The 57,671-nt window shown below is 69.2% G+C and carries 32 protein-coding genes (1 of these 32 running past the window's edge); 15 read left to right on the top strand and 17 right to left on the bottom strand.

Features of this window, described 5'->3' with window-relative positions; genetic code table 11:
• Positions 1-115 carry the 5' portion of a cupin domain-containing protein gene (locus ACWDOP_RS16605; protein ID WP_456345897.1) on the bottom strand. The gene continues 308 nt to the left of window position 1, outside the view, so the window shows 115 of its 423 coding nt (coding positions 1-115); it begins with the start codon at positions 113-115; its stop codon lies off the left edge, out of view.
• Positions 116-261: 146 nt separating this feature from the next.
• Between ACWDOP_RS16605 and ACWDOP_RS16600 the strand changes: the two genes are divergently transcribed.
• On the top strand, positions 262-771 hold the full coding sequence (locus tag ACWDOP_RS16600; RefSeq protein WP_456345776.1) for a MarR family winged helix-turn-helix transcriptional regulator: 510 nt from the start codon (positions 262-264) through the stop codon (positions 769-771).
• A gap of 116 nt (positions 772-887) precedes the next feature.
• Here the strand turns inward: ACWDOP_RS16600 and ACWDOP_RS16595 are convergent, their stop codons facing one another.
• Both ACWDOP_RS16595 and ACWDOP_RS16590 read right to left on the bottom strand, forming a co-directional pair.
• Positions 888-1,454 (bottom strand): TetR/AcrR family transcriptional regulator, encoded by a 567-nt coding sequence (locus ACWDOP_RS16595; protein WP_354985344.1) that lies wholly within the window; start codon positions 1,452-1,454, stop codon positions 888-890.
• A 193-nt stretch (positions 1,455-1,647) separates the two neighbouring features.
• Entirely contained in the window at positions 1,648-4,440 is a 2,793-nt protein-coding gene (locus tag ACWDOP_RS16590) for an aconitate hydratase (protein ID WP_456345775.1), read from the bottom strand.
• A gap of 287 nt (positions 4,441-4,727) precedes the next feature.
• Between ACWDOP_RS16590 and ACWDOP_RS16585 the strand changes: the two genes are divergently transcribed.
• Positions 4,728-5,291, top strand: a complete 564-nt coding sequence (locus tag ACWDOP_RS16585) for an Rv1476 family membrane protein (RefSeq protein ID WP_456345774.1) — start codon at positions 4,728-4,730, stop codon at positions 5,289-5,291.
• Between the two features lie 359 nt (positions 5,292-5,650).
• Complete coding sequence (locus ACWDOP_RS16580; protein WP_454208114.1) at positions 5,651-7,069, top strand: NlpC/P60 family protein; 1,419 nt, start codon at positions 5,651-5,653, stop codon at positions 7,067-7,069.
• 147 nt (positions 7,070-7,216) lie between these two features.
• Here ACWDOP_RS16580 and ACWDOP_RS16575 read toward each other — a convergent pair whose 3' ends face one another.
• The 4 genes from ACWDOP_RS16575 to ACWDOP_RS16560 all read right to left on the bottom strand — a co-directional run bounded on the left by ACWDOP_RS16575 (position 7,217) and on the right by ACWDOP_RS16560 (position 35,213).
• Positions 7,217-7,567: a hypothetical protein gene (locus ACWDOP_RS16575; RefSeq protein ID WP_456345773.1), complete on the bottom strand. Its 351-nt coding sequence runs from the start codon at positions 7,565-7,567 to the stop codon at positions 7,217-7,219.
• Between the two features lie 287 nt (positions 7,568-7,854).
• Positions 7,855-9,783: a hypothetical protein gene (locus tag ACWDOP_RS16570; protein WP_456345772.1), complete on the bottom strand. Its 1,929-nt coding sequence runs from the start codon at positions 9,781-9,783 to the stop codon at positions 7,855-7,857.
• A gap of 186 nt (positions 9,784-9,969) precedes the next feature.
• Positions 9,970-10,749 carry an FkbM family methyltransferase gene (locus ACWDOP_RS16565; protein WP_454208108.1) on the bottom strand — a complete coding sequence of 260 codons (780 nt, stop codon included), beginning with the start codon at positions 10,747-10,749 and terminating at the stop codon, positions 9,970-9,972.
• Entirely contained in the window at positions 10,746-35,213 is a 24,468-nt protein-coding gene (locus ACWDOP_RS16560) for a non-ribosomal peptide synthase/polyketide synthase (protein WP_456345771.1), read from the bottom strand. Before ACWDOP_RS16560 ends, ACWDOP_RS16565 begins: the two co-directional genes overlap by 4 nt.
• Before the next feature lie 880 nt (positions 35,214-36,093).
• Here ACWDOP_RS16560 and ACWDOP_RS16555 point away from each other — a divergent pair.
• Positions 36,094-37,761, top strand: a complete 1,668-nt coding sequence (locus tag ACWDOP_RS16555) for a GMC oxidoreductase (RefSeq protein ID WP_456345770.1) — start codon at positions 36,094-36,096, stop codon at positions 37,759-37,761.
• A 173-nt stretch (positions 37,762-37,934) separates the two neighbouring features.
• The gene (locus ACWDOP_RS16550) at positions 37,935-38,693 is read left to right on the top strand and encodes a hypothetical protein (RefSeq protein ID WP_456345769.1); all 759 of its coding nucleotides are present in this window, start codon (positions 37,935-37,937) and stop codon (positions 38,691-38,693) included.
• 76 nt (positions 38,694-38,769) lie between these two features.
• Here the strand turns inward: ACWDOP_RS16550 and ACWDOP_RS16545 are convergent, their stop codons facing one another.
• Positions 38,770-39,426, bottom strand: coding sequence for a TetR/AcrR family transcriptional regulator (locus ACWDOP_RS16545; protein ID WP_456345768.1), 657 nt, complete (start codon positions 39,424-39,426; stop codon positions 38,770-38,772).
• Positions 39,427-39,520: 94 nt separating this feature from the next.
• Between ACWDOP_RS16545 and ACWDOP_RS16540 the strand changes: the two genes are divergently transcribed.
• The gene (locus ACWDOP_RS16540) at positions 39,521-40,345 is read left to right on the top strand and encodes an SDR family oxidoreductase (RefSeq protein WP_454208102.1); all 825 of its coding nucleotides are present in this window, start codon (positions 39,521-39,523) and stop codon (positions 40,343-40,345) included.
• Positions 40,346-40,358: 13 nt separating this feature from the next.
• The gene (locus tag ACWDOP_RS16535) at positions 40,359-41,429 is read left to right on the top strand and encodes an NAD(P)H-dependent amine dehydrogenase family protein (protein WP_456345767.1); all 1,071 of its coding nucleotides are present in this window, start codon (positions 40,359-40,361) and stop codon (positions 41,427-41,429) included.
• A 66-nt stretch (positions 41,430-41,495) separates the two neighbouring features.
• On the opposite strand, the gene ACWDOP_RS16530 is transcribed toward ACWDOP_RS16535, so the two are convergent.
• Positions 41,496-42,395, bottom strand: coding sequence for a patatin-like phospholipase family protein (locus ACWDOP_RS16530; RefSeq protein ID WP_456345766.1), 900 nt, complete (start codon positions 42,393-42,395; stop codon positions 41,496-41,498).
• A 528-nt stretch (positions 42,396-42,923) separates the two neighbouring features.
• Between ACWDOP_RS16530 and ACWDOP_RS16525 the strand changes: the two genes are divergently transcribed.
• Both ACWDOP_RS16525 and ACWDOP_RS16520 read left to right on the top strand, forming a co-directional pair.
• Positions 42,924-43,331 (top strand): YciI family protein, encoded by a 408-nt coding sequence (locus ACWDOP_RS16525; RefSeq protein WP_456345765.1) that lies wholly within the window; start codon positions 42,924-42,926, stop codon positions 43,329-43,331.
• 5 nt (positions 43,332-43,336) lie between these two features.
• A complete protein-coding gene (locus ACWDOP_RS16520) occupies positions 43,337-44,530 on the top strand; it encodes an RNA polymerase sigma factor (RefSeq protein WP_456345896.1) in 1,194 nt (397 codons plus the stop codon).
• A gap of 56 nt (positions 44,531-44,586) precedes the next feature.
• On the opposite strand, the gene ACWDOP_RS16515 is transcribed toward ACWDOP_RS16520, so the two are convergent.
• On the bottom strand, positions 44,587-45,450 hold the full coding sequence (locus ACWDOP_RS16515; protein ID WP_456345764.1) for an aldo/keto reductase: 864 nt from the start codon (positions 45,448-45,450) through the stop codon (positions 44,587-44,589).
• A gap of 118 nt (positions 45,451-45,568) precedes the next feature.
• A complete protein-coding gene (locus tag ACWDOP_RS16510; RefSeq protein ID WP_456345763.1) occupies positions 45,569-46,138 on the bottom strand; it encodes a TetR/AcrR family transcriptional regulator in 570 nt (189 codons plus the stop codon).
• A gap of 97 nt (positions 46,139-46,235) precedes the next feature.
• Here ACWDOP_RS16510 and ACWDOP_RS16505 point away from each other — a divergent pair, with 97 nt between their 5' ends.
• The gene (locus ACWDOP_RS16505) at positions 46,236-47,366 is read left to right on the top strand and encodes a lipase family protein (RefSeq protein ID WP_456345762.1); all 1,131 of its coding nucleotides are present in this window, start codon (positions 46,236-46,238) and stop codon (positions 47,364-47,366) included.
• Between the two features lie 13 nt (positions 47,367-47,379).
• Here ACWDOP_RS16505 and ACWDOP_RS16500 read toward each other — a convergent pair whose 3' ends face one another.
• Positions 47,380-48,759, bottom strand: a complete 1,380-nt coding sequence (locus ACWDOP_RS16500; protein ID WP_456345761.1) for a serine hydrolase domain-containing protein — start codon at positions 48,757-48,759, stop codon at positions 47,380-47,382.
• Between the two features lie 298 nt (positions 48,760-49,057).
• Positions 49,058-49,693 (bottom strand): TetR family transcriptional regulator, encoded by a 636-nt coding sequence (locus ACWDOP_RS16495; RefSeq protein WP_456345760.1) that lies wholly within the window; start codon positions 49,691-49,693, stop codon positions 49,058-49,060.
• 171 nt (positions 49,694-49,864) lie between these two features.
• On the opposite strand from ACWDOP_RS16495, the gene ACWDOP_RS16490 reads away from it, so the two are divergent.
• Together ACWDOP_RS16490 and ACWDOP_RS16485 are read left to right on the top strand one after the other, a co-directional pair.
• Positions 49,865-50,473: a hypothetical protein gene (locus tag ACWDOP_RS16490; RefSeq protein ID WP_456345759.1), complete on the top strand. Its 609-nt coding sequence runs from the start codon at positions 49,865-49,867 to the stop codon at positions 50,471-50,473.
• Positions 50,474-50,478: 5 nt separating this feature from the next.
• Positions 50,479-51,141, top strand: coding sequence for a hypothetical protein (locus ACWDOP_RS16485; RefSeq protein ID WP_456345758.1), 663 nt, complete (start codon positions 50,479-50,481; stop codon positions 51,139-51,141).
• 13 nt (positions 51,142-51,154) lie between these two features.
• On the opposite strand, the gene ACWDOP_RS16480 is transcribed toward ACWDOP_RS16485, so the two are convergent.
• Positions 51,155-51,553: a hypothetical protein gene (locus ACWDOP_RS16480; RefSeq protein ID WP_456345757.1), complete on the bottom strand. Its 399-nt coding sequence runs from the start codon at positions 51,551-51,553 to the stop codon at positions 51,155-51,157.
• 186 nt (positions 51,554-51,739) lie between these two features.
• Between ACWDOP_RS16480 and ACWDOP_RS16475 the strand changes: the two genes are divergently transcribed.
• The gene (locus tag ACWDOP_RS16475; RefSeq protein WP_456345895.1) at positions 51,740-52,090 is read left to right on the top strand and encodes an HNH endonuclease; all 351 of its coding nucleotides are present in this window, start codon (positions 51,740-51,742) and stop codon (positions 52,088-52,090) included.
• 135 nt (positions 52,091-52,225) lie between these two features.
• On the top strand, positions 52,226-53,362 hold the full coding sequence (locus tag ACWDOP_RS16470) for a glycoside hydrolase family 76 protein (protein WP_456345756.1): 1,137 nt from the start codon (positions 52,226-52,228) through the stop codon (positions 53,360-53,362).
• 159 nt (positions 53,363-53,521) lie between these two features.
• Here the strand turns inward: ACWDOP_RS16470 and ACWDOP_RS16465 are convergent, their stop codons facing one another.
• Together ACWDOP_RS16465 and ACWDOP_RS16460 are read right to left on the bottom strand one after the other, a co-directional pair.
• Positions 53,522-54,658: an LLM class flavin-dependent oxidoreductase gene (locus ACWDOP_RS16465; protein ID WP_456345755.1), complete on the bottom strand. Its 1,137-nt coding sequence runs from the start codon at positions 54,656-54,658 to the stop codon at positions 53,522-53,524.
• Positions 54,659-54,782: 124 nt separating this feature from the next.
• Positions 54,783-55,628, bottom strand: a complete 846-nt coding sequence (locus ACWDOP_RS16460; RefSeq protein WP_456345754.1) for a class I SAM-dependent methyltransferase — start codon at positions 55,626-55,628, stop codon at positions 54,783-54,785.
• A gap of 210 nt (positions 55,629-55,838) precedes the next feature.
• Between ACWDOP_RS16460 and ACWDOP_RS16455 the strand changes: the two genes are divergently transcribed.
• On the top strand, positions 55,839-56,342 hold the full coding sequence (locus ACWDOP_RS16455) for a hypothetical protein (RefSeq protein ID WP_456345753.1): 504 nt from the start codon (positions 55,839-55,841) through the stop codon (positions 56,340-56,342).
• A 35-nt stretch (positions 56,343-56,377) separates the two neighbouring features.
• Here the strand turns inward: ACWDOP_RS16455 and ACWDOP_RS16450 are convergent, their stop codons facing one another.
• Positions 56,378-56,986 carry a dihydrofolate reductase family protein gene (locus tag ACWDOP_RS16450; protein WP_456345752.1) on the bottom strand — a complete coding sequence of 203 codons (609 nt, stop codon included), beginning with the start codon at positions 56,984-56,986 and terminating at the stop codon, positions 56,378-56,380.
• Between the last annotated feature and the right edge of the window lie 685 nt (positions 56,987-57,671).

The following is a 57,671-nucleotide window of genomic DNA, read 5'->3' as shown; positions in this document are numbered from 1 at the left end:
GTTCGTCCGAGCGGGTGTGAAAGTGCGGCGCGGCGCCGTCGGCGCCCTGCGCCATGGTGACCTCGAGGCTGCTGACCGCGCCGCCGGCGGCGTCGGAATCGATGAGCAGGCGCATGGTGACGGTGTCGGTGCCGAGGGTCTCGGCCTCGTGCGGCTGACGGATGACGGCCTGGCGGTCGGTGGCGTTCATGCGATGCTCCAAGTGATTCGATGCCATATAGTTCGCTATCGAACTATATGGCATCGAATAGAATCCTGTCCATGGGTGAGACGAAAGCGGACGCGGTCGACGCCATCACCGCGCAGTGGCGGCGGGAGCGACCCGATCTGGAACTGGAGTCGATGGCGATCATCGGCCGGCTGGGCAGGCTCGCGGCGGTGGCCGGAAAGCGGATAGACGCGGTCTTCGCCGCGCACGGCCTGCAGCGCGGAGAGTTCGATGTGCTTGCGGCGCTACGTCGTTCGGGGGAGCCGTACCACCTCAACCCCTCGGTGCTCGCGGACACCATGATGCTCTCGCGCGCCGGAATGACCAGCAGGCTCGACCGATTGGAGAAAGCCGGCCTGGTGCGCCGCGGCGCGGACGCCGGCGATCGCCGCGCGATCCGGGTCGGGCTGACCGATGAGGGCCTGGCGGTCGTGGACGCGGCGGTCACCGACCGCGTGGCGAACGAAACGCGCCTGCTCTCGGGGCTGTCGAGCCGCGATCGCGCGGAACTGGATCGTTTGGTCCGACTGCTGCTCTCGACCCTGGAGCATGAGGGGGAGTAGCGGCCATGGAGGCGGGAATCGAACCCGCGACATCCCCTCTGATGGATGGGCGCTCTACCGACTGAACTACCCCATGGCCGCGGTCGAAGCTACCGGACACACCCCCGGCGCGCAGCTCAATTCTTGCGGCGCACAGAGGCTTCCACGAGATCCAGCACCGCCGAGAGATTGTCGTTGGCGTGCCCGGAGGCGATGCGGGCGATCAGACCGTCCAGGATCAGATCCAGGTAGCCCAGCAGCACCGTGGTCGGCACGTCGTCGCGCAGCGCGCCCTCGGCCTTGCGGCGCTCGAGGCGGGCCACGGTGGCGGCGGTGAGCTCTTCCGAGCGCTCTTCCCAGTTGGCGCGGAACTCGGGATCGTTGCGCAGCCGGCGCGCGATCTCCAAACGTGTTCCGAGCCAGTCGAAGTCCTCGGGGCGCGCGAGCATGTCGCGCATCACCTGGACCAGACCCTGGGTGGCCGCGACCTCGGCCATGCGCGCGGCATCTTCGTGGGCCAGGGCGAGGAAGAGGGCGTCCTTGTCGCGGAAGTGGTGAAAGATCGCGCCCCGCGACAGACCGGTCGCTTCTTCCAGGCGACGCACGGTGGCGCCCTCGTAGCCGTACTCGGCGAAGCAGCTGCGCGCTCCGTCGAGGATCTGGCCGCGGCGGGCGGCGAGGTGGTCGTCACTGACCTTGGGCATGGACTCCTCCGAAACGGGGTGTGCGGGATCGCGCACCGGCGAACCGGTGCGCGATCCCGCACTAGCGACGAGCGAAACGATCCCTGCGGATCGTGTGGTGGGCAGAAACCTCTGCCCACCACCGTGACTCGGTTGCGAAACAGCCCTTCTCAACCGAGCGTCAACCCTCCCGCCGAGGCGGGAAGGGGCCTTCTCAGCCGCGAATCATGTTGCGCAGCACGAACTGCAGGATGCCACCGTTGCGGTAGTAATCCGCCTCACCGGGGGTATCGATGCGCACGACCGCGTCGAACTCGACCTTCGAACCATCCGCCTTGGTGGCGGTCACCTGCATGGTCTTCGGAGTCACACCCTCGTTCAGCTTGGTGATACCCGAGATGTCGAAGACCTCGGTGCCGTCCAGGCCCAGCGACGCGGCGGACTGCCCGGCCGGGAACTGCAGCGGCACGACGCCCATGCCGATGAGGTTGGAGCGGTGGATGCGCTCGAACGACTCGGTGATGACGGCCTTGACGCCCAGCAGGCTGGTGCCCTTGGCGGCCCAGTCGCGCGAGGAGCCCGAGCCGTATTCCTTGCCGCCCAGCACGACCAGCGGGATGCCCGCGGCCTGGTAGTTCTGCGAGGCGTCGTAGATGAAGGCCTGGGGCGCGCCTTCCTGGGTGAAGTCGCGGGTGTAACCGCCCGAGACGTCGTCCAGGAGCTGGTTGCGCAGGCGGATGTTCGCGAAGGTGCCGCGAATCATGACCTCGTGGTTACCGCGACGCGAGCCCAGGGAGTTGTAGTCCTTGCGCTCCACACCGTGCGAGTCCAGGTACTGCGCGGCCGGGGTGCCCGGCTTGATCGGACCGGCGGGGGAGATGTGGTCGGTGGTGACCGAGTCGCCGAGCAGGGCCAGGACGCGGGCGCCCTTGATGTCCTGCACCGGGGCCGGGTCCATCGACATGCCGTCGAAGTACGGGGCCTTGCGCACGTAGGTCGAGTTCTCGTCCCACGCGAAGGTGTCGCCCTCGGGGGTGTTCAGGCCCTGCCAGCGCTCGTCACCGTCGAAGACGGTGGCGTAGGACTTGGTGAACATGTCCCGGCTGATCGCCGACTTGATGGTGTCGTCGATCTCCTGCGGGGACGGCCAGATGTCCTTCAGGAAGACGTCGTTGCCGTCGGTGTCCTGGCCCAGGGCGTCGGTCTCGAAGTCGAAGTCCATGGTGCCGGCGAGGGCGTACGCGATGACCAGCGGCGGGGAGGCCAGGTAGTTCATCTTCACGTCGGGGGAGATACGACCCTCGAAGTTACGGTTGCCCGACAGGACCGCGGTGACCGACAGGTCGTTGTCGTTGATCGCCTTGGAGATCTCCTCCGGCAGCGGGCCGGTGTTGCCGATGCAGGTGGTGCAGCCGAAGCCACCCACGTAGAAGCCGAGCTTCTCGAGGTACGGCCACAGGCCGGCCTTCTCGTAGTAGTCGGCGACGACCTGCGAGCCCGGGGCCATGTTGGTCTTGACCCACGGCTTGGAGGACAGGCCCTTCTCGACCGCGTTGCGGGCCAGCAGGGCCGCGCCCAGCATGACCGACGGGTTCGAGGTGTTGGTGCAGGAGGTGATGCCCGCGACCACGACGGCGCCGTGATCGAGCACGAAGTCACCGCGCTCGGGGTCCGAGACCTTGACCGGCTTGGACGGGCGGCCCGCATTGCCGTTGGCGGCGTTGGGAACCGGGTTGTCGTCGAACGCGGTGCCGGAGGCGACCGGATCGCTGGCCGGGAAGGACTCCTCGATCGCCTCGTCCAGCGCGGTGTGCGGGACCGGATCGTTGGTGTAGGTGGTGATGTCCTTGCGGAACGCGCTCTTGCTGTCCGACAGCAGGATTCGGTCCTGCGGGCGCTTCGGGCCGGCGATGGACGGCACCACGGTGCCCAGGTCGAGCTCCAGGTACTCCGAGTAGGCCGGCTCGTTGTCGGCGTCGTGCCACAGGCCCTGCTCCTTGGCGTACGCCTCGACGAGCGCGAGCTGCTCGTCGCTGCGGCCGGTGAGGCGCAGGTAGTTGATGGTCTCGCCGTCGATCGGGAAGATCGCGGCGGTGGAACCGAATTCGGGGCTCATGTTGCCCAGGGTGGCGCGGTTCGCGAGCGGAACCTCGGCGACGCCCTTGCCGTAGAACTCGACGAACTTGCCGACGACGCCGTGCTTGCGCAGCATGTCGGTGACGGTGAGCACCACGTCGGTGGCGGTCACGCCGGGCTTGATCTCACCGGTCAGCTTGAAGCCGACGACGCGCGGGATCAGCATGGAGACCGGCTGGCCGAGCATGGCGGCCTCGGCCTCGATGCCGCCGACGCCCCAGCCCAGCACGCCCAGGCCGTTGACCATGGTGGTGTGCGAGTCGGTGCCGACACAGGTGTCGGGGTAAGCCTGGCCGTTGCGGACCATGACGGTCGGGGCCAGGTATTCGATGTTCACCTGGTGCACGATGCCGACGCCCGGCGGGACGACCTTGAAGTCGTCGAAGGCGCCCTGGCCCCAGCGCAGGAACTGGTAACGCTCGCCGTTGCGCTCGTACTCGAGGTCGACGTTGCGCTCGAGGGCGTCGGCGCGGCCGAACACGTCGAGGATGACCGAGTGGTCGATGACCATGTCGGCGGGGGAGAGCGGGTTCACCTTGCTCGGGTCGCCGCCGAGGGTGGTGACGGCCTCGCGCATGGTGGCGAGGTCGACGATGCAGGGCACGCCGGTGAAGTCCTGCATGATCACGCGGGCGGGCGTGAACTGGATCTCGGTGTCGGGCTCGGCACTGGGATCCCAGTTCGCGAGGGCGCGAACGTGGTCGGCGGTGATGTTCGCGCCGTCCTCGGTGCGGAGGAGGTTCTCGGCGAGAACCTTGAGGGCGTAGGGCAGCTTCTCGGTGCCGGGTACGGCCGCGAGGCGGAAGATCTCGTAAGAGTTGCTTCCGACCTCGAGGGTGCCCTTGGCGCCGAAGGAATCGATACTCGTCACTGTCAGCTCCACTCGTCTGTGAATGGGAGGGCCACCGGCGGGGCTGTGCCGATGGCTCGTCGAGGCGCTGGGCCTCGTCCGTGCTTCACCCTAACAGTACGCTTGTCCTGTGAGCGCAACCGGCCCCCGAGCGGGCCGTGTTCGGTGCCGGCCGGGGCGCGGGAGTCTCTCACAGCGGTGCGTCGAGGTGCTCGCGTTGGCTGCGCGAGCCTCGTCCAACGGGACAGGTGCAGCTTACGGCGTGCCGTGGTGCGGTGATCGGCCGAGCCGTCGCGTACTGTGCGTTCGTGACCGTCTCGCGCGCCTCGGTTTTCACGCCTGTCAAGGCGGAACTACCGCCGAATACCGACCTCAGGGTCGTCGAGCTCGACCTGTCCGACAATCATGTCGCCGCGCCCGAGGGGCGGAAGCAGGATGGGCTCGCCGCCATCGCCGCGCAGGCGCGTGAGCAGGGCATCGACCTCAATATCGTCGTGATTCAAGGCAATCCGGGCATCGAAGCGGTGCTGCGCGATCTCGCGACCGAGGTCGGCAAGGAGACCGGCGGGACCGTGGTGGTCTTCAGTGACGACTGGGTCGGGACCTATAGCGACGCGTTCACCCGCGGGCGGCTCGAATGGGCCGAGGACAAGGCCAAGTATCGCGGTCCGCAGCGCACCGAGGAGGCGGCGCAGACGTTCGTCGACCGGCTCGAGCAGCCCGAGACGGTGTCGTGGACGCTCATCACGCTGGTCGCGATGATCGCGCTCGTGAGCGCGGTCGCCGGGCTCGCGGTGGTCAAGATGCGCCGCGCGCCGCAGCCCCCGCTGCCGCCGGTCGAGTCCGAGCGGCCGCGTACGCCGGTCGCCTGAGGGCTCCTCCCACGCGGGTCGTAGCGGGCGCTTGCCCGGCCTGACCCGAATCTCACTTCATCCCCGCTGAGCTGACCTCCGGCAGGTTTCCGGCCGGTCGTGCGGCCTGGTCGTGTGGAATTGTGCGGCCAAACCCGCAAATCATCGGCAACGAGTGAATTACGGCTCGTTCATCTCAGCGTGGCTGATTCCGCGCGTGCTGGAAGTGTCGTACCGTTTCGCAACGGCACTCGTGGGGAAGAAGTGTCGGAAGGGTCTCTCGAGTCCCGTGAAATGGGATGTTATCTCTGGGACTCGTGTGGTGAGAGCTGCCGCGGCAGCCGTCGTTCCCCTTGGCCGGACGAACCAGGGAGGATGCGATGCGATTACAGGGCGAGCGTCGAAAACGTCCGATTCGAGTCGCTACCGAGTTGCTGGTGGCGTTGACCGTGCTCACGGTGGGGGCATCGACCGGGCACGCGGTACCGCCGCCCCCGCCCAATCCCAGTGACAGTGAGATCGCCGACGCGGGCGCGACGGTGGATGCCGGGGTGGGCGAGGTGGGTGCGCTCATCAACCAGGTCGCCTCGGTCGAGCAGCAGCTGCAGCAGCTCGACGGCGCCGTGGCCGCGCGCCGCGAAGCGGTCAACAAGGCGCTGGTGGATCTGCAGACGGCCCGCGACACCGCCGATGACGCGGCGCGCGCGGTGGAACGGTGCCGGCTCGAGCTCGCCGACGCCGGTGATCGGGTCGGGGTCGCGCACGACGAGTTCGATCGGTTCGTCACCCAGGTGTACATGCGGCCCGGATCCAACTCGCTGGTGAACTATCTGTCCGCGCCCAGCCCCGAGATCGCGCTCGAGCGCGCCCAGGTGCTGACCATCGCGTCGACGAATCAGCGCGAGGTGGTCTCCGGGCTGCGCCGGGCGCAGGTCGATCAGGCCAACAAGACCTCCGGCGCCAAGCAGGCGCAGCAGGTCGCCGACGGCGCCGCTGCCGCGGCCGAGGTGAAGAAGACCGAGGCCCAGTCCGCGGTGGCCGCGGCCCAGTCCGAACTCGACCACTCGACCGCGGCCCGCAACGACCTTGTGCACCAGCGGGATTCGGCGCAACAGCGCCTGGACGCGGCGCGCTCGCAGGTCGCGGGACTGCAGGGTCAACGCGATGCCTTCGAAGCCTGGGATCAGCAGCGCCGGGCCGAGGAGGTAGCCGCGCGCGCCGCGGCCGCCGACGCCGCGGCCCGGGTGGCCGCGGACCGCGCCTCGAACGGCCTGGCGTCCGAGGCGGCCCAGACCCATCGCCCCCACACCCTGACCGATCTGTCCCCGCCGGCCCCCCGCTACGGCCAGAAACCCACCCGCCCCAGCGGCAACCGCTCGGCCCTGGTGGAGACGGTGGTCGACCGCGCCATGTCCCAGCTCGGCGTCGAATACGCCTGGGGCGGTGGCGATGAGGACGGCGCGACCCTCGGCATCCGCGACGGCGGGACCGCCGATTCGTTCGGCGACTACGCGAAGACCGGCTTCGACTGCTCCGGCCTGATGATCTACGCGTTCGCCGGGATAGGCGTCTCCCTCCCGCACTACAGCGGCTACCAATACACCATGGGCACAAGGGTTCCCGTAGACGAACGCGAACGCGGCGACATGCTGTTCTGGGGCCCCGGCGGCTCCCAGCACGTGGCTCTGTATCTGGGCGGCGGCCGGATGATCGAGGCCCCGCAGTCCGGCGAGGTCATCCGGGTTTCCCCTGTCCGCGAGGATGGGATCATGCCGTACGCGGTCCGCATCGCGGCGTGAAAGTGGCTGCTGCGGCAGGCCGTCGGTAGGTTCTCATGAATGAGTTCGCGCCTGATGAAAACCATTCCGCGTAGGTAAGTTTGGTCGCGTTGTCACGGAGTGGATGCGGCAGCGCGGTTTCGAGGTGCCGACGGCGCAGGTGGCGCCTCAGTAGCGGCTCCAGTCGGCCCGCTGTTTGCGTATGGAGTACGCGAGTCCCGCTATGCCGACCAGGAAACCGCAGAATGCGATGCCGCCGACCGGTAGCCAGCCGTCGACATAGAAGCGCGCGGTGTATCCGAAAAGTCCGGTGTACGCGACGATGGTGCCGATCATCAGGGTTGCGCCCAGGAGATCTGCGCTGCCCGACCGTCCGCTGGTTTCCTCCGCGGCGACGATGAAAAAGATCGCCATTCCTCGGAGGAACCGAAAGATCGCGTAGGCGCTGACCCCCGCCAGCACGGCGCCCCAACTATCACCGAACCATGTCCAGGCCAGAACGGCCATGCAGACGAACACGCGCACCCCTACGCCAGCGACACCAGCGCTCTCATCGTCGCACAGCACACACGCCGACGCAGGGCCAACAGGACCTGTCGGGCCTCGCCGGACGCATGCCGAGATACATCCGGATACGGGCGAATCCGATCGCTACACGCCGGTGACGGATGACAGGCCGGTGGCGAAATCCGTTACCGGCCGATATCGGCGTGGTTCGCCTAGCGCTGCGTTACCTTTCGTGAATCGCTTCCCGCGAAGGGCTCGGCAATGCTGAATGTCATCCACTACCCGATTTCCGCGATCCGTCACCGCAGCACCCGTTCGGCGGATTCCCATCGGCCGGCGACGTAGTTGTGCGTGACCTCGATGGTTGCTGTAGCGGGAAAGCCGAGTTCGCTGGTCGAGGTGCTGTCGGCATAGATCAGTTGTTCTTCGGTGACGATCGACAACCTGTCGATCCGGGTATCGGTGATGAAGCGTTCTGCCCCATAGGTTTTGCCGGTCAGGGGTGACGTACCCGGTTTGATGGGGGCGCCTATGAGGGTGGGCGTTCGTCCCTTCGAGAAGTTGAGGACGGCGATGTAGCTCAGGTGTGACGAACGGCCGGCGCAGCATTGGGCGAGGGTGCTGCCCGTGCAGTGCACGTCGACCACCGCGTCGGACAGTCCGTCGTTGTCGATGTCGGCCCAACCGTGCAGCGTGGACTGGACGATGGATGCGCCGCCGAACGTGCCTGTCGGGGTTCTGGCTTCGCCTTTTCCGTCTTTCAGGACGATCGGAGCGGTCTGGTTCCAGCCCTGCGCCGAGGTCCCGCACGTTCCTGCCGGGATGGTGATGTTCGCGATGTCGGAGTCGGTGATACCCGCGGGTTTGGGTGCGTTGCGTGCGGTGATTTCGGTGACCAGGGTGACGGTGAACGCCGCCGCGTCGAGGGCCAGGGTGCTGACCAGGTCGGTGATGGCCACGACGGCCTGCGCGGCGGTGACCAGCGGGAGGACCTTGGTTTTGGCGACGTTGAGAGCCCTGTTGAGGGCCGGTCCGCTGATCCGCTTCCACACGTCGGGGGAGACCCGCTTCTGAACATCCTTGATGATGTCGGGTCCGAGTTCGACGACGCACGTCGCGAGTTCGGCCACGCCTGCCGCCAACTCCTGTGCGGTGCGGGCGTCGAGGACGTCTCGGCCGGCGTCGTGCACGCAGGAACCCATGAAGCCGAGCTCGAGCGCGGTGAGCAGTGCGGGGTCGCCGACCGCGGCGGACAGCAGCTGCCAGATCACTCCGTATGCCGCCGAGGCCGTGGTGAATTTCGTTGTGATCGGTGCGATTCCGCGGAACTGTTCCAGGCTCGCCTTGGTGAAACCGATATCGACCCCGCCTCCCGGTGGCAGTACCCAGGTCCGAGGTCGTTCATCGGCGGGGACGCCGAGCGGTTCGGTGGTCAACGTCAGCAGGTCGGTGATCGCCGAGGATATGCTGCCGTCGCCGGTGGCGAGGCTCTGCGCGGCCCACTTCGGAGTAACCGGCGCGGTGACGATCATGGCGCCGCCGCGGTTGTTCTTGATCTTGACCACCGCGGTGTCGGGATCCTTCGGGTCGGTCCCGGTGCACACCAGCAGTGGGGCGTTCTGACCTTCGGTGAAGATGGCGTTCTCGAGCCAGCTCGGGCGCGGTTGCGTCGCACAGGTCGGCGGGTTGGTGCGCTGACCGGCGACCGAGGTGATGAAGTGCGCCACGTTGTCGATCGGAACTTCCCACCACTGTTTGTCGCTGAGGTGGTCGACCTGCACGGTCGCGACCGTGCGATCGTCGTTGAGGGTGGCGGTGCGCACGGTCGCGGCGGACGGGTCGTGTTCCGGGTCGGCGTTGGCGCCGGTGTCGTCCAGAAGCAGCATCGTCGACGAGCGTGGCAACGGTTGCGGGAGTTGCAGAGTCAGCGTGATCGGTGTCCGGGGTTGGCCCGAGGCCAGGGTGAGGTCGGCGGCACCGTGCCCGATCGCCTCGGCGGAGCTGGATTGGGTCCGGTCGATAATCGTCAACGTCGTGTCGGCCGGGACCGCGCCTCCGGGAACCAGCGCGGTCCACGACTTCGTGATCTCGACCGTGGTGTCGGTGGCGCTCGCGATCGGTGCGGTTCTGCCGACGTCAGGGGGAGAAGGCGGTGATTCCGGCCCCGCGCAACCTGTCAGCAGGATGATCGACACCATCATCGGCATCGCGCCACGAGTCCGGATCATTCGGCGAGCCTCCCTGGAATTGCAGCGGCGGGCCCGACCCTGATCCTTCACGACCGTGCGTGACCAGTGTCCGAAGTCAATAGCGTTGCGGGAGAAGGGCGTCGAGGGTCCGACTGCTACCAACGATATACCCGACGGCACAGGTAGCTGCCGGTTTTCCGCCCGCTTGACTCGGAACGGCGCGGACTACGACCGATCCCTGGTCGCGAACACCTCGTTCAACTCCGTTCCCGACAGCACCCGATCCTGGCGGGCGTGAACGCGAAAGCCCTTCGCGCCCAACAGGTCGCAGATCTCGTTCAGGCGACCATCCAGATCGTGTACCTCTGCCACCACCGTGTGTATGCGGGGCCAATGGGTGTCGGATATTCCTTCCAGGACATCCATTTCGGCGCGTTCCACGTCGACTTTCAGCACACCTATCTCGGCGTCGGGGCAATGGCTTTCGATGATGTCCGACACGGTCGTCACCTCTACCTCTATCTCCTCGCCCACGTGCAGGCCGTTGGTCAGCACGCCTATCGCGTCGTCGTCGAGGCCGCTGTTCCGCAGGAATATCTCGGTGGCCTTGTCGTCGGTGCGCTGATCGGCGTACAGGCCGGAATTCGCGGACGCGCGGGGGTACCAGGTGAACTGCGCGCGGCCCCTGTCGCGGCCGGCGGCCACCCGCAGGGGGACCGAGCCGGGTACGTGCGTGCCGAGGTTTCGGGCGAGGCACTCGAACGTCACCGGCGCGGGCTCGGCGGCGATGACGCGCACGCCGGGGCGGGTATCGGCGAACATGATCGCGCTGAGCCCGATGTTCGCGCCGATGTCCAGCACGACATCACCGTCCCGCAGGGTGGCCGCGGCGCTGCGGTAGAAGCCCTCGTCCGACATCTCGACCCACAGCATGCGCGCCTCGGCGGCGCTGGTGCAGGAAATCGTCCTGCCGTCCATGAGCCGGAATTCCTTGAGATTCGTCATTGGCCGGTCATGTGCCTTTCGAGTATCGGGCCGATGACGGCCAGTGACTGTGGATGGGTCAATTCCAGGTGGCGGGCGTCGATGACCATGCTGTGCAGCGCGCCCGAGACGAACGGCCGCCAGGTTCGCGCCAGCGCGTCGTGGTCGGCGCGATCCTTGCCCGCGGCGAAGAAGATCATGTCGCCGTCGAAGACGCCGGGCCGATAGCTCTGCGCGATCGCGCCCGCGTTCTCGAAGCTCTCCATCACCCGCTCGATCTGGTCGTCGGTGAAAAGGCCGGTGGCCGTGATCCGCTCACGGATGACCGTCCACGCCTGTTCGTGCGTCGCCGCACCGACCTCGGTGCCCAGGTCGAACAGTTCGCGCCAGCCGCCCAGCAGATCCGCCATCGACTCGCCCGGCCCCTGGTCGATGCCGACCGCGTCCATGGTGTCGTCGGGCAGGCCCACGGCACAGTCCATCAGGGCCAGCACACCCACCTGCGCGCCCTCGCGCTGCAGCCGCACCGCGATCGCGTGTGCCAAACACCCGCCCAGCGACCAGCCGAGCAGATGGTAGGGACCGACCGGCTGGGCCCGCCGGATCTCGGCCACGTACCGGTCGACCAGCTGGTCGATCGACGAAGCCTCCGGTTCGGCGGCGACGACGTGGGGGTCCTGCAACCCGAGAATCGGGCGCTGCCCGTCCAGATACTCGGCCAGCCCGCCGTAGAACCACGCCAGTCCACCGGCCGGGTGCACGGTGAACAGAGCGGGGTAGTTGCCCGACGCCCGCAACGGCAGCAGCACCTGCAGGCCCGACCCGCCCTGGGCGCCGTCGAGCCGTCCGGCGAGCGCACGCGGCGTCGCGTCGTCGAACATCCACGGCAGTTCGATGCCGATTCCCTGGGCCTGCAGCTGTGCCAGCACCTTGGTGGCGAGCAGCGAATTGCCGCCCATGTCGAAGAAGCCGTCCACCGCGCTGACCTGATCGATTCCCAGCACCCGCCCGAAGGCGTCGCAGATCAGCTTCTCGGTGTGCGTCCTCGGTAGCACGGTTTCGGTTGTCGTGCTGTGGAATTCGGGCGCGGGCAGCGCTCGCCGATCGAGCTTGCCGTTGACGGTCAACGGCAACTCGTCCACCACCATGACGGTCGAGGGCAGCATGTAGCCGGTGAGGAATTCGGCCGCGTGATCGAGGATGTCGCGGGGGTCGATGCGGGTGCCGCGCCGGCCGATGACATACCCGATCAGCTGGTCGATGCCGTCCTCGCGCCGGTGCACCGCCGCGGCGGCCTGGGTCACGGCGGGATGGTGCAGCAGCGCCGCCTCGACCTCGGCCAGCTCGATCCGGAAGCCCCGCAACTGAACCTGCGCGTCCGCGCGCCCCGCGTGCACCAGTTCCATGGTGTCCCCGCACTTCTGCCACCGGCCCAGGTCCCCGGACCGGTACAGCAGGGAACCCGGCCGGCCGAACGGATCGGCGACGAAGCGCCCGGCCGTCAGTCCCGGCGCCGCGAGATAGCCGCGGGAGAGTTGCGCGCCGGCGATATAGATCTCGCCGACCGCTCCGATGGGCGCGAGCCGCAGATCGTCGTCCAGGATATGGACCCGCAGCCCCGGGAGCGGACGGCCGATGCCGTTCGCGCCGGGATCGGTGGTCTCCCCGTGCGTCACATGCACTGTCGTCTCGGTGATCCCGTACATGTTCACCATGTGCGGTGATCCCGGGCTGTGGTCCTGGAACCAGCCGGCCAGGCGACCCGGATCGAGCGGTTCGCCGCCGAAGACCACGTAGCGCAACGCGAGACCGTTCTCGCCACCCGAGTCCCGTTGCCGGCGTTCGGCATCGGCGAACCCGTAGAAGGCCGACGGCGTCTGGCTGAGCACGGTGACCTTCTCGCGCGCCACCAGGTCGATGAACGCCTCCGGCGACCGGGACGTGGCGTAGTCGACGACGATCACCCTGCCGCCGGTCAGCAGCGCGCCCCACATCTCCCACACCGCGAAATCGAAAGCGTAGGAATGGAACAAAGTCCAGATGTCGTCCGGGCCGACGTCGAAGCGTTCGGCGGCGCCGGCGAACAGGGCCAGCACATCGCGATGGGTGACGACGACGCCCTTGGGCCGGCCGGTCGATCCCGAGGTGTAGATGACGTAGGCGATGTTGTCCGATCGCGGCGCCGAGGGGCGCGGACCGTCACCGGGTGCGTCACAGTCCTCGATCAGCACCGTCGGAGCCGCGATCTCCGCCATCGGCACCGCGGCCACCGTGTCCGCGGCAGCCAGCAGCGCCACCGGCTCGGCGTCGGCGAGGATGAACCGCAACCGTTCCGGCGGATAGGCCACGTCCAGCGGCAGATAGCCCGCCCCGGCTCGAATCACGCCCAACAGCCCGACGATGAGCTCGACCGACCGGGGAAGCGCCACCGCGACAAGGGAATCCGGTCCCGCGCCGCTCGCCAGCAGCCGCGCCGCCACCGCGTCCGCCCGCCGATCGAGCTCCGCGTAGGTCAGCTCCGACCGTCCGTCGGACACCGCGACCGCGTCCGGACGCGCCTGGACCTGAACGGCGAACAGTTCGCCCAGGGTGGGCGCCGGAAGCTCGAGACCGTCGCTGCCCGCAGCCAGGAGCAGTTCGCGCCGCTGATCGGCATCGACGAAATCGATGCCGCCGACCACGAGCGCCGGATCCGCGGTGACCTGCTCGAGGACTCGAATGTAGGCCCCGACGAACCGGTCGATCGTGTCGGCGGTGAACAGGTCACTGGCGTAGGTCAGCTGTCCCATCATGCCCTGGGGGACGGATCGCTGGGAGAAATGCTCGACCAGCGTGACGGCCATATCGGCCTGTGCCGGTTGGAAACCGCTGCCGGCCGGTTCGACGGTCAGCCCGTCCAGCTCCAGCGCCGAGGTCTGCATGGTCCGGACATCGAGGGTGACCTGGTACAGCGGCAGATGGGCGGTGGATCGCACCGGGTTGAGCGTCTCCACGACCTGTTCGAAGGGCACGTCGGCGTGCGCCAACGCGGCCAGGTCCGTCGCTCGCGTCGCCTCGAGGAGTTCGGCGAACCCCTGCTGCGGTGAGATCCGAGTGCGCAGCACGAGGGTGTTGACGAACATGCCGACCAGGTCGTCCAGTTCGCGCGCGCCACGCCCCGCGACCGGAATGCCCACCGCGACATCATCGGTGTGCGCCAGTCGCGCCAGCACGACGGTCAGCGCGGCGTGCATCAGCATGAACACCGTGACGTGCCGCTCCCGCGCCATCGCCGAAATCCGGGCGTGCAGTGCTGGGGAGATCGCGAACTCGGTGGTGGCCCCGCGCAGGGTGGCCACCGCGGGCCGGGGCCGATCGGTGGGCAGGTCGAGCAGATCGGGCAGTCCGCTCAACGTCTGCTCCCAGAAGCGCAACTGTTGCGCCATCAGGGATTCGGGGTCGTCCGCGTCGCCGAGCAGCTGACGCTGCCACAGCGTGTAGTCCGAGTACTGGACCGGGAGATCGGGCCACGCCGGCGGTACGCCCTGCCGGCTCGCCGCGTAGGCGATCGCCAGATCCCGTGCCAGCGGGATCATGGATTGGCCATCGGCGCAGATGTGGTGGACGGCCGCGACCAGGACATGCTCACGCTCGCTTAGCCGCAGCAGGATCATGCGCACCGGCGGTTCCCGCGTCACGTCGAAACTGGCCGACACGATCGCGGTGACGCGCTCGAGCAGCTGCTCGGCGTCGACCGGCTCCACGGGCAGCGGCCCCGCGGTGGCCTCGACCGGCATGGCGACCTGATGAGCGACGCCGTCGGTTGCCGGGAATGTCGTGCGCAGGATCTCGTGGCGGCCCACGACCAGCGTGCACGCGCGTTGCAGCGCAACGATATCCAGCTCTCCGGTCAGTCGAAGCACCAGCGGAATGTTGTAGGCGCCGATGGAGGTGTCGAGCTGGTTGAGGAACCACATCCGCTGCTGCGCCAGCGACAACGGCACGAGCTCGGGGCGGGTGTGCCGGCGCAGCGGCACCCCGGCACGACTGCCGCGGGCCTCGAGGCGCGCGGCCAGGTCCGCCGCCGTGGACGCCTCGAACAGATCGCGGATGCCGACCTCCAGACCCAGCGTGTCCTGGAGCTGAGCGGTGACCCGGGTCGCCGAGAGCGAATCCCCGCCCAGCTCGAAGAAGTCGTCGCACGCGCCCACCGTGGCCAGGTCCAGTACTCGGCCGAACACCTCGACCACCGCACGCTCGGTCGGGGTGCGCGGGGCAACCCAGGGATTGTCCGCGACCAGCTGCGGTTGCGGCAGCGCCAGCCGATCGAGTTTGCCGGTGCGCGTCATCGGGAGCGCCTCGACCACCATGCACACGTCCGGGACCATGTGCGCCGGCAGTTGACGGCGCGCCGCCGCTCGCACGTGATCGGGGTCGACGTGTTCGCTCGCGACGAGATAGGCCACGAGACGGTCGATTCCGCGCTCGTCGGGCCGGAGCAGGACCACGGCGCGCTCGACTCCCGGATGCCCGGCCAGCGCCGACTCGATCTCCCCGGGCTCGATGCGCTGACCGCGCACCTTGATCTGGAAGTCGCTGCGCCCGAGGTACTGCAGGGTGTGCTGCGGGGTCCAGCGGACCAGGTCGCCCGTGCGGTACATGCGGGCCCCCGCCGGGCCGAACGGGTCGGCGACGAACGCCGCCGCCGTGGCCACCGGCCGGTTCAGGTATCCGCGGGCCAGCTGCACACCGGACAGATACAACTCCCCGATCACTCCGACCGGTACCGGACGCAGCCTGCTGTCCAGTACGACGGCGTCGACGCCACGCAGCGGCGTGCCGAGCTGCACCGGTTCGCGCGGGTCCAGCGCGGTGCTCGTCACCGCCAGCACGGTCGTCTCGGTCGGCCCGTATCCGTTGAACAGCCGCCGGCCCGGAGCCCACGTGGCGACCGTGTCCCGGGTGACCGCTTCGCCGCCGACGACCAGTACCTGCAACGACTCCAGGCCCTGCGGGGACAGTGTGGCCAGCACGCTCGGTGTCACGAACGCGTGGGTCGCCCGCTGGGCCGAAATGAACTGTGCGAGTTCGGGTCCGCCGACCGCCTGCGGTGGCGGCACCACCAGCGCGCCGCCCGCCGTGTGCGCCAGCAGCAGTTCGAGGATGACCGCGTCGAAACCGGGCGCGGCTATCTGCAACACCCGTGCCCGGCTGTCGGCGCCGAACCGGTCACGTTGCGCGGCAGCGAAATTCGCCAGCCCCTCGTGGGTGACGATGACGCCCTTGGGCACCCCGGTCGATCCCGAGGTGTAGAGAACGTACGCGGCGTCTCGAATGCTCGCCGCGCGCACCAGGTCGCTGTCCAGCAGCGGAACCGGCGACTGGCGATCGATCGCCGCCCGGTCGGCCGGATCGTCGAGCACGAGCAGTCGCGCGGACTCGGGCGCCAGCGGACGGAATTCCTCGACGGTCACGACCGTCTCGGTGCCGGAATCGGACAGAATCCGCGCGACGCGGTCGGCAGGATTGCGCGGGTCGATCGGCAGGAACGCCGCGCCGGTCTTGGCGACCGCCCACATCGCGAGCACCGACTCGACCGAGCGCGCCATCGTGAGCGCGACCGTCGCGCCCGGTCCCACGTCCCATCCGATCAGCGTCCGCGCGATGCGGGTGGAGCGCTCGTCGAGTTCGGCGTAGGACATCGTGGCGGACTCGCAGATCAGCGCCGGCGCTTGGGGATTCGCCGGCATACCGGTGCCCAGCAGGACGGCGAGGGTCGAGGGCGGCAGCGCGGGTCCGCCGCACGCGGGTACCAGCGCCTTGCGGTCGGCCGGAGCCATCAGGTCGATCGCCGCCAGCGGTGTCGCCGGAGCCGCGGCGATCGTGTGCAGGGCAGATTCCAGGAGCGTGGCCACGGTGGTCGCGGTCATCGCGTCGACGTGCGCCGGCTGGAAACGGACCCGGATGTGCAGGCGGTCGGTTTGATGGGCCTGGATGGTGATCGGATAGTGCGCGGCGTCGCTGCCCTGCGCAGCGGTCACCCGCATCCCGTCGATATCGGTCTCGCCGAGTCCGCTGCTGTCGACCGGGTAGGACTCGAACACCACCAGGGTGTCGAAGAGCCGGGATGTCGGTGCGGCGGCCAGGATTCGCGGCAGATCGAGGTAGTGGTGGTCGAGCATGCGGGTGTTGTCGGCCTGCAGCCGGTGCAGCCCTTCGCCGATCGATTCGTCGCCCCGCAATCGGACGACGACGGGCACGGTGTTGATGAACAGGCCGATCATCGACTCCACGCCCGGCACCTCGGCCGGGCGGCCCGAGACCGTGGTGCCGAAGACCACCTCCTCGACGCCGAGCACCTTGCCCAGCACCGTCGCCCAGGCGTACTGCACGACCGTCGCCATCGTCACCGCGTGCGCGCGCGAGACGGTCACGAGTTCGACGGTGGAGGTGAGGTCGATGCTGACCGTCAGGTCGCTCGGGATCTCGACGGTCGCACCGGCGGCCGAACTCGAGATCAGGGTGGGTTCCCGCACCGTCGCGAGCATGTCCCGCCACGTCGCGACATCGGCCTCGGCGTCCCGGCGGTGCAACCACCGCAGGTAATCGCCGAAGGACGGAGCGTCCGGCAGCGCGGCCTCGTGGGAGTCCACCGCGTACAACCCGATCAACTCCCGCCACAGCAGCGGCATCGACCACCCGTCGAGCAGCAGGTGGTGCGCGGTCAGCACCAGGCGGACCTCTCGCGGGGAGACGACGACGTACAGCAGTCGCAGCAGCGGCGCTTCGGTGGCGGTGAACCCGCACCGGCGGTCCGCGGCGATCACGTGCTCGGGCATCTCGCCGTCCGCGAGATCGACTCGGCGCCAGGCCGGCTCGACGGCGTCGGTGATGATCTGGACCGGAACACCGGAACCCGTGCGCGCGAACGCCGCTCGCAGATTCGGATGTCGCCGCAGCAGCGCCGCGGCCGCCCGCCGCATCCGGTCCTCGTCGACCGAACCGGACAGGGTGAGAACCGACTGTGCGGTGTAGACGTCGAGATCGCCGGCGGCCAGCTCCGCGTGGAACAGCAGTCCGGCCTGCAGCGGTGCCAACGGCCACACGTCGGTCAGCGGCCCGTATCGCAGGGCGAATCGGTCGAGATCCGACTGGTCGAGATCGACCGGGGAGACATCGGCCGGCGTGAGACCCCAGTCGTCGTTCGCTGTTGCGGCCGAAGCGATCTCGGTCACCGCCGCGATCCAGCCGTCGACCAGTTCGGCGATGTCGTCGCGGTTCAGCAGCCGGGAGGCGTAGCCGACGGTCGCGGACAGGGTCGGACCCGCGGGCGTGTCGGTCACGACCACATCTAAGGTGACGGTCGCGGCGGCGGGCACCGACGGGGCGAGCACGGACCACCGGTCGTAGGCGTCGCCGGTGGGCGCCCACGCCACGTCGCTCGCGGCGGTGAGATCGACACCGAGCCGGCCGAGGTAGTTGAACCCGATCTGCGGTTCGGGATGTGCGGCCAGCGCCGCGCCGGTGGCGGGGTTCAGGTATCGCAGCAAGCCGAATCCCATCCCCCGGTCGGGGATCGACCGCAACTGGTTCTTGACCGACTTCACCACGGCCGCAAGGTCGGAGAGCGGCACGGCGGTCAGATCCAGGGCGACCGGATAGGCGTTGGTGAACCAGCCCACCGTGCGCGACACGTCGGCTCCGGCGACGATCTGCTCGGCGCGTCCGTGCCCTTCGAGCAACACTTTCACTCCGGCATGGGCGATTCCGCGCCGGGCGCGCCACCGGGTCATCGCCACCGCCAGCGCACCCAGCAGCGCGTCCTCGACGCTGCCGTGCACGGCGGCGGGCACCGCGTTCACGATCACCGCGCTCACCTCCGGTGAGACGGTGGCGGTGAGCCGGCGCACCGTGGCCTGGACATCGATCCCCGGGTCGAGGCACACACTGCCCAGCCGCGGATCCGGTGCCCCGCTCATCCGCTGCCACAGCTCCAGCTCGCCGCTGTGCCGCGGGGCGATATCCACCAGCGCGTGCGCCCACCGCCGCATCGACGTGCCGTGCTCGGGCGTCATCGCGGTCCCGCCGAGCGTGACGTTGTTCCAGGCCGCGGCGAAATCGGGCACGAGGATGCGCCACGACACCGCGTCCACGGCGAGATGGTGGATGACGACGAGTGCCCGCGCGTCCGTGCCGTGGTCGGCCGGCACCAGGCACACGACCCGAACCAGCTGTCCGGCAACGGGATCGAGGTGGGAGACGGCCTCGGTCAGCGCGGCGTCGACGATAGCGGTGAAACCGTCACTGCCGGGCGCGGATTCGCGCGGGAACTCGCGGGTCAGGACGGCGTCGGCGGCGTCGACGGAACCGACGGGACGCACCGACAACTTGTCACCGGTCAACGTCACCCGCAGCATGTCGTGCCGGTCGATCACGGCCTGCACCGTCGCGACCACGTCCTCGGGTCGAGCCTGGGCGGGCAGCCGGAGCAGCATCGACTGGGCGAAGCCGGCGGCCGCGCCCAACCGGTCGGCGTACCAGGCCACCACCGGTGTGAAGGGGAGGTCGCCGGTCCCGCCGCCGGGAAGTTCGGCGAGGACGACGCGATCTCCGCTGCGGGCGACGCGCGCCAAGGCCCGCACGGTCTTGTTCTCGAAGATGTCCCGTGCCGTCACCGCGATACCGGCGGCTTTCAGCCTGGACGTGAGCTGAATCGACAGGATGGAATCGCCGCCGAGCGCGAAGAACGATGTGGTCGGCCCGACCGGCGAGGTACCGAGGACATCGGCGAACGCGGCGGCGATGGCACGCTCGGTCGCGGACATCGCCTGCACCTCGTCCTCGTCGTCCGGCCGGACCACCGGCTCGGGCAACGCGCTGCGATCGACCTTGCCGATCGAGGTGATCGGCATCCGGTCGAGCACCGAGATCGTGGCGGGCACCATGTGCGCGGGCAGCGCCGCGGCCACGTGGGCCGCGACGGCATCCGGGTCCAGGGTCGTGTCCGCGGCCGGCACGACATACGCGGCCAGCACCGGCCGGCCGACGGGTCCCGGCCGGCTGATCGTGGTCGCGGCGGCCACATTCGGATAGGTGAGCAGGGCGGCGTCGATCTCGGCGAGCTCGATTCGCTGCCCGCGAATCTTGACCTGGAAATCCCGCCGGCCGATGTACTGCAGGGTGTGGTGCGCGGTCCAGCGAACGATGTCGCCGGTGCGATAGAGCCGGGTACCCGGCTTTCCGTAGGGATTGCCGATGAACGTCGCCGCGGTGGCCCCGGGGCGGCCGAGATATCCGCGCGCCAATCCGGGACCCGAGACGTACAGTTCGCCCGTGGCGCCCACGGCGACGGGCCGCAACTTCGCGTCGAGAACCACGACCTCCGCACCGGTGATCGGAGAGCCGATCGTGATCGGCTGGTCCGGTCGCATCGGGCCACTCGTGGTGACCACGACGGTCGCTTCGGTCGGGCCGTAGGCGTTGCAGAGACGGCGGCCCGGTGACCACTGCGCGACCAGATCGGCGGACACCGACTCGCCGCCGACGATCAGGGTGCTCATCGCGTCGAGCCCGGCCGGTGACATGGTCGCGAGCACGCTCGGCGTCAGCAGTGCGTGCGAAACACGATGCGCGGCAATGAATTCCGATAGATCGGAGCCGCAGAAGACCTCCGGCGGCGCGACGACCAGGGCCGCGCCCGTGGCGTGCGCCATCAGCACTTCGGACATCGCCGCGTCGAACACCGGTGCGGCCACCTGCAGGATCCGCGACGCGGAATCGGGGCCGTAGCGCCGCCGCTGGTCGGTGGCCAGATTCGCCATGCCCGCATGGGACACGACCACACCCTTGGGGGTGCCCGTCGATCCGGAGGTGTAGAGCACGTAGGCCGCGTCGAGCACATGCAACGGTCGTCGCCGATCGGTGTCGGTCACCGGCCGGTCGGGATACGCCGCGATCGCCGCGCCGGCCTCCGGGTCGTCGAGGGTCACCCACTCGACTCCCTCCGGCAGCAACGCGCGCGAGTCCGCGCGGGTGATCCCGAGCGTCACGTCGCAGTCGCGAATCAAACGCTCGACGCGTTCCGCGGGGTGGTGGGGGTCGATCGGGACGAACGCCGCCCCGGTCTTGGTGATCGCCCACAACCCGAGGTGGAGTTCCATGGAACGCTCCGCCGCCAGCGCGACGACGGTTCCCGGCGCCGCGCCGCGGTCGATCAGATACCGGGCGAGCCGGTTGGACCGGGCATCGAGTTCGGCGTAGGTCAGGCGGTCGTCGCCGGCGATCACCGCGATCTCCGACGGGTTGGCCGCGGCCGTCGCGGTCAGCAGGTCCGGGAGCCGGACGGGAGTTTCGACGGCACCGCCGCGTGCCGGAACCAGACGCCGGGTCTCCGCGGCGTCGAGAATCGCGATCGCACCCAGGGACCGGTCCGGATCGGAGGTGACCGATTCCAGGACCAGCAGCAGCCGCCGGGCCAGCGCGGTCGCCGTGGATTCGGCGAAAAGCTCGGTGGTGTAGACGATTTCACCGTCGAGACCCGCGGGTCGCCCGTCCGTCATGCGCTCGGTGAAGAACACGGTGAGATCGGTCTTGGCTTGTGCGACACCGGTATCGATCAGATCGACCGTCACCCCGGGCAGCGCGAACTCGGTGGTGGAGTGATTCGTCAGCCCGAGCATCACCTGGTACAGCGGCGTATACGCGGTGGATATCGACCGGCCCACGGCATCGACCACCCGATCGAAGGGCACGTCCGCGTTGGACAGCGCCATGAGGTCGACCTGTCGCACCTCGGCCAGAAATGCCCGGAAGGACTGGTCGTCGCGCGGGTGGGTACGCAGTACCACCGTGTTGACGAACATCCCGACCAGCGGGTCCAGTTCGGGTCTGCCGCGACCGGCGACCGCGGTGCCTATCGAGATGTCGTCACCGTGTGTGGTGCGCGCCAGCATGACCGCGAGCGCCGCGTGCAGCACGACGAACACCGTGACGCCCTCGCGGCGGGCCAGACCGGCGATGGCGTCGTGCAGGTCCGCGGAGGCGTCGAAGTCCACCGAGGCCCCGGTCATCGACAGCATGGGCGGTCGCGGGTGGTCGATCGGCAGGGCGAGAAGTTCCGGCGCGTCCTCGAGGGTGTCGGTCCAGTACGCCAACTGCCGGGCGCCCAGCGAGGCCGAGTCGTCCTGAGCCCCCAGCATCTCCCGCTGCCACAGGGCGTAATCGGCGTACTGCACCACCAGCGGATCCCACTGCGGCGCTTTGCCGTTGGCCCGCGCCTGGTAGGCGGCGAAGATGTCACCGGCCAGAGGAGCCATCGACGCTCCGTCCGCGGCGACGTGGTGGACCACGCACACCAGGACATGGGTGTCGGGGTCGACTCGATAGACCCGTGCCCGCACCGGGACCTCGGCGGCGATATCGAAGCCGGTGCCGACCACCCGCGCGATCCGATCGGTGAGATCCCGCTCGTCGGCGACCTGGATCGGTTCCAGCTCCAGATCCGCGTTCGCCACGGCGGGATCCAGGACGACCTGGCAGGGCCGGTTCTCGAAGCTCGGATAGATCGTCCGCAGGGGTTCGTGGCGTCTGCCGACATCGTCGAACGCGAGCCGCAGTGCGTCGATATCGAGAGCACCGGTCAACCGGGCAGCGAAGCTGATGTTGTAGCCCGCCGAGGTGACATCGACCTGGTTGATCACCCACATGCGGCGCTGCGCCGCCGAGAGCGGGATCAGCGGCGGTCGTGCGGACGCGGTCAGGGCCGGGCCGGCGGGGCCGCCGGTGCGCGAGTCGACCAGTTCGGCCAGCTCGGCAACCGTCGGCGCGTCGAAGACGTCGCCGATGCTGATCTCGACGCCCAGCGCCGCTCCGCCCCGGGCGGCGAACTGGGCCGCCGACAGCGAGTTGATGCCGATCTCGAAGATGTTCGCCGTCACCCCGACCTGCTCGAGGCCGGCGAGCCCGGCGACTATGTCCGCCAGGATGGCTTCGGCCGGTGTGCGCGGAGCTGTCGGCTCGGTGTCGGGGACGATCTCCGGTGCGGGCAACGCCGCGCGGTCGAGCTTGCCGTTCGGTGTCAGCGGCCAGCTGTCGAGCACGTGGATGCCGTCGGGCACCAGGTAGCCGGGCAGCATCGCGCGCAGCCGGGAGCGGAGGTCGCCGCCGGTGACCGTCGCGCCGGGGGTCACCGTCACGTACCCGGCGATCTGCCGTCCGGTCACCGTCACGACAGCGCCGGCGACCTCGGGGATGGACCGCAGCGCGGCCTCGATCTCGCCCAGCTCGACGCGCTGACCGCGCACCTTCACCTGGAAGTCGCGCCGGCCCAGGTATTCCAGCTCGCCGTCCGGGCGCCAGCGGGCCAGGTCTCCGGTGCGGTACATGCGCTCGCCGGGCGCCCCGAAGGGGTGCGCGACGAACGCGCCGCAGGTGAGATCGGTGCGCGCGTGGTAACCCCGGGACAGTTGGACGCCCGAAACGTACAGCTCGCCGGCGACGCCGACGGGCACCGGCCGCAGCCACCGGTCGAGCACCACCGTCCGCATTCCCGATACCGGGGCGCCGATCGGAACCGATCCCGCGGCCGAGGTCGCCGAGCAGCGGTGAGAAGTGACGACCTCCGCCTCGGCGGGCCCGTACCAGTTCACCAGATCGGCGTCGGGGAAGACGGGGCGGGCACCGGCAACGGTCTTGTGCGCCAACGCCTCTCCGGCGACGAACACTCGCCGCACCGACGGCAGCGCGCGCTGTCCGCCCGATTCACCGAAGACATCGAGCATCGAGGGCACGAAGTGGACGGTGGTGACCCGGTGCTCGGCGATCGTTCTCGCCAGATAGGCCGGATCGCGGTGCCCGTCGGCGGCGGCGACGAGAACCCGCGCGCCGGTGTGCAAGGGCCACAGCATCTCCCAGACGGAGATGTCGAAGGTGAGGGGAGTCTTGTGCAGCACGACATCGGAGGCGTCGTGGAACCATTGGTGCTGCGCCCAGGCGAGCTGGCTCGCGGTGGCCGCGTGCGTCAGTGCCACGCCCTTGGGCACGCCGGTGGATCCCGAGGTGAACAGGACGTAGGCGAGGTTGTCCGGCCGCAGTGGGGTGCGCCGGTCGGCATCGGTGATCGGCGCGTCGTCGATGTCGTCGAGATCGATTCGGTCGACGGCGATCCGGTCCACATCGGCGGGCAGCACGTCCGCGAGGTCGGCGGTGGTCAGCACCAGCGCCGGATCGGTCGCCGCCAGGATCTGGGCGATACGGGCCCGCGGGTGGTCGGGGTCGATCGGAACGAACGCCGCCCCGGACTTGAGCACCGCGTACACCGCGGTCACCGTTGTCGTCGAGCGCCGCATGGCCACGGCGACAACCGTTTCGGGTCCCGCCCCGCGGGCGATGAGCCAGCGGCCCAGGCGGTTGGCCGCGGCGTCGAAGTCCCGGTAGCTCGTCGCCGGGCCGCCGGGCGCCTGGATCGCGGGCAGGTCCGGTGTCCGGGCGACCTGCTCGTCGAACATGTCCACGAGCGTGCGTCCCGGTGCCACGGAGGCGCCGGTGTCGTTCCAGGCCCGCAACACCCGGTGCCGTTCGTCGTCGTCGAGCAGCGTGATCTCGCCGATCGCACGGGTGTCGTCGATCGTGAGCGCGGTGAGAACGCGGGCCAGGCCCTCGATCAGGCGGTGGGCGGTGATCTCGTCGAACAGGTCGGTGGCGTAGGTCAGCCGGACCGTCATTCCGGCCGGCGTGCGGTGTGGACCGTGGTCCTCGCTGATCATGAACAGCAGGTCGTAGATGGCCGCGCCCGCGCCGGGGTCCATCTCCTCGATGGTGAGGCCCTCGAACTCCGCTCGCGCGCGGGTCATGTTCTGGTAGGCCAGCAGCACCTGGAACAGGGGCGAGTGTGCTGTCGTCCGGGTCGGATTGAGCGCTTCCACGAGCGCCTCGAAGGGGACCGAGGCGTGGTCGAACGCGTCGAGGGCGGCCCGTTTGACGTCGTCGAGCAGGGCCGCGACGCTCTGCTCGGGCACCGGACGGGTCCGCAGCACCAGCGTATTGACGAACATCCCGACCAGCCGGTCGAGCGCTTTGTCGCCGCGGCCGGCGTGCGGCACGCCGATGGTGATGTCCTCGCTCCCGGACATTTTCGACAGCAGCACCGCGAGGGCCGCGTGCACGACCATGAACGAGGTGGTACCCGAGCGGCGCGCCAGCGACTCGATCCGCCCGTGCAGCTCGCCGTCCAGCCGGCGCTGGATCACCGCCGCCCGGAAGCTCTGTGCCCGCGGGCGCGGCCGATCGGTGGGCAGCGCGATCAACTCCGGGACGCCGTCGAGACGGTCGCGCCAGTAGGCCAGGTCCCGGCCCGCGCGAGAGTCGGGGTCCTCGACGTCGCCGAGCAGCTCTCGCTGCCACAGGGTGTAGTCGATGTAGTGGACCGGCAACGGCACCCGATCCGGTGCCGTCCCCGCCGCGCGTGACCGATAGGACGAGACCAGATCGGTGACGAGCGGCGCCACCGAGAATCCGTCGCAACCGATGTGGTGAACGGCCAGCGCCACCACGAAGTCGTGGTCCGACAGCTGATACAGCGCCACGCGTACCGGTACCGCCTCGGCGACGTCGAATCCGGTGCCGCAGAACGTTTCCAGCTCGACCGGCAGTTGCTCGCGCCGGATCGAACGGGGGGTGAGATCGTGTGCGGCGAGGGCGGCATGCGCGTCGACCACCCGCTGCTCGGGCTGTCCGTCGGTGGCCGGGTACATCGTGCGCAGGCTCTCGTGACGCTCGATCACATCGGCGAAGGCCGCGGCCAGGGCGTCGAGATCGAGTTCGCCGCGCAGTGCGATCACCAGCGGAATGACGTATCCGGCCGCGTCGGGATCGAGCTGATTGAGGAACCACATCCGCAGCTGCGCGGGCGACAGCGGAATGCGTTCGGGCCGTGGGAGTTTGGTCAGCGCCGGCAGGGCAGGCACCGATCGCGACACCGCGATCCGTTCGGCCAGCTCGGTGACCGTCGGCGCCTCGAACAGCGCCCGCAGCGGAATCGACACGTCGACGGCGCTGCCGATACGACTCAGGGCCTGGGAGGCGACCAGCGAGTTTCCGCCCAGGTCGAAGAAGTTGTCGTCGGCGCCCACCCCGGTGCGTTCGAGCAGATCGGCGAACACCGTGGCGACGGTTTCCTCGAAAAGCCCTCGTGGCTCGCGATAGTCGCGGTCGTGGGTGTCGGCGCCGTCGGCGATCGCGAGCAGTGCGTTGTAGTCGACCTTGCCGTTCGTGGTGAGCGGAATGGCGTCCACCTGGATCACCGCCGTCGGCACCATGTACGCGGGCAACTGGTTCAGCAGGTGTTTCCGGACGCGGCGGTCGTCGAGCACGGTGGTGGCGACGATGTGGCCGACCAGGCGCGGGCTGTCGTGCTCGGAACACACCTGCACGACGGCGGTCTGGATGTCCGCGTGCGAGGTCAGGGCCGCTTCGATATCGCCGAGTTCGATACGCAGGCCCCGGATCTTGACCTGGGTGTCGGCGCGGCCGACGAACTGCAGGACGCCGTCGCCGTTCCAGCGGACCAGGTCACCGGTGCGGTAGAGGCGCGAGCCGGGAATCCGGGAGGAGGGGTCGGCCACGAACGAGGTCGCGGTCGTGGCGGGATTGTTGTGGTAACCCCGCGCGAGCTGCACACCGCCCAGATACAGCTCGCCGGCCACCCCGCGCGGCACGGGGTGCAAGCGCGAATCCAGTACGCGCACGGTCACATTCGTCTGCGGTGTGCCGATCGGCACCGGGGAGGTGTCGTCGGCGGCGTCGATGCGGTACGCCGTGACGCTGACCGCGGCCTCGGTGGGCCCGTACAGATTGTCGATGCGCGCGTCGCTGAGTTCGTGGAACCGGTGCACGACGGTGGCGGGCAGTGCCTCGCCGATGCACAGCATCTGTCGCAGGCCGGGCAGCGCGAGGGAATCGGCGCCGTCGAGGAACGCCGACAGCAGCGACGGCACGAAATCGACCGTGGTGACACCGAAGTCGGCCATCAGCCGCGCGAGGAGCCGCGGATCGTCCCGGTGGGTGTCGTCGGCGATGACCACCGACGCGCCGCAGGTCAGCGCGGAGAACAGCTCCCACACCGACAGATCGAAGGTGAACGGTGTCCGCCACAGCAGGACGTCGTCGCCGCCGAGCCCGTAGTGCGTGCGCATCCAGTCGAGTTGGTTGACGACCGCGGCGTGCGGCAGGGCGACGCCCTTCGGTGTTCCGGTCGAGCCGGAGGTGTAGATGACGTAGGCCAGATCGGCCGGGTGCGGCGATCGATTCGGTTCGGTCACCTCGGACCCGTCCGGCGTCCCGTCCAGCTCCTCCAGCAGCCACACCGGATTCCAGGTGCCGAGTGCGGCGCTGTCGTGGGGGCGGGTCACCACGGCACGGGGCTGGGCGGTCGCGAGGACGGTGTGGATCCGCTCGTGTGGATTGTCGGGATCCACGGGCAGGTACGCGGCGCCCGCCGCGTGAATCGCGTAGAGGGTGACCAGCAGATCCAGCGAGCGGTGCATGGCCACGGCCACGATGTCACCCGGGCCCACCCCGCGGGCTTCGAGCGCCCGGGCCAGTGTGCCGACCCGCGCGCCGAACTCCGCGTAACTGAGCCGTTGGCCGCTTTCCTGGTCGTGGACAGCGATATTCAGCGGCGTCGCGGCCACCTGTGCCGCGAAGAGTTCCGCGATGGTCGAGGCCGCCGGCTGCTGTGCCGGGCTCGCGTCGCCGACGAGCGCCCGGAGTTCGTCGGCATCCAGCAGATCCACGTCCCCGATCACGGACTCCGGGTCCCTGACGACCGCGCGCAGCAGCCGCACGAATCGCTCGACGAGCGTGCGGGCGGTCGTCTCGTCGAAAAGATCTACGGCGTAACCGAATTCGATTCCCAGCGGCCCCGGTTCACCGTCGAGGGCCGGTGCGTCCACCACGTTCAGGTGCAGGTCGTACTTGGCGACGTGCGGGTCGACCAGCTCCGCGGCCACGGTGAGACCGTCGAACCGCAGCACCGGCACGTCGATGTTCTGGAAGGAGAATCCGACCTGGGTCAGTGGCGCGTGCGCGGTGCTCCGCGCGGGATTGAGCACCTCGACCAGGCGCTCGAACGGGATGTCGGCGTGGTCGAAAGCACCCAGGTCGGCGCCGCGTACGTGATCCAGTAGCCCGAGGAAGGAGGAGTCGCCGTGCACCCCGGTCCGCAGGACCAGCGTGTTGACGAACATGCCGACCAGGCCGTCCAGCCCCGGTTCGCCGCGACCGGCGATCGGCGTACCGATCGCGATGTCGCCACTGCCCGACAGCCGCGCCAGCAGCGCCGCGAACGCGGCGTGCATCACCATGAAGACCGTCGCGTCGTGCTGCTGTGCGAGCGCCCGCACCTCGCGGTGGAGTTCGGCGGGCACGCTCGCGGTGACCGTCGCCCCGCGGAAGGACTGACTCGGGGGCCGGGGCCGGTCGGTCGGCAGGTCCAGCAGGTCGGGCAGCCCGGCGAGCGCCCGCTGCCAGTAGGTGATCTGCGCTGCCGCCGGACTGTCGGGATTGTCGTCGGCGCCGAGCAGATTACGTTGCCACAGTGCGTAATCCGCGTACTGCACCGGCAGCGGAGTCCACGCCGGCGCGCGACCGTGCGCACGGGCCCGGTAGGCGATCATGAGGTCGGCGGCCAGCGGGGCCAGCGACGACCCGTCGAAGCAGATGTGGTGGAACACCACGACGACCACGTGCGCGTCGGGTGCGCTCCGCAGGATCGTGAGCCGGACGGGAACCTCCCGGGTGACGTCGAAACCGGCGGTCACCAGCTCGTGGACGAGGGTGTCCTGTTCGCCGGCAGCCACCTGAATCGGATCGTGCTGGGGCAGAGCGTCTTCGACCGTGAGGATCACCTGGTGCGGCCCGCCGGGAGCGTCGGGATAGATCGTCCGCAGCGTTTCGTGCCGTTCGAGGATGTCGGCGAACGCCGAGCGCATGGCGTCCGCGTCGAGTGCACCGGTCAGACGCACCACCACGGGGATGTTGTACAGCGCGGAGTCCGTGTCGAACTGGTTGAGGAACCACATCCGGGTCTGAGCGGGCGAGAGCGGAATTCGGTCCGGCCGGTGTTGCGCAACGAGCGGCACGCGGCGCGTCGGGGCGTAACCGTCGATGTGCGCGGCCAGCGACGCGACGGACGGGTGCTCGAACAGCGTGCGCATGGGCACGTCGATGCCGAGGGCGGCGCCCAGGCGCGCGGTCGCCCGGGTGGCCGAGAGCGAGTTGCCGCCCAGTGCGAAGAAGTTGTCCTCGGCTCCGATCCGGCTCGATCCCAGTACCTGTGCGAAGACATCGGCGACGACGTGCTCGAGCGCGGTGCGCGGCGCCACGTAGTCGGTGGAGCGGGTGAAGTCCGGCTCCGGCAGCGCCGCCCGGTCGATCTTGCCGACGGGTGACAGCGGGATCGCCTCGAGGGGGATGACGACGTCCGGGATCATGTGCGCCGGCAGCTGCCGGGCCAGGTGCTCGCGCAGTGCGACGGTGTCGATGCCGTCGTCGCCGGCGGGCACGACGTAGGCGGCGAGCCGCGTCCCGTCGGGGGAGTGGACACCGACCGAGACCGCCGCGGCCACCGTGTCGTGTGCGGCGAGCACGCTGTCGATCTCGCCCAGTTCGATGCGCTGGCCGCGAATCTTGACCTGGAAGTCGCTGCGCCCGAGGTAGGTGAGGGTGTCGTCGCTGTTCCAGCGCACCAGATCGCCGGTGCGGTACATGCGGCTGCCCGGTGCGCCGAACGGGTCGGCGACGAACGCGCAGGCGGTGGCGCCCGGCCGGCCGAGGTAGCCCCGCGCGAGATGTGCTCCGGCGATGTGCAATTCGCCGCCGACCCCGGCCGGTACCGGTCGCAGCCGCTCGTCGAGGACGACCGCCTCGACACCGCGGATCGGGCCGCCCATCGTGACCGGTGCGCCGGCGCGCAGCGGATCGCTGATCGCGACCATGATCGTCGTCTCGGTGGGACCGTATCCGTTGTGCAGCCGCCGGCCCGGCGCCCACACTTCGGTGGTCTCGGCGGTCACGGCCTCACCACCGGCGACCAGGCACTGCAGCGAGTCCAGCCCGTCGGGTGACATCGTCGCCAGCACGCTCGGGGTCACGAACGCGTGCGACACCCGCTGGGCGCGGATCAGTTGTGCGAGTTCGTCTCCCGCGAACACCTCCGGCGGCGACACCACCAGGGCGGCGCCGGTGGTGTGGGCCATCAGCAACTCGAGGACCACGGCGTCGAAGCCCGGCGCGGCCAGCTGCAGCACCCGGGAACGATGGTCGATCCGGTACCGGTCCCGTTGTTCGGCGGCGAAGTTCGCGAGACCCCGGTGCGACACCACGACACCCTTGGGGGTTCCCGTCGATCCCGAGGTGTAGAGGATGTAGGCGGTATCGGCGACGTGGCAGCCGCGTGCGCGCTCGGCATCGGTGACGGCCAGTGCCGACGCCGCCGCGACCTGGGCCGCGGTGCGCGGGTCGTCGATGACCAGGCTCGAATTCGGCTGTGCGAGCGATGTTTCGTGTTCGGCCGTGGTGATCACGACCCGGGCGCCGGAGTCGGCCACGAGGTGGGCGACACGGTCGGCGGGGTTGCGGGGATCGATGGCGACGAAGGCCGCGCCCGCCTTCGTCGCGGCCCACATCGAGACGACGAAGTCGATCGAGCGGCCGAGCAGAATCGCGAGGGGATGGTCCGGCCCGACGCCGCGCGAGATCAGCACTCGCGCAAGCTGATTCGACCACGCGTCGAGCTCCCCGTAGGACACCGTGCGGTCGCCGCTGATAATGGCGGGGGCCGTCGTGTCATCGACCGACCAGAGTTCGGCCAGCGGGTACGGCTGCTCGGCCGGCCCGCCCGAGGCCGGGACCAGCCGACCTCTCTCCCGGGAGTCCAGCACGTCGATGTCGCCCACCCGGACCCGCGGATCCTCGGCGATGGTCGCGAGCACGCGGACCAGGCGTCCCGCCAGGGCCTCGATGGTCCCGGCGTCGAAGAGATCGGTCGCGTAGTTCAGGCGCAACCCGACATCGCTTCCGGGAGTGCCGTTCTCGCACACGGTGACGATGAGGTCGACCTTGGCGGGCTCGTCGGCGGGCTCGATGACCTCCACCGTGAGATCGGGCAGGTGCACGCTCGGCCGCCCCGCGTTCTCGAGCGACAGGAAGACCTGGCACACCGGTGCGTAGGCCATCGAGCGTGCCGGATGCAGTTCTTGGACAATGCGATCGAAGGGCAGCGCGCTGTGCGCGAACCCCTCGATGTCGGTGTCGACGACTCGCCCGAGCAGGTCGGTGAACGACTCCTCGGGCACGACGCGGGTCCGCAGCGGCACCGTGTTGACGAACATCCCGATCAGCGGTTCGAGCGCCGATTCACCGCGTCCGGCGACCGGGGTACCCACGGTGACGTCCGAGGTCCCCGCCAGGCGTGCGAGCAGGATCGCCACCGCGGCATGGAGAACCATGAACGGCGTGGCACCGGTGCGCTGTGCCAGCTGCTCGACCGCCGCGAAGAGATCGGCCGGGATGGCGGAGTCGATCACGCCGCCGGCGAAGGTTCGCCGGGGCGGGCGCGGGCGATCGGCGGGCAGTTCCAGCAGCGGCGGCATGTCCGCGAGTTGTGTTACCCAGTACCGCAATTGGTGTGCGGCCGGCGAGTCGGGGTCGTCCGGGTCGCCGAGTACACGGTGCTGCCACAGGCTGTAGTCGGCGTACTGGACCGCCAGCGGGCTCCAGCCCGGCGCCCGGCCGTGCGCCCGCGCCTCGTAGGCGATGGCGGTGTCGGTGGCCAGCGGCCCCAGCGAGACGCCGTCGCAACAGATGTGGTGCAGCACCAGCACGAGCACATGCTCGCCCGGGTTGTCGGTCACGGCCAGCACGGTGGCGTGGACGGGGGCGTGCTCGCTCAGGTCGGTGCCGACGGCGGCGAGGGTGCGTACCCGATCGCCGACGTCGGCGGCGCGGACCGGTCGCGGGGTCAGGTCGAACGTCGACACGACCTGGTCGGCATCCTGAATCACCTGGGTGCCGGCGCCGTCGATCGCCGGATAGCGGGTCCGCAGTGATTCGTGGCGCTCGATGACGTCCAGCAGTGCCGCGCGCAGGGCGGGGAGGTCCAGGTTCCCGGTCAATCGCAGGACCAGCGGGATGTTGTAGAGGGCCGCCGCGTCACCGGCCTGATCCAGCAGCCAGATGCGGACCTGTGCCGGGGCGAGCGGTATCGACGCGGGTCTGTCCGTGGCGACCAGCGCCGGCGCGGGGGAGACGCCCTCGGCGGTGAGGGCTTCCAGGCGCTGCGCCAGTCCCGCCACCGTCGGCTGCTGGAACAGGTCACGCACCGACACCTCGCACCCCAGAGCGCCACCGATTCGTACCGCCGCGGTGTTCGCGGACAGCGAGTTGCCGCCGAGCGCGAAGAAGCTGTCGAGCGCGCCGACCCGGGCGGCCCCGAGAACGTCCGAGAACACCTCCGCGACAGCCTGTTCGACCGGCGTTCCGGGGGCGACGTACGTCGTGGTCGATTCGACCACGGGTGCGGGCAGCGCTCGGAAGTCGGTCTTGCCGTTGACCGTCAGGGGTACCGACTCGATCTCGAGGATGCAGGTGGGAATCATGTACTCGGGCAGGGTCTCGCCCAGATGCGCGCGCAGTTCGTCGATATCGCAGACCGCGGCGGGTGCGGGCACGATGTACCCGACCAGCCGCGCGGCCTCGGTATCGGGTCGATCGACGGTCACGACCGCGACCGACACCGCCGGATGCGACAGCAGCGCCGCCCGGATCTCGTCGAGTTCGATCCGGAATCCGCGCAACTGAACCTGCTGGTCGGCTCTGCCGCGGTATTCCAGTTGCTCGCCGGTGTTCCAGCGTGCGATGTCACCGCTGCGGTACATCCGTGCGCCGGGTCCCGCGAACGGATCGGCGACGAACCGTGCCGCGCTCAGGGCGGTGCGGCCGAGGTAGCCGCGGGCCAATTGCTCGCCCCCGACGTACATTTCGCCCCAGGCGCCCGGCGGGCACGGCCGCAGCATGGAATCCAGCACGTACGTCCGCAGCCCCGGCAAGGCGGTTCCGATCGGGCTCTGCGCCCCGGGAACGGCCGAGTCCGCGGTGAGCGTGGTGTAGGTGACGAAGACCGTGGTCTCGGTGATTCCATAGCTGTTGGCCAGCAAGGGAAGTCCGGGATTGTGCGCGTACCACTGCGCCAGGCCCGCCGGATCGAGGGCCTCGCCGGAGAGTACGACCAGGCGCAGCGCCAACTGTCCTTCGGTCTCACCGGCGGCCGCGTACCGCTGCCGGGCGGCGGCGAACTGGAAGAACGCCGAGGGCGTCTGGCTGAAAACCGTCACGCGCTCGCGGGCCAGGAGCCGTACCACCTCGTCCGGGGATCGGGCGGTGAGGCCGTCGATGACGACGACGCGCCCGCCGGTGGTCAGGGGGCCGAATATCTCCCAGATCGAGTAGTCGAACGCGAACGAGTGGAAGAAGCTCCACACGTCGTCGTCCCGGATCCCGATCTCGGCGCACGCGTTGGTCACGTGGCTGACCGCCGCCCGGTGGGTGATCGTGACGCCCTTTGGTTTTCCGGTCGAGCCGGAGGTGTAGATGACGTAGGCGAGGTGATCCGGCTGCAGCGGAGTCCGGCGCTCGTCGTCGGACAGCGGCCGGTCGTCGACGTCGTCCCGATCGGCGCCGGGGTCGTCGAAGTAGACGATTCGGCTCTGGTCGGTCGACACCGCGTCGAGTACGCCGGCGCAGGTCACGATCATGAGCGGGTTCGCGTCCGACAGGATGTACGCGAGCCGATCTGCGGGGTGGGTCAGGTCCAGTGGGAGGTAGCCCGCGCCCGACTTCAGCACGCCCAGGACGGCGACGATCAGGTCGGCGTCGCGGGGCATCGCGATGGCGACGAGCGATTCGGGGCCGGCGCCCAGCTCTATCAGTCGCCGGGCGAATCGATTCGACCTACGGTCCAGCTCGTCGTAGGTGATCGTGCCCGATTCCGCGCTGACGGCGACCCGCGCCGGCTCGGTGGGTGAGCCGTCGGACGTTCGCCCGATGATGTCGACCAGCGTCGCCGGCGTGTCGTTACCGGGACGCCCGGCCAGGTCGACGAGGATTCGGCGCTCTTCGGCCGCGCTGATGATCGGGACGGCCGAGACCGGGGTGTCCGGGGGGCTCTGCAGCAGCCCCGACAGAAAGTCGAGGAATCGGTCCAGATGCGAGGCCAGTTCGGCGTCGCTGTAGAGGTCGGTGTTGCCGTGGAGTTCGACCATCAGCGGGTCGGTTCCCTGGCGGTAGAGGTTCAGCTGCAGATCTTCGAGGGCGCCCGAGGTGAGGGCGTGATAGCGCCCCGCGGCCGTGCCGAGCCGGATCTCGGAATCGAAGAACACGATGTTCACGATCGGGCCGAAGGCGCTGGCCGCCGTATCGAAGGCGGGGAACTCTCTGCGCATGTCCTCGAAGCGGTACAGCTGATGACGCAGTGCGAGTGCGAGTTCGGATATCGAACTCTGCACGAGGGTCTCGATGGTGCTGTCGGCGCCGAGGGTGAAGTGGATCGGCACCATGTTGGCCAGCATCGCCGCGGCGTTGCGCAGGCGTCTGGTCACGCGGGCGCTCACCGGGAGCGAGAGCACGACGTCGTTCGCGCCGGTCATGCGGGACAGGAACGCCGCGAAGCCGGCGATGACCACCTGCGGCGGTGAGGCGCTGTACCGGGTCGCGCAGCGATCGATGGCGTCGGCGATCGACGCCGGAACCTCGCGCGCGGCGACGGAGTCGAACGGACTGGGCCGGCCGGTGCGACCGGCCAGTCCGGTCGGGGCGGGCAGTTCGGCGGACTTGTTCAGCCAGTAGCCGCGATCGGTCTCGAACCGCGTACCGGACCGGTACGCGCGCTCGTGCTCGACGATCTCGGCCAGGGTCGCTGCCGGTAGCGGCGACGGCGCACGGCCCTCGATCAGAGCGTTGTAATGTTCGGCGACCCGGGTGAGGACATTGAACGCGCCGTAGCCGTCGATGACCAGATGATGGGCGCGCGCGTACCAGAAGTACTTCTCACTCCCGACCTTGATCAGCTTTGTCACGGCGAGGCGATCGTGGCTCAGATCGACCGTCTTCGCGCCGCTGTCGTCTCGCATCCATTCCATCGCGGCGGCGACGGGATCGGCTTCACCGCTGAAATCCAGTATCGGTTCGGAGTAGGTGATACTGCGATCGACGAATTGATAGGGTTCGCCGTCGGCGAGTACGACTCGCACCACCATCGACTCGGTCTCGTGCCCGGCGTCGTTGACCGCTCGCGTGAACAACTCGTAATCGATGGCGCCGTCGATCTCGATGTAGTGCGCAATGTTGACGGCCGTCCCATTCGAGGACTGACCGGCGAGCCACATACCGTACTGCGCTCTCGAAAGTGGAATCAACTCCGAGTCGGAAGTGGTCCTGTCGTGGTTCTCGTCCATTGCACAACCTCTTCGTTATCACCGGCCGTGCGACGCGAATAACCGCACCGGCCAACCTCATACGAAATTGAATGCATTCGGATGCCGGCCCGCCCCGGTACCGCTCTCGTGTAGCCCGGATCAACCGGCGGGCCGCACCGAATCCGCTGCAACAGCGATCCGGTACGCATCCGACTCAGTGGTCATAGTTCTGCCGGTCCGCCATTCGGCCCGGTGCAGGCCCATTCGGCCGGGTACTGCGGCAAGGTAAAGGTATGCAACCCCTTCGATGACGAGTCCACACTCCCTTCGATCGCCCGGACAAGAGCGTCGACCTTGTTCGATAGCGCGCCGACACAGGCGCACCGAGAGAATGTGTGTAGAACAGACCGGTCCCTCCGAACCTCACCGCAGTGCGGTGTGTGGTCCAGGCTTTCAGGTCGCTGACCCTGGAGATAAGAGCGTCGCGGCCGTCGTGAATAGGTCTCCACCACTAGCAATTTAGCAGCAATGCATCGTTGATATTGATGGTTGGGCAGGACCGGTTATCTAGTTGCGGGGGTGTCACAGTTGTGCATTAAAGCTTGACAATCGCGACGGATGCGAGATGCCGACAATTTGGACGATTCGCATTATGTGTGAGTGGAATGTCGACGCGCACTCGACGGTATGCAAAGGGGCTGCTGCACGGGGGACCGTCCAGTCCGGGATGGTGTCGATGGTGCGGCGGGAGTCCGCCGCTCGAGGTCGCCGCGGGCCGAGAGCCGAATGGCCCGCCGGTGCAGCGGATCGCGTGAATGTCGGCCCGCGCGAACGACAATCGGCAAGCGGCGCGCCAAAAGCGTGCCCGTCCGCATAGACTGCGCCCGGTTGCTCCTGTGTTGAGAGGTTTGTGGTGCGTGTGCCTGCGGGTGATGCGGTGTCCGGTCGTGGTTTCGGACGTCGTGGGTTTCTGATCGGGGCCGGTGTGCTGGCCGGGCTGGGCGGGGCGGCGGCGTTCGGCGGGGCCGCGGTGCTCGGGGGCGGTCGGCGGTCGCGGGCGGCGTTGCCCATCGGGCGGCTGGAAGACGGTGCGGCAGTACCGATCCTGGTGATCGGCGCCGGGTACGGGGGTGCGGTCGCGGCGTTGCGGCTCGCGCAGGCCGGGCACACCGTCACGATCGTCGAGCAGGGTATGGCCTGGGATACGCCCGGACCGGACGGCAAGGTGTTCTCCGGGACCGTGCCCGCTGACGGCCGGTCCTCCTGGTTGTCGACGATGACCGATCAGCCGACCGATCACCTGCTCGGGGTTCCGATCAACATGCCGATCGAGCGGTACACGGGCGTGCTCGCCGCCGAGCACTTCGGGGGTATCCGGGTGTATCAGGGCCGCGGGGTGGGCGGGGGATCGCTGGTCAACGGCGGAATGGCGGTGACGCCGCGACGCGAGTTCTTCTCCGACATCCTGCCCTCGGTCGACCCCGAGGAAATGTATGCCACCTACTATCCGCGCGCCAATGCCGCGTTGCGGGTGAACCACATCGACCCGGAATGGTTCGAGAGCGCGCAGTGCTACGAATACGCGCGGGTCGGGCGCGCATTGGCCGCGGGCGCGGGCTTTTCGACCACGTTCGTGCCCAACGTGTACGACTTCGAATACATGAAGCAGGAACAGGCCGGGACGGTGCCGCTCTCGGCGCTGAACAAGGAATCGTTGTACGGCAACAATTTCGGAAAACAGGGTTTGGACAAAACCTATCTCGCCGAGGCCGCCGCGACGGGCCGGGTGACCGTCGTTCCCCTGCACACCGTCACCGGGGTGGCCCCGGCGCCCGGCGGTTATCAGGTGCGGATGGATGAGATCGGCACCGACGGTCACACGATCGCCGCGAAATCCGTTGTCGCGCAGCGTGTGTTTTTCGCCGCGGGCAGTGTGGGCACGAGTAAACTGCTGGTCACGCAGAAGGCGACCGGGGCGTTGCCGGATCTCCCGGACTCGGTGGGGTCCGGGTGGGGCAACAACGGCAATGTGATGGCCGCCAGGCAGAATCGACTCGACGATCCGACCGGGATCAACCAGTCCACCATCACCGCCCTCGGCATCGACAACTGGAACGACCCCGCGGGCCCGGCGTTCGCCGAAATCACCTCGTTCCCGATCGGCGTCGAAACCTTCGTCAATATGCACCTGGTCATCACCAAGAATCCGAATCGTGGCGTCTTCCGGTTCGACGCGGCCACCGGCCGGGTGGAATTGGATTGGCAGACCGCGTGGAACCAGCCGAGTATCGACGCGGCCGCGCGCATCCTCGATCCGATCAACGTCAGTGCCGGCACCACCTACCGCGACGATCTGTTCGGCGGCGGCAAGATCTGGGGCGACGATTTCGCCTACCATCCGCTGGGCGGCTGCGTGCTGAACGAGTCGACCGACAACTACGGGCGTCTGACGTCGTATCCGGGCCTGTATGTCATCGACAGTTCGCTCATTCCCGGCTCGACCACGGTGAATCCCTTCGTGACGGTGACGGCGTTGGCCGAGCGCAATATCGACGCCATCATCGCCGGCGATGTGGGACGTCGCTGATCCGCTCGCTCTCCGGTATCGCTGGACAGTGTCGGGTGATTCGGCAAAGCTGCCGAGTCTTGTACGCACTACGCGGTAGCTTTGATCGCACGTGCTGATATCCGACATCGCGGTGGGACGGAAAGTTCGACATGATGCCGATAATCGTTGCGACCGTGCCGGGGCGATGAGCGATGTCGCCCGCCGCTCCGGTCGACGTGCTCGCGGCCGGGTGGTTCGATCGGATGATCGTGCTGCCCGGCAAGCTGCCGCTGGCGATCCTGCTGCTGGCCTTCGTGTGCACGTTCCTGTTCATCCGCTGCAGTGTGCGGATGATCCGGGCCGGGGTGTCCTGGTGGCCCGGCAACGTCACCCCCGGCGGCCTGCACATCCACCACATGGTGTTCGGCGTGATCTTCATGCTCGTCGCCGGGTTCGGCGTGTTCGGCCCCGCCGGTGACCGCTCGCCCTGGCTGGAACTCTGCGCGGCCCTGTTCGGGGTGGGCGCCGCCCTGGTCCTGGACGAGTTCGCCCTGATGCTGGATCTGCAGGACGTCTACTGGTCCCGGCAGGGCCGGATCTCGGTGGACGCGGTGGTGATCGCGACCGCGGTGATAGCCCTGATGCTGTTGGGCGCGACCCCCCTGGGCGTCACCGACTCGTTCCGAGGCTGGCAGTTCCTGACCCTCCTGGTCCTGTTCCACGGCGCGATGGCCCTGATAACCCTCGCCAAGGGCAAGATCTGGACAGGCATGCTGGCCCTGTTCATCCCCCTGGTAGGCGTGGTGGGCGCGGTCCGCCTGGCCCGCCCCCACTCACCCTGGGCGCGCTGGCGCTATCCCCCCGCCTCCCCGAAAGCCGAACGCGCCCAACGCCGCGAGACCGACGAACGCTGGATGAACACCCTGAAGGACACCCTCTACAACGTGTTCGCCGGCAAGCCGAGCAGCTGATCCGCCTGAGCCACAATGGTTTCGATGCACGACAGGTCGCCCCCGACGAGGACATCCGGGTTCCGGCCTGGGAAACCTACCGAGCGGGGCTGAGGTCCTCGCCGGGCGGCGAACTCGACTCGCCGTCCTCGTTCTGATCCGCGCCAGCCGCTCGCTCCGCGCGCTCGCGGGAGCCCAGGATCCCGTACAGCAGAAGGTCTTCCAGGGACGTCGCGAACCCGTCGAGGTCGTCGATGTCGCGGATGCACATCGCGAACAGGGCCGCGCCCGCCACCGTGTCGAGGAAGGTGTTGGGGTCCAGGCCGGGGCGGGCGGGGGTGCTGTCCAGGTAGCCGGTCAGCTCCTCGCGGGTGGGGGTGTCCAGGCGGGCGGACAACTTGCGGTAGAGGCTGGGGTCCTCGCGCATCTCGGCCATGAGGCCGGGCATCGCCGCGCGGGTCTCGGCGGAGCCGAAGAGCTGGATCGTGCCGCGGATGACCTTGCGGACCTCGGCGGGCAGGTCGGGGGCTATTTTCTCGGAGCCGACGTCGGGGAAGACCGCCTGGGCGATCAGGTGCGCCTTGGAGGGCCAGCGGCGGTAGATCGAGGGGCGGCTGACGCCGGCGCGGGCGGCGATGGCGTCGATCGACGTTGCGGCATAACCCTGTTCGACGAGGAGCTCGCGGGCGGCGTCCAGTACCGCGCGGTCCAGCGCGGGGTCGCGGTGCGGGCCCAGCCGGTGGCGTGCGGTCACGGAATTCGTCCTTGTCGGTCGCGGCTGAAGTCGTTACAGTCTGTCACATCAAAGTCGTTACATAGTGTAACTGCTGCGGACTCGAGGAGTAGTCGTGTCAGCTGCCCCGCAAGCCGTACCCGCGGACACATACGCGCCGGTACCGCTGCTGCAGGACAAGGTCATCGTGATCTCGGGCGTGGGACCCGGCCTGGGTCATTCGCTGGCCGTCGAGGCCGGCCGCATGGGTGCGAACCTGGTGCTGGCCAGCCGCACCGAGAAGCGAATCGAGGCGGTCGCCGAGGAGATTCGCGCGTTCGGGCGCACCGTCCTGACGGTCCCCACCGACATCACCGACGAGGCGCAGCGCGGCGCTCTCGTCGAGCGGTCGCTCGCCGAATTCGACCGGGTCGACTGCCTCATCAACAACGCCTTCGCCATCCCGCCGATGAACCCGATCACCACGATCGACCTGGACGCCCTGCGCACGGTGAACGAGACCAATGTGTTCGCCCCGCTGCGTCTTTCGGCCCTGTTCGCCGACGCGCTGGAGCGTTCGCGCGGCTCGGTGATCATGCTCAACTCGTGCGTGTCCTACAGCTCCCAGCCCGAGTACTCCGGCTACAAGCTGTCCAAGGGCACGCTGCAGCATCTCGCGTCCTCGCTGGCGACCGAGCTCGGCCCGCGCGGCATCCGCGTCAACAGCGTCGCGCCGTCCTACATCTACGAGGACCTCAACAAGGCCTACTTCGACTGGCTGGCCAGTCAGGCGGGCGTCACCCACCAGGACATCTACCGGGAGAAGGCCGCCCCGACCGATCTCCAGCGCCTGGCCGGACCCGAAGAGGTCGCCCGCGCCACCCTGTTCCTGGCCAGCGACCTCGCCTCCGCGATCACCGGTCAGATGCTGACCGTCGACTGCGGCGAATTCCACCGATAACCCGGGAGTGCCCATGAAGAAGCGAATTGTCCTGTGGGGCACCGGCGTCGTCGGTTCCATGGTGCTGACCGAGATCGCCAAGCATCCGAACTTCGAACTCGTCGGCGTCGGGGTGAGCAATCCCGACAAGGTCGGCAAGGATGCCGGTGATCTGTGCGGCGGCGCGAAAACCGGTGTGCTGGCCACCGATTCGGTGGACGAGCTGATCGCCCTGCGCCCCGACGCCGTCGTGCACTACGGCCCGACCGCCGCCCTGGCCGACGAGAACATCAGGGTCATCAGCAGTTTCCTGCGCGCGGGCATCGACGTGTGCTCGACCGCCATGACGCCCTGGGTGTGGCCCGCGATGAAGCAGCTGCCCGATGTGTGGCGCGACCCGATCACGCGGGCCTGCGAGGAGGGCGGCGCGTCCTGCTTCACCACCGGCATCGATCCCGGTTTCGCCAACGATCTGTTCCCGCTCACCCTCATGGGCCTGTGCGGTGAGGTGGAGTCGGTGCGCGCGTCGGAACTGCTCGATTACACCGACTACGAGGGCGATTACGAGCTGGAGATGGGCATCGGCCACCCGCCGGAGTTCAACGCCATGCTCGAGCACCCGGACATCCTGATCATGGCCTGGGGCGCGACCGTCCCGATGATCGCGGCCGCCGCGGGCATCGAGCTCGAGAACATCACGACCACGTGGGAGAAGTGGGTGACGCCGGAGGACCGTCAGTCGGTGAAGGGGGTCGTCAAGGCGGGCACGGTCGCCGCGATCCGCTTCACGATCAACGGCATCTACCGGGGCCGCGAGGTGATCACCCTGGAGCACGTGAACCGCATCGGCCTCGATGCCGCGCCCGAATGGCCCTCCGGCACAAAGGATGACGTCTACCGGGTCGACATCATCGGTTCCCCGTCGATCTCCCAGGAGACCTCGTTCCGCTTCACCGACGGGTCCGGCCGCACCCCCGCGGTCGCGGGCTGCCTGTCCACCGGCCTGCGCGCGCTCAACGCCGTGCCCGCGGTGAACGATCTGCCCCCGGGCTGGGTGACGGCACTCGACCTGCCCCTGATTCCGGGCAAGGGCACGATTCGCTGAAATCCCCCTCCGCGCATAGGAGTCGGTTCCCGGCACGTCACTCGGACGTCCCGGGAGCCCGCCCCGTTACGACACCGACGGGGTCGAGCCCACCCACCCCGCGTCGAGCAGCTGCTTGCCCAACGTATCCGCCTGTCGGACACCCGCCCGAAAGGCCGCCGGCCAGGCGGCGTTCAGATCGGGCTTTGCCGTGAAGCCGTCGAAAATGCCGATCGTCTCGGCGTCGGGCCCGAACCGCACGACGGCCCCGGTCCCCGTGTCCGCGAGTTCGGCCCGAACCTGTTCCGGCGGATACCGATGCGCCAGCGGTTCCAGCACCAGGAGAACATCGGAGTCCGCCGCGAGATCGGCGTTGGTGGGCGACCAGAACGCGCCGTCGATGTAGCGCCGATCGCCGACCGGGACGGGCGGAAACGATCCCGGAAAGGCCCGGCTCGCCGTGGCCGCGACGGCGAGCGGCACCCCGCCGCCGCTGTCCAGCACCTGTCGCTGACCGGTCGCGGCGTCCACGACGGCGATTCGCAGCCTGTCGTCCGGCCAATCCTTGCCGCCGAGCGACCATTCCATCGGCGCGATATGCGCCGGGAGCGCGACCGGCTCCGCCATCGCGACCTGCCCGACCCTGCGACCTACCGCGGCGCGATCCGCGGTCCGGTCGAACAGCGCCGAGAAGGCGAGGCCGAGCAACTCGAAGTTCAGCACCGGCGCGGGCGGATTCGGGCTCCCCGCCGGAGACGGCCCGTCGGCAACCACATTCGGGTCCTGTCCGGTGACCAGCGCGGCCCCGACGACGGCCCCCGCCGACGTTCCCACCATCGAGTCCGCGGCTCCCAATTCGATACCCGCGCGCTGCAATTCGGCGGCAAGACCCAGCATCCAAGCGCCCCCGATGGCGCCGCCGCCACCCAAAACGATCGAGCGCCGGACATTGTCCCCGGAGGCTCGATCGACTATGCGACTGTCCATGCCCGCGATCCTAATGATGAAGGCGCCGTGGCGCTTTGAACGAAGTGCGCGCTGCCCGAGGCACCCGCTTCCGGTGGGATCGAGGGCCGGTGGTCGACGAGGCGGTCACGCCGCGTGGCCTCCGGTACCGCCGGTTCGATCGCAGTTGACCGATACGTCTGCTCCGAGGCTGCCGATCAGGCACGCGCCAAACCGCACCCCTCGCGACGGGAGTGCTGCGCGCTGGAGGAGATGGCCCCGCCAATGGCTGATCGTGCCGGTCGCTCGGGACGGGAGCAGCGTGCGACGCGGCGTCCGCGGGTTCGTCGCCTCGTGCGGCTGTTCCGTGGTTGCGGCAGATCGTCCGGGGCAGCGGTGCCCGCGCGGCATGCGGTAGTTTCCGCCCCGGGAGCTGTTTCGATGACCGTGGGAACGGCCGGCCGAAGAACGCCAAGAAATATTTCCCGCGCGATGTCGAGAACCGGCGCCCGGCTCCGTCCCCGCAGTGAAGACGGCCGACACCGGCCGCATCGCACAGAGGAGATCACGATGGCCAAGTACCTGTTGCTCAAGCACTACCGCGGCGCCCCGGCCCCGGCCAACGACGTGCCGATGGACAAGTGGACGCCGGAAGAGGTGTCGGCGCACATCAAGTACATGCAGGATTTCGCGGACCGGCTCGAGCAGACCGGCGAGTTCGTCGACGCGCAGGCGCTGTCCACGGAGGGGACGTTCGTGCGCTCGGACGGCCCGGGCCGCCCGCCGGTGACCGACGGCCCCTTCGCCGAGACGAAGGACCTGATCGCCGGCTGGATGGTGATCGACGTCGACAGCTACGACCGCGCCCTGGAACTGGCGGGTGAACTGTCCGCCGCACCCGGCGCGGGCGGCGAGCCCATCCACGAATGGCTCGAGCTGCGCCCGTTCATGACCGAGCCGCCGACCATCACCGAGTGAGCACGGTGGACCCGGTCGCGCTGCGGACCCTCACACCCGCGGTGATCACCGTCCTCGTCCGGCGCGGTGCGGATTTCGCGGCGGCCGAGGACGCCGTGCAGGAGGCGTTGATCGAGGCGCTGCGGCTGTGGCCGGGGGAGCCGCCGCGCGACCCGCGCGGCTGGCTGATCACCGTGGCCTGGCGCAAGTTCCTCGACGCCACCCGCGCCGACGCCTCCCGCCGCCGGCGCGAGGACGTCGCCGACGCCGAGCCCGCCGCGGAACCGATTGCAGCGGTGGACGATACGCTGGAGCTGTACTTCCTGTGCGCGCATCCCGCGCTGAGCCCGGCGTCGGCGGTCGCCCTCACGCTGCGGGCGGTCGGCGGCCTGACCACCCGGCAGATCGCGCAGGCGTACCTGGTCCCCGAGGCCACGATGGCGCAGCGCATCAGCCGCGCCAAACGCACGGTGTCCGATGCCCGTTTCAACCGTCCCGGGGATCTCGCCACCGTGCTGCGCGTGCTGTACCTGGTCTTCAACGAGGGCTATTCGGGCGAGGTCGACCTCGCGGCCGAGGCGATCCGCCTGACCCGCCAGCTCGCGGTCATGACGCACGACGAGGAAACCGCGGGCCTGCTGGCGCTGATGCTGCTGCATCACGCCCGCAGGCCCGCGCGCACCCGCCCGGACGGCAGCCTGGTCCCGCTCGCCGAACAGGACCGCACCCGCTGGGACACCCGGCTCATCGCCGAGGGCGTCGACATCCTGCAGGCCGCGCTGGCCCGAGATCGCCTGGGCGAGTACCAATCCCAGGCCGCCATCGCAGCTCTACACGCGGACGCGTACTCCGCGGCCGAGACCGACTGGGTGCAGATCGTCGAGTGGTACGACGAGCTGATCCGGCTCACCGACAGCCCGGTGGCCCGCCTCAACCGCGCCGTCGCCCTCGGGGAGTCCGGCGGTCCCCGCGCGGGCCTGGCGGCCCTGGCCGCCCTCGACCCGTCCCTGCCCCGCCACACCGCCGCGGCCGCCTACCTGCACGACCGCGCCGGCGATCCCGAGACCGCCGCCCGCCTGTACGCCGAGGCGGCCCGCGCCGCCTCGAACACCCCCGAACGGGATCACCTCACCCGCCAGGCCGCGCGGCTCAACGCCCTGATCGGCCGAGACGGGCCCGCCGAGCCTTTACCTGGTCGAGGGGAAGTCGCCGACGGATAGTCCGAGAACACTCCGATCCGAGTTCGGTCCAGGTCACCGCGCCCACCGAACGCGGTTCAGCCGCCGAGCTCCCGCAACTCGTCCTCGGTGAGGGTGATCCCGGCCGCCCCCATGTTCTCCTCGAGGTGCCCGACCGAGCCGGTGCCGGGGATGGCGAGGGTCACCGGCGAGAGCGCCAGCAGCCGGGCCAGCCCGACCTGCGTGGGCGTGACGTGCCGCCGGGCGGCGACGTCGGCGAGCCGCGCGGTGTGATCGGTGCGGTGGCCGCCGAGCGGGAAGAACGGCACGAACGCGATCCCGTCCTGTTCGCAGGCCGCCAGGACCGGGTCCTCGCCGCGGTCGGTGACTTGAAAGTCGTTCTGTACGGCCACGACCGGGGCGATCGCCCGCGCCTCCGCCAGGTGGCCGGCGTCGATGTTGCTCAGCCCGAGATGCCGGATGAGCCCCGCGTCGCGCAGTTCCGCCAGCATCTCGAACTCCGCGGCCAGCGACAGACCGTGCGGCACCGACGTGGTCCCGATCCGCAGGTACACCAGATCGAGTCGATCGACCCCCAGCGATCGAAGATTGGCCCGCACCTGTGAGCGCAGATCCCCGTCCGGGGTCTCCCACACGCCGCCGGGCCCGAAGGCCGGGCTGACCTTGACCGCGATCACCAGTTCCGGGGGATAGGGCGAAAGCGCCTGCCGTATCAGGTCATTCGCGGCCACCGATTCGTCGCCGCTGCGGTAGTAATCCGCCGTGTCGATGTGGTCGACCCCGAGCTCGATCGCCCGCCGCAGCACGGTCCGCCCCACCTGCGGGTCGCGCGGCGGCCCCTGCCACCCGTGGCTCGACACCTGCAGGGCTCCGAACCCGATCCGCTGCACAGGCAGATCCCCGCCCAGGAGAAATCGGCCGGCAGGGGGTCGCGCAGTCACCGGGTCTCCTTCCGGTCGGATTCGACGAAGCGTCACCGCTCGCTTGGAAACCTACCCAACCGCGCCCGGGTTTGCGCGGAGCCGCCGCCGATCGTGCTCGTGACCGGCCCGGTGTATGTCACTCCGCCGTGAGGCGCCCGGTGAATCCGGTCGCGGCCCGCGCGAGCCGGTCGGCGGGCCAGCCCGCCGGATTCTCGACCTGCGCGAGCATCGCGCCCCGGGAGGCCAGGAACAGCAGGTCGGCCACGGGTTCGGGGTCCGGGATGCCGGCGGCTGTCATTGCCTGGGTGATGCGCCCGTGCAGGCGGTCGAGTTCGCGATGCAGCGCGGCCAGCCGATCGGCGTCGATGGTCTTCTCGCCGAGCAACTGGACGAGGATCTTCGCCACCAGCGGACTCGATTCGCCGGTCCAGTCCAGGGCCCAGACGGTCACCGCGCGCAGTTTGTCGGCGGGGGAGCCGGTGAGCTCCGCGATCTGGTTGTCCCATTGGGCGACAAGGGTTTCCAGTGTCAGGTCCAGGAGCTGCGTGCGATTCCGGACGTAGTTGGTGACGAGGCTGGTCGAGCCGCCGAGCGCGTCGGCGACCGCGCGCACGGTCAGGCCGGCCACGCCGTGCTCCCGGACGATGCGCACCCCGGCCAGGCCGATCTGCTGTTTGCGGTCGGAGCTGTTCACTTCGATGGGCATCTGGAGTCCTCGCCTTGCGTTCGCGGTCGACTCCGGCAACACTGTCATACAACAGCGTTGCATAACAGCGTTGCAGATCGCAGGGGAGTCCCCGAGCATGAATCGGTTCATCACCGCCTGCTGTGCCGCGGCGATCGGGGTCGCGGCCGTCGTGAGCGCGGCCGCGCCCGTCCACGCGGACCCCGGGGCGGTCGAACGGGTCGCGGCCCTGGACGTGCGAATTCCCGGCGCCGCCACGGTCGAGCGCCTCGAGTACTCGACGCGGAACTCACTGGGCGAGCCGGTCACCTCCTCGGGTGCGCTGTTCCTGCCACCCGGCCCGCCCCCGCCGGGCGGCCGGCCGATCGTCGCCTGGGAGCACGGAACCGTCGGCCGCGCCGACGCCTGCGCGCCGTCGAACACCGACTTCACCTTCTACCGCCCCTACCTGGAGAACCTGCTCGCCCAGGGATACGCCGTCGCGGCGACCGACTACATCGGCCTGGGCACCCCGGGCGAGCACGCGTACCTCGACGGCCGCGCGGCCGCGCAGGCCGCGATCGACATGGTGCGCGCCGCGCGCGGCGCCCATCCCGCCCTGTCGAGAAGCTGGGCGGCGGTCGGCCACTCCCAGGGCGGCCACGCCGCGCTGTTCACCGCCGCGATCGCCGCCACGTACGCGCCCGAACTCGACTATCGGGGCGCGGTGGCCTTCGCGCCGGGCGCGAGCATCACCGACACGATGCTGCTGCTGGGTCGCCCGGGCACCCCCGACATCCTGCCCGCGGGTATGAAGACCTACACCGCGTACGTGCTCGGCGGTGTGCGCGCGGCCCGCCCCGGCTTCGACCTCGACGCCTACCTCACCCCGCTGGGCCGCCGCATCGTCGCCGACGGCGCCCGCCTGTGCTACGACGAGATGACCGCGACCCTGGACGGGGTCTCGATGGCGGACATGTTCACCCGCCCCCTGGCCGAGGGTGATTTCGAGGCGATGGCGCGCCCGGTCCTGGATGTGCCCCGCACCGGCTATACCGGGCCGCTACTGATCGTCCAGGGAACGAACGACATCGACGTCCCCGCGCCGATGGTCTGGCGCCAGGCGGCCGAATTACGCTCCGCCGGAGTGGAGTTCACCCTCCGCGACTATCCGGGCTATGACCACATGCAGGTGCTGGACGGAACCCACGCCGAGACCAACGCTTTCCTGGCGGGCCTGTTCCGGGAGTCGGTCGATCCCGGGCGCTGAACGGCGCTGTCGCTCAAGGGGTGTTCAGCGCCAGGACGGCCCCGGTCACTTGCCCCAGCGTGTCGTGCAGCTGCGCCGCGAGATCGGCGGTCAGTGGTCTGCCGTCGCAGACGATCAGGGTGCAGTCGGGCACGCTGCCCGGGCCGTAGCCGAGCAGTACGGCGGCGATCGCGGCCGGGTCGGCCCAGGCGCGCAGATCGTCGAACGAGCCTATCAGCGGTCCGAAGCTGTCGTCGTAGCGATACGGATCGTCGTAGGGCGCGGCGGGGACATCGGTCACCGCGGCCGTGACCCGGCGCAGGAATTCCTTGTTGTCCCTGTTGGATTCGGCGGCCAGGGAGGTCTGTACGTTGGCGAGGTCGATGCTGCCGGGGATACCCGTGCGCACGATGACCATGTCCAGGCTGGGGACGATCGCGGCGAACTGCCCGAGCGCACCCACGAACGAGTAGAGATCGCGTGGTGCACCCGGGAACATCGCGTGCGGGAACACCTTGGCGACAGGCACCGTCGCCGTCTTGTACGAGTCGCCGGCGTTGAGCCAGAACAGGAATCCGTACCCGCCGTTGGCGGCGGTGGGCGTGGTGGCCTCGCGGATGTAGGACTCGTCGATGAGCCGCTGCCCCCGCCATGTTCCTTGCTGCAGCAGCAACTGCCCGAGCCTGGCGAATTCGTCGGCGCGCATGGCGAGTCCACCGTTCACCGCCGTGTTGCCGTGCCGGTCGCGCAGCCATATCCAGTGGTCGCGCGCGATGCCCAGGGGCGCCATCACCTGCTGCTGGACGAAGTCCTGAAAGTCCTGTCCGGTGGTGATTTCCACGATGCGCGGCAGCAGAGCCAGGACCGACTGCGAGTACTGGAAGGTCGTGCCGGGTTCGAAGTCGAACGGCCGGTTCAGCGCGTCGGCGACCTCATCGGTGGCCAAGGCCGCGATATCGGTGCCCCACGAGAACCGCAGTCCCGTCGTCTGATTGAGCACCTGGCGCACGGTCAGCGCGCCGTGGTCGGCATCGGCTTCGGGAAAGAACTTCGCGAGCGGATCGTCCAGCGCGAACGCGCCGAGTGTGATGGCACGCCCGATAGCCACCGCGGCGACGCCCTTGGAGGAGCTGGCCAGCGGGGTGGGCGTGACGGCGGCGAGAGCGTCGTTCAGCGCGTGGTCCGAGATCAGGCACCCGTGCCGGTATACCTGGATCGCGAATCCGCCGCGCTGCGCGCCGAAGGAGAGGGCGTCGGCCAGCCGTGCCGGATCGACTCCGAGCGATTCCGGTGCGGCGCGGACGAATTCCTGCCCGGCGCCCGGCGCGGCGCAGGCCCCCGAATCGCGCGGTGCGGCGAAGGCATTGCCCGCCGGAACCAGTGCCGCCGCGGCGCAGAGTCCCGCGAGGGTCATGCGGAACCCGCGGCGGCGGGTGGCTGAGTCGGTTCGCCGTCTCGATGTCATGGTCCGGGATGTTCGCAGTGCCGGGGTGCGCATGTCTTCGGTCAGTTCCACCGCAGCGCGCCCCGGGCGTTGTGCACTCTGGGAAAGGGCCAGATCAGCGGGTCGGCGGCGTGGCTCCGGCCTGTGAGGTCAGGCGACCATGGTCAATCACGAACGGCTGGCACGTCATCGCGCACGAGTAGATCCACGCCTGCTACCGAGATCGTCCGGGCGATCACGCACCGGCGGCGAGCGACGCTGCAGCCGTTCAGGATTCGGCGAGCACACCCTCGCCGATCTCGCGGAACCACATGCGAATGCTGTCGCTCAGAATCGTGGCCGACTGCTCGGCGGTGACCACGTCGGCGGCCCGGCCCGCGGCGAGCCCGGTTCCCATCGATATGACGGCGATGATGGCGCGATCCATCTGGGGTCCCGCGGCGTCGATGCCTTCGGGCGCGAAGTCCTCGAACAGCGTGCGGCCCGATTCCACCACCCGCAGGGCGGTTTCGCGGGCGCGGGCGCTCTGGTCGGGATCGCGCAGGACGCTCAGCGCGTACTCGGCGAAGAGCGTGGACAGCGCGACCTCGCTGGAGAGCCGCGCCCACCAGGTGGAGATGACGACCAGCCGGGCGTCCACTCCGGTGGGCGCGGCCATGAGATCGGCCATCAGGCGGGCGAGTTCGGCCGAAGCCCGGCGGCGCAGCACCTCGAGGCAGAGCGATTCCTTGTTGTCGAAATTGCTGTACACCGCGCCGATCGTGCGTCCGGCTTCCCCGGCGATGGCCGCGATCGAAGTGGCGTAGTAGCCGTCGCGCAGGAAGAGCTCCGCGGCCGCGTCGATCAGGTTGTCCCGGGTTTGCGCCTGACTTTCCGCGCGGGTCAATACCTTTCGAGCAGCCACTGCGCTACGCCCTCCATCGCTCGTTCGTGAACCGAAACGCCATGTCGGATAACCATGCACTGTGAATAATTCCGATACCCGGGATGGTAGCCGATCCACCGGGGCATTCGGCGCGCACAACGCCGGAGCCACGGCCCGCCCGGCCGCCCGGATCTGCGGCAGAATGCGGGCATGAGTACCTTCGGCCTCGCGGTGATCGCCGATACCGCCACCGCCTCCGAAGCCGCCGCGATGGTCGAGAACGTGCACCGCGTGGCAGCCGCCGCCGGGGTCGACGGCGATCGCGTGCTGGTGGAATCCGTACGGCGGGTGGGGGATTGGTGGCGCGTGTGCGCCTACGTGACGTACGCGTCCTCCGATGCCCCGGGTCTGTTCGCCGGTCTGCACACCGCGCGGGTGGCCGCCGCCGACGACTACGACGAACACGGCTGCGCCTGGAGGACATGGCGCGTCACCGATGCCGAACCCGAGCTGGTCTATCGAAAGTTCCTGCCGCCACCGGATTCGTCGCCGGAAGACGACGATGACGACGACGAAGAAGACGACGCCGTCGCGGACCGCGCCGACCGCCCGGCCACCCTCGCCATGGCGAACCTCTGGGACGCGAACCCCGGCACAGTCATCGCGGTCGAACGCCACTTCGAGCGCATGTCCCAGGACCAGGGCGCGATCGGCGCTCCCTTCCAGCCGTGGATCACCGCGCTCGGCCTCTGGTGGCCCGGTGATCGCTACGTCCCGGAAGATCTCCGCGACCCGGTCGGACCCGGTTCGCTACCGTGATCGGTATGACCACGCTCTATGTGCCCGCTCGTTTCAACGGCCCGCCCGACTCGGGCAACGGCGGATATGTCGCCGGGCTGCTGGCCGAGACCCGGGACGAGGACGTCGTCACGGTCGTGCTGCGGAATCCGCCGCCGCTCGAGACGCCGCTGCGCGTGGCCGACGGCGAGCTGTTCGACGGTGAGAACCTGATCGCTCGTTCGTCCGCGGGTGCGTTCGAACGTGCGGTGCCCCAGCCGGTGTCACCGGCGACGGCGGCCGCGGCGAGCGGGGAGGTCAACGACAGCGAGATCTTCGGGCGCTGTTTCGTCTGCGGCAGCCTGCGCACCGACGGCCTGCGCATCGAGGCCGGCCCCGTCGGCGATGGCGTGGTGGCCGCGCCCTGGACGCCGGACGGCACCGTGCCCATCGGTCAGCCGCTGCTGTGGGCCGCCATGGACTGTCCGGGCGGCTGGACGGTCCCCGAACTCTTCGAGCGCCCGGCCGTTCTGGGTTCGATGACCGCGGCCGTCCTGGACTACCCGGCCCCGGGCGAGCCCTGCGTGGTGATCGGCGCGCTGCACGCGGAGGACGGTCGCAAGGTGCGTACCGCCACCGCCCTGTACGGCAGCGACAACCGCCTGCTGTCCCGCTCGGAACAGGTGTGGATTCGCCTGGCCGCCAACTGAACACAGTGGCGCTCTAGGGGGCGGGCGCACTCTCCGGAGCGCGCCCGGCCCGCACCCGGGCCACCGCGAACGCGGCCGTGAACGCCAGGTGCACGACCAGGAAGACGGCGGCCAGGTCCCGCGCCTCCCCGCTGAGCACTCCCCACACGTCGTTGCCCGCCACGACGCCGAATCCCACCAGGTTCGCCAGCAGCACGGTGTTCCGGATGGATCCCGGCTCGGCCGAGCGGGACATCCAGTTGAGCACCGCCACCCCCAGGAACGGCCCGCTCAGCAGCCGGAGCAGCGCGACCAGCTCCGGCGAGGCGTCCTCCGGCACGGCGTCGACCCCGAACTGCACGGGTACCACGAGCAACGCGAGTCCGATGACGGCCATGTACACCCCGGCCGCGATGAGTAGCGCTTTGACCACGGTAGCCAACCTCCCGGTATTCGCCCTATCTGGTCAGTACCGCCCGGGCGCGAATTCAAACCTCCGCGCGATCCGACATCGCCGTGCTCGCTTCCGGCACATCGGCTCTCGCGCCGCGTATTCTCATCCTTCGTGCCGACTGGCGGTAGCAAACAGGTTCGCGCCGCGCGCAAGCGCAAGAAGCGGATGGCGCGTGTCACCCACGATCTCACCGAGGCGCAGTGGACCGCGCTCAAGACCTCCTGGGGCGGATGCGCCTACTGCGGCTCACCGGACGGCGCGCCCCAGAAGGACTGCGTGCAGGCCATTTCGCGCGGCGGGCGCTACACGCTCGGTAACGTCGTGCCCGCGTGCGGATCGTGCAACGCCAGCAAGTGCAATGCCGAGGTGACGGGCTGGCTGCGCCGCAAGAAGCTCGACGAACGCGCGTTCCTGGTGCGCCACTACGAGATCTGCGCCGAACTCACCATCCGATTCGCCGCCGCGGCCGATGCGGAGCCGAACGGTCCGAACACGATCGACGACGCGGCCGGATAGGCTGTAGCTGAACGATTTTCGTTGTCGGCGATCGTTTCTCTGGCAGAGGAGTCCGGGCGGATGGAGTGCCGGAACACAGGTGTCAGCCGTCGCCGCGTGCTGATCGCGGCCGGCTCCGCGATCACGGTCGCCGCCGTGACCAGGCCGGCTCCGACCGGGCGGATCACCCGGGAGGTGAGCCCGTACGCCGCCGGGGCCGACGCGAGCCGTGCCCGAGCCGAACTGGCCGAACAGGCGATCGTGCGGCGCCACGTGCGCCCGCTGTGGGGTCAGCTGGGTCTGCGACTCGGCAGGCTGGTCTGGCCGTCGGCGGTCACCGATCGGCCCTTCGTGAAATGGTGCTACTGGTGGCAGGCGCACCTGCTCGACTGCGCGGTGGACGCCGCCTGCCGCGACCGCGACCCGGAGCGGCTCGCCCGGGTCGCCGCCCTCGCGGCCGGTATCCGGGCCCGCAACTTCGGCGGCTGGACCAACCGGTACTACGACGACATGGGCTGGCTGGCGATCACCCTCGAACGGGCCGATCGACTGCTCGGTCTCCGATTCGGCGACGCCGTCGGCGACCTGCGCGCCGCGCTGCTCGACGGCTGGGATCCGGTGGTCGGCGCGGTGCCGTGGCGGGTCGGCGACGACTACTTCAACACCCCCGCGATCGGCCCGACGGGTATCGCCTTCGCACGGCTCGGAGAGGTGGCGCGCGCCGAGCGGCTGGCGGAATTCCTGCACACCCGATTGCGCGATCCCGACAGCGGCCTGACCCTGGACGGGGTGCACGAACCCGGCGGCCGGGTGAACCGCACCACGCTGACCTACTGTCACGGCCTCGCCATCGGACTGGAAACCGAATTGGCCGTGCGCACGGGCGATTCGGAGCGTCGGCGACGAGTGACGGACCTGATCGCGGCGACCGGTCCGGGTCTGACCGACGCGGGGGTGATCACCGCGGGCGGCGACGACGACTCCGGGCTCTTCATGGGCGTGCTCGCCCGATATCTGGCCGAAGCCGCACTGGCCCTGGGGGATACGACCGCCGCGCGCATCGTGCACGATTCGGCCCGCGCCGCCTGGGACAACCGCGCCGAGGTGGACGGCCTCCCGCTCTTCGGTGTGGACTGGGCCGCCCCGGTGACGGCATCGGGCCTGCCCGCCGCCGCCCAGCTGCTCCTGCCCCCGGGCCCGCCCTCGAAGAATCTGAGCCCCGATCTGTCCGTTCAGCTGAGCGGATGGATGCTGTTCGAAGCGGATCACCGGATCACCGCCGCCGGACTGTGATTCGAGCGTGCCGCCGGGGACTCCGAGCCCTCGTGTGCTCCCTCCGCTCGGACCCACCCGCCGCCTGGCTCGACTCCGACTTCTGGATCAGCGGCTTCGAGCACCTCGAGGACAGGTACGGGGTGTCCTGAGCAGTCGGAGGTGTTGTCCGGCAGCCGATTACGCCTTGACGAGCCTGCCCGGGCGGCGCTTCTTCAGTGAGCTGATCAGGCGCCGTTGCTCGCGCAGGCCCGCGGCGGCCAGCCGCGGCTTCACGGCCGAGGCGAAGGCGTAGAACAGCACGTGATTCAGACCGGCGTCGAGGTAGGGGGTCAGCCAGCGCTCGACGTCGGCGGCGGTGCCGGAGGGCATCAGGCCGCGCACCAGCTCCGGGGTGACGTGTTTGCTGTACTCGGCGAACTGCTCGCCCTCGAAGACGGCCGGGTCCACACTCGAATAGCCGGGATTATCGGCGCCGAGGGGATGTGTCGCCCCGGCGGCCGTCCAGCTCGCCCCGGGCATCGCCAGGGCCATGGCCCGGATGAAGGGGGCATCGCAGAGCTCGTCCAGCACCCGCTGATCGGGTGCGAGCAGCGGTGCCAGCAGCACGCTGCGGTGCAGGGTTTCCGGATCGCGTCCGGCATCCCGGGCGCCGCGTGCGAAGTTACCCGCGGCATCGGGCCAGGAGGTGGTGGTGTCGTTCAGGATGAACATCCAGCCATCGCCGTGCTCCCCGGCGATACGGCAGGCGCGCGGTCCCTGCGCGGCGACCCACACCGGGGGAGTCGTGCCGTCGAGCGGCGGCAGCCCGAACCTCGCATCGTGCCAATCGTGGAATTGGCCCTTATGCGTGAGCAATTCGTCAGGTGACGCCCACGCTGCGCGCAGGGCCGTCAAGGCATCGGCGAGCCGGGCCGCGCGCGGCTCCAGGGTCAAGCCGTAGGGAACGGTGTTCTCGAACTCGCCCGAGCCGATCCCCAGCACGACCTTGCCACGCGACAGATGGTGCAGCGACATCCACGCGCGCGCCAGATCCGCCGGACTGCGGCGCACGACATCGGTGACCGCGACACCCATGGCGGGCCCGCGCGGGCGAGCCCAGCGCGCAAGCGCGACAGTCGGATCCAGGTAGGCATCCAGTGATGTGACGTACCGCGCCATCGGCGAGAATCGTGCATTCCACGCGGCCGCGGGAAACGCCGATTTGGTGTGATCTGAGAACCACACGTCATCGACCCCCAGCAGACCGGCGGTCCGCAGATTCATCCTGATGGCCCACACCGGGGCGATGGGCTCGATCAACGACCCGATCCGCACCCGATCACCTTGCGGCCGTACCTTGTACGGACTTTCCCGCCGAACCATAGCCACCCCCCGAGAGGAACCCTGCTGGAGTTATAGCAAGAAGCTAGGACTCCCGACCCGGGAACAGGGGAAGGTGTTATCCCGGCCGCCGTGTCGACTCCTCGGCGTGGTGCGAGTACGCGGCCGGGAGGTATCCCCACGTCCGCACGGTGGGCGGGGCATGGAACCACCGCTGTTCGTCGGCGAGCTCCGCCTGCGCGGCGGCGATCGTGCCGGGTGAAACCCCGAGGGGGACAAGCGCATCGCTCACCTGGGCCCAGGTGAGACTCCACATCCGCGCTGCGGGGGAACCACCCCGGAACATCGGGATCTGCGCCTCGGCCCGGACGTCGACGAGTCCGAGCGCCTCCAGCCGCGCCGGCAGATTCCGCGCCCAGGATTGATTCGCGCCCGCGATTTCGGTCGAGCGCGCGAACCCGCGCCACACCTCGCCGAACGCGCCCGGCATCTGATCGAGGACCCCGAGTCCATCGCCTTCCTCGGCCAGCAGAACGCCACCGGGCGCGAGTGCCCGAACCAATCGCTCCAGCACGATGTCGCGATCCGCGATGTGGAGCAGCACGAATCGCGTATGGACGAAATCGAATTCGCGCTCGGGAAGTTCGCCGCCGACGAGGTCCACGCGAGCGACCTCACCGCCGAGTCCCGGGATGTCGGCGAGGTGACGCGGGTCGGCATCCACCGCCAGCACCCGCCCGCCGGGCAGTACGGTCCGGCACAGCCATCGCGCGAACGACCCGCCGCCGGCTCCGGCTTCCAGGCACCGCCACCCCGCATCCACCCCCAGCCGGCGCGCGAGCGCCGTGCTCTCCGGGTCGTAGGCCGCGCCGAGCAGCGCGAGGCGCTCGGCGGCGAAGTCCCAGCCATTGGGCAACGTGTAGTGCGGATCATTCGGCGCGGCGATCGGCGCGGTCGAGTCCATGTCCCCGACGCTATTCCTGTTCGGCGGTGCGGTCACGTCGCGCCCGGTCGCACGGCTCGTCCCGCCGGTACGCTCGCAGCCATGGGCGGGGATGTGCTGTTGCTGCCGGCCATGTTCGATCCGGGCGCGGCGGCCCCCGCTGTCCACCCCCTGAAATCCGGGGCAGCGCTTCGCAATTGAAACGCAAGCACTTCGCATACGATGCCGCGCATGATCTCCTCATCCCGAATCGCGGCCCTCGGACTCCTCTGCGCACCGGCCGTCGCCCTGCCGGTCGCGCTGGCGCCCGCCGCACACGCCACCGTCGAATCCTTCGGCGTGAGCTGCAGCAAGCCCGCGGTGCCCTGCGAGGTGTCGATCACGACGAGCGGAGCCGACCGGCTCAGCCCGGTGACCGTGGCCGTGAACGGCACGATCATCGGCCAGGACACCCCATTCGGCAGTTCGGACGGCCTGTACGGATTCGCGGAGGTCGCATGGACCCCGCCCGCCGTCGGCGCGTACACGATCACCGTCACCCAGGGCAGCTCCACCCGCTCGGTGAAACTGGCCATCTGCCCGCCGAATCCCGCTGGCTACCCGGACATCTCGCTCTCGCTGGGCTCGGCGGTGTCGAGCGTCTGCAACATCATCGGCAGCTCCCTGAACTCCGGCTCGACATCCGGCTCCGCCGCACTGGTGCTCCCGCTCTTCGCCGGTTCCTCGGGTTCGTGATCACTCCCGGTTCATCGCCGGTGCCGAACCGAGCGTCATTCCGCGGGCGCGCCGAGCGGGGGGTGCTCGAGCACCCGGGGCTTGTATTCGACCAGCTGAATTCCATCATCGAAGGTGCGGTGCTCGACCATTTCGAGGGCGACATCCGGATAGCCGTCGTAAATGCGTTCCGAGCCGGTAGCGCCGGTGATCACCGGGAACATCACCACCCGAAAGCGATCCACCAGGCCGGCGCGCAGCAGGGAGCGGCTCAGGCTCAGGCTGCCGATCGTGGTGAGCAGGCCCGAGTCATCGGCCTTCATGGCGCGCACCGCCTCGACGGCATCACCGCGCACGAGGGTGGAATTCGCCCACGTCAGCGGGTCCTCGAGCGAGGACGAGAACACGACCTTGCGTGCTCGCGTGAGCTCGTCGACCGACGCCTCTTCTTCGGGCCGAAATTCATCCTGGCCATCCGGAACCTCGCCCGCGGCGAAGCCCGACATCAGGCGATAGGTATTGGCGCCCATCAGGTGTGTGGCCTTGGGCTGCTCGCCCAGCCAGGCGAGGTATTCCGGGCCTTCGAGGCCCCAGAATCCGGGCCAGCCGTCGCCCGAGGCATAGCCGTCGAGGGAGGTGATGAAATCGACGAGGAGTTCCGACATGGTGGGGTCCTTTCCTTCGGTGTTATGGGTTGTGACTCGGTGAGGGGCGGAAATTCATCGGGTGATTGGTGATTTTGATCGGGGGAGTGAGGCCGCGATATCCGAGTACCGGCCGGGGTGGGTGGGGTGCCTGGATCACCGTCGGGTGCCCTACCGCAGGAAAGACGACTAGAAAACGGAGTACCGGCGGGGCATGTCGGGTGCCTCGGCGGCGGTTCCGGCTGGGAAAAGATTCCTGGATAACGGAGTACCGGTGGGGGGACGTCGGGAGCCTCGACGGCGGTTGGGTGCCCTACCGGGGAAAGGACGCCTGGATAACGGAGTACCAGCCGGAGTCGGTTGGGTGCCTCGACGGCGGTTCCGGCCCTTCCAGGCCGATCAACGGGATCGAAGCCGTCGGATGCGTGGCCGAGTTTCCAACCCCGGGCCGGGCACGGCAATCACCGCCAGAGACATCACCCCATTGTGTTGATGACGAGTCTTTGTCGGTGAGTCTCGAGAAGGTTCCCACGGCCAGCCAGCCAGGCTGGAAGGGCGAACCGGCTCCCAGCTGGGGAGCCATAGGTCGGGTACGGCAGGCGACGTGACCAGCACTGCCGCATCTGCTTTGCCCGCTCTCCCGAACCCCGCCGGAAGCCGCAGCGTGGGTGCGGGTTCGGGCTACGTCGGCCACGGGCGTGAACAC

Source organism: Nocardia sp. NPDC003693 (assembly GCF_053981095.1).
Note: the sequence above shows the minus strand (reverse complement) of the source record. Positions and strands in the feature narration are given on the sequence as shown.

Coding starts and splice junctions, on each gene's coding strand:
- ACWDOP_RS16600 (WP_456345776.1), top strand. CDS start 262: ATGGGTGAGACGAAAGCGGACGCGGTCGACGCCATCACCGCGCAGTGG.
- ACWDOP_RS16460 (WP_456345754.1), bottom strand. CDS start 55,628: ATGGACTCGACCGCGCCGATCGCCGCGCCGAATGATCCGCACTACACG.
- ACWDOP_RS16505 (WP_456345762.1), top strand. CDS start 46,236: ATGAATCGGTTCATCACCGCCTGCTGTGCCGCGGCGATCGGGGTCGCG.
- ACWDOP_RS16500 (WP_456345761.1), bottom strand. CDS start 48,759: ATGACCCTCGCGGGACTCTGCGCCGCGGCGGCACTGGTTCCGGCGGGC.
- ACWDOP_RS16455 (WP_456345753.1), top strand. CDS start 55,839: ATGATCTCCTCATCCCGAATCGCGGCCCTCGGACTCCTCTGCGCACCG.
- ACWDOP_RS16595 (WP_354985344.1), bottom strand. CDS start 1,454: ATGCCCAAGGTCAGTGACGACCACCTCGCCGCCCGCCGCGGCCAGATC.
- ACWDOP_RS16475 (WP_456345895.1), top strand. CDS start 51,740: ATGGCGCGTGTCACCCACGATCTCACCGAGGCGCAGTGGACCGCGCTC.
- ACWDOP_RS16450 (WP_456345752.1), bottom strand. CDS start 56,986: ATGTCGGAACTCCTCGTCGATTTCATCACCTCCCTCGACGGCTATGCC.
- ACWDOP_RS16525 (WP_456345765.1), top strand. CDS start 42,924: ATGGCCAAGTACCTGTTGCTCAAGCACTACCGCGGCGCCCCGGCCCCG.
- ACWDOP_RS16560 (WP_456345771.1), bottom strand. CDS start 35,213: ATGGACGAGAACCACGACAGGACCACTTCCGACTCGGAGTTGATTCCA.
- ACWDOP_RS16490 (WP_456345759.1), top strand. CDS start 49,865: ATGAGTACCTTCGGCCTCGCGGTGATCGCCGATACCGCCACCGCCTCC.
- ACWDOP_RS16580 (WP_454208114.1), top strand. CDS start 5,651: ATGCGATTACAGGGCGAGCGTCGAAAACGTCCGATTCGAGTCGCTACC.
- ACWDOP_RS16530 (WP_456345766.1), bottom strand. CDS start 42,395: ATGGACAGTCGCATAGTCGATCGAGCCTCCGGGGACAATGTCCGGCGC.
- ACWDOP_RS16510 (WP_456345763.1), bottom strand. CDS start 46,138: ATGCCCATCGAAGTGAACAGCTCCGACCGCAAACAGCAGATCGGCCTG.
- ACWDOP_RS16565 (WP_454208108.1), bottom strand. CDS start 10,749: ATGACGAATCTCAAGGAATTCCGGCTCATGGACGGCAGGACGATTTCC.
- ACWDOP_RS16570 (WP_456345772.1), bottom strand. CDS start 9,783: ATGATCCGGACTCGTGGCGCGATGCCGATGATGGTGTCGATCATCCTG.
- ACWDOP_RS16485 (WP_456345758.1), top strand. CDS start 50,479: ATGACCACGCTCTATGTGCCCGCTCGTTTCAACGGCCCGCCCGACTCG.
- ACWDOP_RS16550 (WP_456345769.1), top strand. CDS start 37,935: ATGTCGCCCGCCGCTCCGGTCGACGTGCTCGCGGCCGGGTGGTTCGAT.
- ACWDOP_RS16535 (WP_456345767.1), top strand. CDS start 40,359: ATGAAGAAGCGAATTGTCCTGTGGGGCACCGGCGTCGTCGGTTCCATG.